The organism is Sutcliffiella sp. FSL R7-0096 (assembly GCF_038595065.1).
GTDB lineage: Bacteria > Bacillota > Bacilli > Bacillales > Bacillaceae_I > Sutcliffiella_A.
Window position 1 is genome coordinate 1,499,460 of record NZ_CP152003.1, and the last position, 57,671, is coordinate 1,557,130.

The 57,671-nt window shown below is 41.0% G+C and carries 56 protein-coding genes and 1 other annotated feature (2 of these 57 cut by a window edge); of the genes, 35 read left to right on the forward strand and 21 right to left on the reverse strand.

From position 1 onward, the window contains the following. The 5 genes from MKY77_RS07615 to MKY77_RS07635 all read left to right on the forward strand — a co-directional run. Nucleotides 1-9, forward strand: partial view of a peptide-binding protein gene (locus MKY77_RS07615; RefSeq protein WP_339149628.1) — the final stretch only. Its footprint begins 1,683 nt before the window's first position; only the last 9 of its 1,692 coding nucleotides appear in the window; the start codon falls outside the window, past its left edge; the stop codon is at nt 7-9. A 248-nt stretch (nt 10-257) separates the two neighbouring features. Further along, the gene (locus tag MKY77_RS07620; RefSeq protein WP_339149629.1) at nt 258-1,208 is read left to right on the forward strand and encodes an ABC transporter permease; all 951 of its coding nucleotides are present in this window, start codon (nt 258-260) and stop codon (nt 1,206-1,208) included. A 14-nt stretch (nt 1,209-1,222) separates the two neighbouring features. Further along, nucleotides 1,223-2,134, forward strand: a complete 912-nt coding sequence (opp4C, locus tag MKY77_RS07625; protein WP_339149630.1) for an oligopeptide ABC transporter permease — start codon at nt 1,223-1,225, stop codon at nt 2,132-2,134. 173 nt (nt 2,135-2,307) lie between these two features. Beyond that, nucleotides 2,308-2,514, forward strand: a complete 207-nt coding sequence (locus MKY77_RS07630; protein WP_339149631.1) for a hypothetical protein — start codon at nt 2,308-2,310, stop codon at nt 2,512-2,514. Between the two features lie 99 nt (nt 2,515-2,613). Then, on the forward strand, nt 2,614-3,363 hold the full coding sequence (locus MKY77_RS07635) for a YjbA family protein (RefSeq protein WP_339149632.1): 750 nt from the start codon (nt 2,614-2,616) through the stop codon (nt 3,361-3,363). A gap of 65 nt (nt 3,364-3,428) precedes the next feature. Here MKY77_RS07635 and trpS read toward each other — a convergent pair whose 3' ends face one another. Beyond that, complete coding sequence (gene trpS / locus MKY77_RS07640; protein WP_339149633.1) at nt 3,429-4,418, reverse strand: tryptophan--tRNA ligase; 990 nt, start codon at nt 4,416-4,418, stop codon at nt 3,429-3,431. Nucleotides 4,419-4,661: 243 nt separating this feature from the next. Further along, nucleotides 4,662-4,881 (reverse strand) — a binding site (T-box leader). Between the two features lie 43 nt (nt 4,882-4,924). Then, nucleotides 4,925-5,302: a DUF3899 domain-containing protein gene (locus MKY77_RS07645; protein WP_339149634.1), complete on the reverse strand. Its 378-nt coding sequence runs from the start codon at nt 5,300-5,302 to the stop codon at nt 4,925-4,927. A 333-nt stretch (nt 5,303-5,635) separates the two neighbouring features. Between MKY77_RS07645 and MKY77_RS07650 the strand changes: the two genes are divergently transcribed. The 6 genes from MKY77_RS07650 (at nt 5,636) to MKY77_RS07675 (ending at nt 12,987) form a co-directional block, all read left to right on the forward strand. Then, entirely contained in the window at nt 5,636-7,327 is a 1,692-nt protein-coding gene (locus MKY77_RS07650) for a peptide ABC transporter substrate-binding protein (RefSeq protein WP_339149635.1), read from the forward strand. 149 nt (nt 7,328-7,476) lie between these two features. After that, nucleotides 7,477-8,406, forward strand: coding sequence for an oligopeptide ABC transporter permease (opp3b, locus tag MKY77_RS07655; protein WP_339149990.1), 930 nt, complete (start codon nt 7,477-7,479; stop codon nt 8,404-8,406). Next, complete coding sequence (opp3C, locus tag MKY77_RS07660) at nt 8,406-9,416, forward strand: oligopeptide ABC transporter permease (RefSeq protein ID WP_339149636.1); 1,011 nt, start codon at nt 8,406-8,408, stop codon at nt 9,414-9,416. Before opp3b ends, opp3C begins: the two co-directional genes overlap by 1 nt. A gap of 22 nt (nt 9,417-9,438) precedes the next feature. Continuing rightward, nucleotides 9,439-10,506, forward strand: a complete 1,068-nt coding sequence (locus MKY77_RS07665; protein WP_339149637.1) for an ABC transporter ATP-binding protein — start codon at nt 9,439-9,441, stop codon at nt 10,504-10,506. A gap of 1 nt (nt 10,507) precedes the next feature. Then, nucleotides 10,508-11,452: an ATP-binding cassette domain-containing protein gene (locus MKY77_RS07670; RefSeq protein WP_339149638.1), complete on the forward strand. Its 945-nt coding sequence runs from the start codon at nt 10,508-10,510 to the stop codon at nt 11,450-11,452. A 326-nt stretch (nt 11,453-11,778) separates the two neighbouring features. Continuing rightward, complete coding sequence (locus tag MKY77_RS07675) at nt 11,779-12,987, forward strand: putative glycoside hydrolase (protein WP_339149991.1); 1,209 nt, start codon at nt 11,779-11,781, stop codon at nt 12,985-12,987. Nucleotides 12,988-13,027: 40 nt separating this feature from the next. On the opposite strand, the gene MKY77_RS07680 is transcribed toward MKY77_RS07675, so the two are convergent. Then, entirely contained in the window at nt 13,028-13,210 is a 183-nt protein-coding gene (locus MKY77_RS07680; RefSeq protein ID WP_339149639.1) for a hypothetical protein, read from the reverse strand. 169 nt (nt 13,211-13,379) lie between these two features. On the opposite strand from MKY77_RS07680, the gene MKY77_RS07685 reads away from it, so the two are divergent. The 6 genes from MKY77_RS07685 to MKY77_RS07710 all read left to right on the forward strand — a co-directional run bounded on the left by MKY77_RS07685 (nt 13,380) and on the right by MKY77_RS07710 (nt 18,460). Then, nucleotides 13,380-13,955, forward strand: coding sequence for a GNAT family N-acetyltransferase (locus tag MKY77_RS07685; protein ID WP_339149640.1), 576 nt, complete (start codon nt 13,380-13,382; stop codon nt 13,953-13,955). Nucleotides 13,956-14,074: 119 nt separating this feature from the next. Next, a complete protein-coding gene (locus MKY77_RS07690; RefSeq protein WP_339149641.1) occupies nt 14,075-14,518 on the forward strand; it encodes a MarR family winged helix-turn-helix transcriptional regulator in 444 nt (147 codons plus the stop codon). Between the two features lie 163 nt (nt 14,519-14,681). Next, nucleotides 14,682-15,644 carry an ABC transporter permease gene (locus MKY77_RS07695; RefSeq protein ID WP_339149642.1) on the forward strand — a complete coding sequence of 321 codons (963 nt, stop codon included), beginning with the start codon at nt 14,682-14,684 and terminating at the stop codon, nt 15,642-15,644. Then, nucleotides 15,628-16,584, forward strand: a complete 957-nt coding sequence (locus MKY77_RS07700; protein ID WP_339149643.1) for an iron chelate uptake ABC transporter family permease subunit — start codon at nt 15,628-15,630, stop codon at nt 16,582-16,584. Before MKY77_RS07695 ends, MKY77_RS07700 begins: the two co-directional genes overlap by 17 nt. Further along, entirely contained in the window at nt 16,572-17,330 is a 759-nt protein-coding gene (locus MKY77_RS07705) for an ATP-binding cassette domain-containing protein (protein WP_339149644.1), read from the forward strand. Before MKY77_RS07700 ends, MKY77_RS07705 begins: the two co-directional genes overlap by 13 nt. 161 nt (nt 17,331-17,491) lie before the next feature. Next, the gene (locus MKY77_RS07710) at nt 17,492-18,460 is read left to right on the forward strand and encodes a siderophore ABC transporter substrate-binding protein (protein WP_339149645.1); all 969 of its coding nucleotides are present in this window, start codon (nt 17,492-17,494) and stop codon (nt 18,458-18,460) included. A gap of 84 nt (nt 18,461-18,544) precedes the next feature. On the opposite strand, the gene MKY77_RS07715 is transcribed toward MKY77_RS07710, so the two are convergent. From MKY77_RS07715 to MKY77_RS07725, 3 genes are read right to left on the reverse strand one after another with little or no spacing between them, the layout of a single operon-like run. Beyond that, nucleotides 18,545-19,276: a GDSL-type esterase/lipase family protein gene (locus tag MKY77_RS07715; RefSeq protein ID WP_339149646.1), complete on the reverse strand. Its 732-nt coding sequence runs from the start codon at nt 19,274-19,276 to the stop codon at nt 18,545-18,547. A gap of 24 nt (nt 19,277-19,300) precedes the next feature. Then, nucleotides 19,301-22,369 carry an efflux RND transporter permease subunit gene (locus MKY77_RS07720; RefSeq protein WP_342515682.1) on the reverse strand — a complete coding sequence of 1,023 codons (3,069 nt, stop codon included), beginning with the start codon at nt 22,367-22,369 and terminating at the stop codon, nt 19,301-19,303. Between the two features lie 9 nt (nt 22,370-22,378). Then, entirely contained in the window at nt 22,379-23,599 is a 1,221-nt protein-coding gene (locus MKY77_RS07725) for an efflux RND transporter periplasmic adaptor subunit (protein ID WP_339149648.1), read from the reverse strand. Nucleotides 23,600-24,169: 570 nt separating this feature from the next. Between MKY77_RS07725 and spxA the strand changes: the two genes are divergently transcribed. Beyond that, a complete protein-coding gene (gene spxA / locus MKY77_RS07730; protein WP_010191975.1) occupies nt 24,170-24,568 on the forward strand; it encodes a transcriptional regulator SpxA in 399 nt (132 codons plus the stop codon). A gap of 135 nt (nt 24,569-24,703) precedes the next feature. On the opposite strand, the gene MKY77_RS07735 is transcribed toward spxA, so the two are convergent. After that, on the reverse strand, nt 24,704-25,366 hold the full coding sequence (locus MKY77_RS07735) for a TerC family protein (protein WP_339149649.1): 663 nt from the start codon (nt 25,364-25,366) through the stop codon (nt 24,704-24,706). 533 nt (nt 25,367-25,899) lie between these two features. Here MKY77_RS07735 and mecA point away from each other — a divergent pair. From mecA to pepF, 4 genes are all read left to right on the forward strand, one after another. Then, nucleotides 25,900-26,592 (forward strand): adaptor protein MecA, encoded by a 693-nt coding sequence (mecA, locus tag MKY77_RS07740; RefSeq protein WP_339149650.1) that lies wholly within the window; start codon nt 25,900-25,902, stop codon nt 26,590-26,592. Between the two features lie 101 nt (nt 26,593-26,693). Next, nucleotides 26,694-28,205, forward strand: coding sequence for a cardiolipin synthase (gene cls, locus MKY77_RS07745; protein ID WP_339149651.1), 1,512 nt, complete (start codon nt 26,694-26,696; stop codon nt 28,203-28,205). Between the two features lie 136 nt (nt 28,206-28,341). Beyond that, nucleotides 28,342-29,535 (forward strand): competence protein CoiA family protein, encoded by a 1,194-nt coding sequence (locus MKY77_RS07750; RefSeq protein WP_339149652.1) that lies wholly within the window; start codon nt 28,342-28,344, stop codon nt 29,533-29,535. 76 nt (nt 29,536-29,611) lie between these two features. Continuing rightward, nucleotides 29,612-31,426, forward strand: coding sequence for an oligoendopeptidase F (gene pepF / locus MKY77_RS07755; protein ID WP_339149653.1), 1,815 nt, complete (start codon nt 29,612-29,614; stop codon nt 31,424-31,426). 899 nt (nt 31,427-32,325) lie between these two features. On the opposite strand, the gene MKY77_RS07760 is transcribed toward pepF, so the two are convergent. The 4 genes from MKY77_RS07760 to MKY77_RS07775 form a co-directional block, all read right to left on the reverse strand. After that, nucleotides 32,326-33,198, reverse strand: a complete 873-nt coding sequence (locus MKY77_RS07760) for a ClpXP adapter SpxH family protein (protein WP_339149654.1) — start codon at nt 33,196-33,198, stop codon at nt 32,326-32,328. Then, nucleotides 33,188-33,604 (reverse strand): globin, encoded by a 417-nt coding sequence (locus tag MKY77_RS07765; RefSeq protein WP_237661564.1) that lies wholly within the window; start codon nt 33,602-33,604, stop codon nt 33,188-33,190. Before MKY77_RS07765 ends, MKY77_RS07760 begins: the two co-directional genes overlap by 11 nt. 599 nt (nt 33,605-34,203) lie before the next feature. Then, nucleotides 34,204-34,887, reverse strand: coding sequence for a lytic transglycosylase domain-containing protein (locus MKY77_RS07770; RefSeq protein WP_339149655.1), 684 nt, complete (start codon nt 34,885-34,887; stop codon nt 34,204-34,206). Continuing rightward, entirely contained in the window at nt 34,884-35,495 is a 612-nt protein-coding gene (locus MKY77_RS07775; RefSeq protein WP_339149656.1) for a CYTH domain-containing protein, read from the reverse strand. Before MKY77_RS07775 ends, MKY77_RS07770 begins: the two co-directional genes overlap by 4 nt. Nucleotides 35,496-35,864: 369 nt before the next feature. Here MKY77_RS07775 and MKY77_RS07780 point away from each other — a divergent pair, with 369 nt between their 5' ends. From MKY77_RS07780 to MKY77_RS07795, 4 genes are read left to right on the forward strand one after another with little or no spacing between them, the layout of a single operon-like run. Continuing rightward, on the forward strand, nt 35,865-36,233 hold the full coding sequence (locus MKY77_RS07780) for a hypothetical protein (protein WP_339149657.1): 369 nt from the start codon (nt 35,865-35,867) through the stop codon (nt 36,231-36,233). A gap of 15 nt (nt 36,234-36,248) precedes the next feature. Then, a complete protein-coding gene (locus MKY77_RS07785; protein WP_339149658.1) occupies nt 36,249-36,881 on the forward strand; it encodes a GTP pyrophosphokinase family protein in 633 nt (210 codons plus the stop codon). Between the two features lie 24 nt (nt 36,882-36,905). After that, the gene (locus MKY77_RS07790; protein WP_237661568.1) at nt 36,906-37,703 is read left to right on the forward strand and encodes an NAD kinase; all 798 of its coding nucleotides are present in this window, start codon (nt 36,906-36,908) and stop codon (nt 37,701-37,703) included. A 13-nt stretch (nt 37,704-37,716) separates the two neighbouring features. Further along, the gene (locus tag MKY77_RS07795; RefSeq protein WP_339149659.1) at nt 37,717-38,613 is read left to right on the forward strand and encodes an RluA family pseudouridine synthase; all 897 of its coding nucleotides are present in this window, start codon (nt 37,717-37,719) and stop codon (nt 38,611-38,613) included. Nucleotides 38,614-38,748: 135 nt separating this feature from the next. Here MKY77_RS07795 and prpE read toward each other — a convergent pair whose 3' ends face one another. Next, complete coding sequence (prpE, locus tag MKY77_RS07800; protein WP_339149660.1) at nt 38,749-39,489, reverse strand: bis(5'-nucleosyl)-tetraphosphatase PrpE; 741 nt, start codon at nt 39,487-39,489, stop codon at nt 38,749-38,751. A gap of 219 nt (nt 39,490-39,708) precedes the next feature. Here prpE and MKY77_RS07805 point away from each other — a divergent pair, with 219 nt between their 5' ends. After that, nucleotides 39,709-41,772 carry a cation:proton antiporter gene (locus tag MKY77_RS07805; RefSeq protein ID WP_339149661.1) on the forward strand — a complete coding sequence of 688 codons (2,064 nt, stop codon included), beginning with the start codon at nt 39,709-39,711 and terminating at the stop codon, nt 41,770-41,772. A 47-nt stretch (nt 41,773-41,819) separates the two neighbouring features. Here MKY77_RS07805 and MKY77_RS07810 read toward each other — a convergent pair whose 3' ends face one another. Continuing rightward, complete coding sequence (locus MKY77_RS07810; RefSeq protein ID WP_339149662.1) at nt 41,820-42,239, reverse strand: exosporium protein D; 420 nt, start codon at nt 42,237-42,239, stop codon at nt 41,820-41,822. A gap of 26 nt (nt 42,240-42,265) precedes the next feature. Next, entirely contained in the window at nt 42,266-42,802 is a 537-nt protein-coding gene (locus tag MKY77_RS07815; RefSeq protein ID WP_339149663.1) for an exosporium protein D, read from the reverse strand. Between the two features lie 197 nt (nt 42,803-42,999). Between MKY77_RS07815 and fabI the strand changes: the two genes are divergently transcribed. After that, on the forward strand, nt 43,000-43,770 hold the full coding sequence (fabI, locus tag MKY77_RS07820) for an enoyl-ACP reductase FabI (protein WP_168863942.1): 771 nt from the start codon (nt 43,000-43,002) through the stop codon (nt 43,768-43,770). A 328-nt stretch (nt 43,771-44,098) separates the two neighbouring features. On the opposite strand, the gene MKY77_RS07825 is transcribed toward fabI, so the two are convergent. Next, nucleotides 44,099-45,163 (reverse strand): CotS family spore coat protein, encoded by a 1,065-nt coding sequence (locus MKY77_RS07825; RefSeq protein WP_339149664.1) that lies wholly within the window; start codon nt 45,161-45,163, stop codon nt 44,099-44,101. A 270-nt stretch (nt 45,164-45,433) separates the two neighbouring features. Here MKY77_RS07825 and MKY77_RS07830 point away from each other — a divergent pair, with 270 nt between their 5' ends. From MKY77_RS07830 to MKY77_RS07845, 4 genes are all read left to right on the forward strand, one after another. Then, nucleotides 45,434-46,573, forward strand: a complete 1,140-nt coding sequence (locus MKY77_RS07830; protein WP_339149665.1) for a glycosyltransferase family 4 protein — start codon at nt 45,434-45,436, stop codon at nt 46,571-46,573. Between the two features lie 34 nt (nt 46,574-46,607). Further along, nucleotides 46,608-47,651, forward strand: coding sequence for a CotS family spore coat protein (locus MKY77_RS07835; protein ID WP_339149992.1), 1,044 nt, complete (start codon nt 46,608-46,610; stop codon nt 47,649-47,651). 1 nt (nt 47,652) lies between these two features. Further along, complete coding sequence (locus MKY77_RS07840) at nt 47,653-48,126, forward strand: hypothetical protein (protein WP_339149666.1); 474 nt, start codon at nt 47,653-47,655, stop codon at nt 48,124-48,126. Nucleotides 48,127-48,205: 79 nt separating this feature from the next. Next, entirely contained in the window at nt 48,206-48,877 is a 672-nt protein-coding gene (locus MKY77_RS07845; RefSeq protein WP_342515683.1) for a hypothetical protein, read from the forward strand. A gap of 65 nt (nt 48,878-48,942) precedes the next feature. On the opposite strand, the gene MKY77_RS07850 is transcribed toward MKY77_RS07845, so the two are convergent. From MKY77_RS07850 to MKY77_RS07860, 3 genes are read right to left on the reverse strand one after another with little or no spacing between them, the layout of a single operon-like run. After that, nucleotides 48,943-50,079 carry a glycosyltransferase family 4 protein gene (locus MKY77_RS07850; RefSeq protein WP_339149668.1) on the reverse strand — a complete coding sequence of 379 codons (1,137 nt, stop codon included), beginning with the start codon at nt 50,077-50,079 and terminating at the stop codon, nt 48,943-48,945. Then, a complete protein-coding gene (locus MKY77_RS07855) occupies nt 50,076-51,032 on the reverse strand; it encodes an NAD-dependent epimerase/dehydratase family protein (protein ID WP_339149669.1) in 957 nt (318 codons plus the stop codon). Before MKY77_RS07855 ends, MKY77_RS07850 begins: the two co-directional genes overlap by 4 nt. Next, nucleotides 51,029-52,318 carry a UDP-glucose/GDP-mannose dehydrogenase family protein gene (locus MKY77_RS07860; protein ID WP_339149670.1) on the reverse strand — a complete coding sequence of 430 codons (1,290 nt, stop codon included), beginning with the start codon at nt 52,316-52,318 and terminating at the stop codon, nt 51,029-51,031. The genes MKY77_RS07855 and MKY77_RS07860 overlap by 4 nt, the downstream gene beginning before the upstream one ends. Nucleotides 52,319-52,523: 205 nt before the next feature. On the opposite strand from MKY77_RS07860, the gene MKY77_RS07865 reads away from it, so the two are divergent. The 3 genes from MKY77_RS07865 to MKY77_RS07875 all read left to right on the forward strand — a co-directional run bounded on the left by MKY77_RS07865 (nt 52,524) and on the right by MKY77_RS07875 (nt 55,260). Further along, nucleotides 52,524-53,342, forward strand: a complete 819-nt coding sequence (locus tag MKY77_RS07865; RefSeq protein WP_339149671.1) for a UTP--glucose-1-phosphate uridylyltransferase — start codon at nt 52,524-52,526, stop codon at nt 53,340-53,342. Between the two features lie 203 nt (nt 53,343-53,545). Further along, nucleotides 53,546-54,970: an N-acetylmuramoyl-L-alanine amidase gene (locus tag MKY77_RS07870; protein WP_339149672.1), complete on the forward strand. Its 1,425-nt coding sequence runs from the start codon at nt 53,546-53,548 to the stop codon at nt 54,968-54,970. 98 nt (nt 54,971-55,068) lie between these two features. Continuing rightward, nucleotides 55,069-55,260, forward strand: a complete 192-nt coding sequence (locus MKY77_RS07875) for a hypothetical protein (protein ID WP_339149673.1) — start codon at nt 55,069-55,071, stop codon at nt 55,258-55,260. A gap of 87 nt (nt 55,261-55,347) precedes the next feature. Here the strand turns inward: MKY77_RS07875 and MKY77_RS07880 are convergent, their stop codons facing one another. The 3 genes in view from MKY77_RS07880 to wecB are tightly spaced (at most 12 nt apart) and all read right to left on the reverse strand, a layout consistent with a single transcriptional unit that may run on beyond the window. Further along, a complete protein-coding gene (locus MKY77_RS07880; protein WP_339149674.1) occupies nt 55,348-56,349 on the reverse strand; it encodes a glycosyltransferase in 1,002 nt (333 codons plus the stop codon). After that, complete coding sequence (locus MKY77_RS07885; protein ID WP_339149675.1) at nt 56,339-57,478, reverse strand: polysaccharide pyruvyl transferase family protein; 1,140 nt, start codon at nt 57,476-57,478, stop codon at nt 56,339-56,341. The genes MKY77_RS07880 and MKY77_RS07885 overlap by 11 nt, the downstream gene beginning before the upstream one ends. A gap of 12 nt (nt 57,479-57,490) precedes the next feature. Next, nucleotides 57,491-57,671, reverse strand: partial view of a UDP-N-acetylglucosamine 2-epimerase (non-hydrolyzing) gene (gene wecB, locus MKY77_RS07890; RefSeq protein WP_339149676.1) — the end only. The gene runs 902 nt beyond the window's last position; only the last 181 of its 1,083 coding nucleotides appear in the window; the start codon falls outside the window, past its right edge; its stop codon occupies nt 57,491-57,493.

A 57,671-nucleotide genomic window follows, 5' to 3' on the forward strand; every position in this document is an offset into this window, starting at 1 on the left:
AATAACTAATTTAACCCCCGTTAAAAGGTAAAAGAAGAGGGGAGGGGACATTCCCCTTCCTTCTTTTTTACTGACATGAAAAACCCTAGACACTTTTTCATTGGTACAGAAAGAATGCATTTGTGTTGGACGAGCCATTCTTTCGCTAAACTTGACCACATTACTGTGTGACGTCGCGAAAATGCACAGTATTAAAATAAACCATTCACGTTTACTTATTACCTTCCTAAAGTAAAGACAGAAAAGGAGAATCAGCTATGATCTCATATATCATCCGCCGTTGCTTAATGGCGATTCCCCTATTATTCGGTATTACAGTATTATCATTCGCCATCATACAGATGGCACCAGGTGGTCCTACTTCCCTAATGATGGATCCGAATATTAGTAAAGAAGCAATGAAGAAATTTGAAGAGCGTTATGGGTTAAACGACCCTGTCCATGTACAGTATTATAAATGGGTAAGCAATATGGCTAAAGGGGACTTTGGAGAATCCTTGATCCGCCGTGGCGTACCGGTAAGTGAAATGATCATGAACCGATTACCTAATACATTGTTATTGATGATAGTATCAACCATATTGGCAGTCATTGTCGCAATACCTTTTGGGGTCATATCGGCCCGGAAGCAGTACAGTTTGACAGATTATACGGTTACCGTCACATCCTTTTTGGGGCTCGCAACACCTAACTTCTGGATTGGTCTTGTATTAATCATGGTTTTTGCTGTACAGCTACAATGGTTCCCTACAGGTGGAGTCTCGACTTTGAATGCAGACTTCAGTATTCTTGATCGGATCCATCATCTAGTATTACCGGCATTTGTATTGGCAACAGCCGATATGGCTGGACTGACAAGATATACCCGCTCCAGTATGCTTGAGGTGTTAAAACAAGACTACATGCGTACTGCGAGAGCAAAGGGATTAAAAGAAAGAAAAGTAACGTATAAACATGGTTTAAGAAATGGATTAATTCCTGTAATCACTATTTTTGGATTAATGCTACCCGGTTTCATTGGGGGATCGGTCATTGTTGAAAGAATATTTGCTTGGCCTGGTATAGGATTATTATTCTTTGAGTCTGCATTCCAGCGCGACTATCCAGTTATCATGGCACTAACAGTAATCTCAGCGGTCTTTGTAGTTATCGGAAACTTGGTTGCCGATATACTTTATGCAATCTTTGACCCGAGAATTGAGTACTAAAAGGGGGATCATCGATGCAAACTCAACCATCAACTCAACCAAACAATCAATCGTTAAACCCCAATGTCAAGAAAAACCCTGATACATTAACGAAAATTACGATTAACAAATTCATGAAGAACAAATTAGCTGTAATAGGGGCTGTAATGCTTTTTATCATTATCACACTAGCTTTACTGGCTCCATGGATTACTCAATTCGAACCACAAAAACAAAGTTTGTTGAATAAGTTACAATCTCCAGGTGGCGAACATTGGCTTGGAACTGACCGTTTTGGTCGAGATGTATTTTCCCGTATTCTCTTTGGAGCAAGGATTTCCCTTCTTGTAGGATTCGCTTCTGTAGCAGGTTCCATTACAATTGGTACAGTTATCGGAGCTATCGCTGGATATTTTGGAGGGAAAATTGATGCAATTTTGATGCGTATCGTAGATGTCATCATTTCCATTCCGACTATCTTCTTGCTTATCACGTTGGTAACCATCTTCCAACCAGGTGTGGACAAGCTGATCTTGATTTTCGCTTTAACTGGGTGGACCTTTACAGCCCGTCTTGTACGTGGTGAATTCTTATCTCTTCGTTCCCGTGAATTCGTTCTTGCTTCTAAGACGATTGGAACAAGAAGCCATACGATTATTTTCTCTCACATTCTCCCGAATGCAATGGGACCGATCATCGTATCTGCTACATTAGGGGTGGGTGGGGTTATCCTCGCTGAATCCGCCTTGAGTTATCTTGGATTAGGGATTCAACCTCCTACACCAAGTTGGGGGAATATGCTGCAAGATGCTCAGAACTTTACCATCATGTTAAAGCACTGGTGGTATCCGTTATTTCCTGGATTAATGATTTTAATAACAGTGTTGAGTTTCAACTTTGTTGGAGACGGATTACGTGATGCACTTGATCCAAAGACACTAGATTAGAAAAGCTGAGAGCCGATCTCGGCTTTTCTTTTTGCCTATTTATCATAGAACTTGTCATTTTTTTAGAGACGAGTCATAAAGTAATAGTAATAGAATGGACAAGGGGATAATAGTATGTGCATAATCAGGATTTATTTTGTGAGTGATGGCTGATGATAAGGGGATTTCTTTTTTTGACAGGCTTTGGGCTTTCAGTTGCTGGGGGTATAAGTACGATTGCCTATTTGAATCTTTTTGCAACAGGATTGAGTATGATAGAGGTTATGACATTTCTAGTTTCAAGACCTGAATGTTACCTTTTACCAATTGGAGTATTGCTTATTGCCGGTAGTATCTATTTATCTGGGAACCAGGAACCGACTTTTCGCGACGAAGAATAGTCATAAGGAAAAATTATTGGTTTTAATGGAATATTTTTGCACTTCACTGTTCATACTGTTGGATAAATAAAAGAGTAGATGTGAAGTGAGGGGTATGATATGTTGTATCTTCATGACGTATGGGTAAATTGGTTTGAAGGAGAAGAAAACGGTTATAATGTTTGTCATTTTCATGAGTGGAGAAAAGATGATAGCGTAGAGCTGTTGGATCAAGTACCGCTATTGAAAGTGGATTCTGTCCTGTTCAACTATATAGAAAACGACCTCCAAGAGCTGCCTCCATCTTTGCTGGAAGACATTTTTCAAAAAAGCTACATTCGAAAAAACCATGAAAGAATTCAATTGGATTACTGTTTTGTCGTAACGGATGGACAAGGTATCCTTGCGGTGGACACTATTGGATACAATATTCCAATCCGAAAAAGCAGGCTCATTCCAAGGCAAGAACAGTTAGTGTATGATATGGTAGAAAATCACGACGCTGAAAAGTATTCTTTCTCACCAACCAGCAAATCACAAAAAGACTACCATATATTATCCCCATCACCAGAGATCATGCACGGTTTGACGAGAAAAGAAAGACAATTGAAACAGCTTCTTTTCATGGCAATGGATCAACTAAGATCAACATGCAATGTTGCCCAAATTAGATATTGGTACACGGAATGGAATCCGATCCATTACAGAGAAATTCAGTCAATGAGTTTTGAAGAAGTATGGTCTCAATTGATCGAGGAAATAAGAGATGGCTGGTCGGAGAAGCATCAGGACTTCTGTGAACATTTAGTGAAAGGTCAACCGTTTTTTGAAAAGCTCTGGGAATTGGAGCAACATCCTAAAGTCAATTAGAATATTTCCTAGGGAAATAATGAAAAGCTGTCAGATTTTATCAGTCTGACAGCTTTTTTCAATGGTTACCGGCGTTTACGACCTAGTCCCATGGCGTTTTCGATTTTTTTCAACGTTTTCGTGGCCACACGATTAGCACGTTCAGCACCTTCGTCTAATATGGCATCGAGTTTATCTGATTCAATTAAATCATGATATTTGGTTTGGATTGGTTCTAGGGCTTCCACAACTACTTGAGCAAGGTCGCCTTTGAAATCTCCATAACCTTTTCCTTCGTACTGATTTTCCAATTCTTGTATTGTATTGTTTGCTAAGATGGAATAGATGGTTAGAAGATTAGAAACTCCAGGTTTGTTTTCCTTATCAAACTTAACAATCCCCTCAGAGTCAGTAACCGCACTTTTAATTTTCTTTTCCAATTGTTTTGGTGTATCCAACAAGGAGATAAAGGACTTCTGGTTTGGATCAGACTTGCTCATTTTCTTTGTTGGTTCACTTAATGACATAATTCTTGCGCCGACTTTAGCAATTTTCACTTCCGGTACAGTCAGGATGTCGCGGTATTTCTTGTTGAAACGTTCAGCAAGGTCCCTTGTCAATTCCAAATGTTGCTTTTGGTCTTCACCCACAGGAACAACATCGGTATTATATAGGAGGATATCCGCTGCCATCAGTGGAGGGTATGTCAATAAACCCGCAGTTACGCCTTCCTTCCCTGTGGATTTATCTTTGAATTGTGTCATTCTCTCCAATTCCCCGATGTATGCCACACATTGCATCATCCATCCTAGTTGCGCATGTGCCGGTACTTCTGATTGGATAAAAAGGGTAGCCTTTTCCGGGTCAAGACCGATTGCTAGGTATAAAGCTGCAAGCTTTCGGATGTTTTTACGAAGTTCCTGTGGATCCTGCTGAACTGTGATTGCGTGTTGGTCTACAATACAGAAGTAACTGTTGTAGTCATTTTGCAACTCGACAAATTGCTTCATTGCCCCGATGTAATTTCCAAGTGTGACATTACCGCTTGGTTGAATTCCTGAAAATATTGTTTTCATTTTTTGTTCTCCTTTTTCCTTAAATCTTGGCTTATACAAAGATGGTTTTTTAAATAGCAAAATTAGTTGATTGTAGTGGAAGGCGAGCAGACTCCCGCGGAAGGAAGGGACAGGGTAGACCCCAAAGCGTTGTGAGGAGGCTCCCGGACCGCCCGCAGGAAAGCGAAGCGCCTGGAACGGAAATCAACGACCATACTTACTATAAATCCGATAAAAATATAAAAAGGCCCATTCATCCCTAAAAAAAGGGACGAATGGACCGTGGTACCACCCTTATTATTTCATACAAAATATTGCAGAAATCACTTAACCTTGTAACGTAAGGATACGTCACAGCCTACTGATATACGGTTCAGCCGTGAAGCTCAGAAGTCCATTCCTAAACGATAGTTGTTTGTTCCCACCAACCACAAACTCTCTATAAACTATGCTGTTTAGTACTACTCTTCATCATTGCTTATAAATTAATAAATATTCTCCTATTATAGCCAATTCTTTGGAAAATATCAACTATTGTAATAAATAAAAAGAGATACCAGCATACATAGAAATAACAAAAGAGATGCGAATAGCATTGGCTGGGTAGAAAGTGGCTGGAGTAACTCCGATGGAGGTCTCATCTCGTTTCTAATATCATCTTCCAGTTGTTTATCAGGCTGACTTGAAGCGAAGATTCTACGAAAGCTGTATGTAATACCGTCAAAGAACCCCCTTTTGGTAACTGTTGTCAGCAATGACAGGAATAAAAGGATACTGGAATAAGTAAAAGAAGTGTTAATGAAAGCCAGCAAATTAATGGTTTCATAATAGAAATAGCCCGTTATAAGCGTTATGCCTAATAGTACAAAGAAAAATATAATGGAAACTTTAAAAGAATTTTTCATAGTTCCTCCTATAAAAGAAAAGACTCTAAAATGTATTGTAATGAAATGAATAGAATAAGACAAATTTAAAGAAACTATAAAGGTCATTACTTGCAAAAATACTATGTAAAATTATTGTAATGTTTGTAAATGAATTGTAATGAATGGGTAAAAATCTATAATTATTTTATAGGTATTTAGAACTATTTTTGTAATGAAAATTCTTGGAATAACAGTATTTTGTAAAATTGACGTTAAAATTATGAATGCACAATGTTTAGAAAACTTGTATAATAAAATTCGTTACCTCGAAAACAAACAATTTTCGACATAATTTTCTAGGGGGTTAAGCAAATGAAAAAGTCAAAATATTTACTTCTTTTAGCGCTTACACTTGTACTTAGTGCATTTCTAGCTGCATGTGGCGGTGGAAATCAAGGAGCGCAAAACGATAGCGGACAAGGGGATGAACTTCCTGCAGGTGAGGGAGAACCAACAGGTCCACAAGTACTTAATGTAGTTGATTCTGCTGAAATTCCAACGATGGATTCCGTCCAAGGTACAGATGCAGTAGCGTTTAACGTTATGAACAACGTTTTTGAAGGTCTTTACAGACTTGGAGAAAATGACGAAGTAGTAGAGGGAGTCGCGAAAAGTCATGAAGTATCTGAAGACGGTCTAACGTATACGTTTACATTACGTGAAGATTCCGTTTGGTCCAATGGTGATTCTGTAACGGCAAACGATTTCGTATTTGCTTGGCAGCGTGCTGTAGATCCAAATTCCGGTTCTGAGTATGGCCCTTATATGATGAATGGCAAAATTAAAAATGCTACACAAGTTTCTGCTGGTGAATTACCACTTGAAGAACTTGGTGTAAAAGCACTTGATGATTATACTCTTGAGGTAACACTTGAGCAACCAGTTGCTTATTTCGAATCATTAATGACATTCCCTACGTTCTTCCCGCAAAACCAAAAGTTTTATGAAGAACAAGGTGACAAATATGCTCTTGAAGCAGACACTTTAATCTACAATGGTCCGTTCACATTAGACAGCTGGGAGCATGAAGTAGGCTGGACGATGAAGAAGAATGAAGATTATTGGGATGCTGAAACTGTTAAATTAGATGAAGTCAATGTAAAAGTTGTTAAAGAAGTTTCTACTGGGGTTAACTTATACACTGCACAACAAATTGATATTTCTCCTGGTTTGACTTCTGAGTTTGTAACTCAATACCAAGAAGATCCAGATTTGATTTCTTACCTGGAGCCAACTATTTTCTGGTTTAAATTTAACCAAACAAAGAATGAAGCATTAGCAAATGTTAATATCCGTAGAGCGATTTCCATGGGCTTCAATAAGCAAGACATGGCTGATTATGTACTGAACAACGGTTCTATTCCGGCAAACTATTCTGTACCAGTTGAATTTGTTCAACACTCTGAAACGGGAGAAGACTTCCGTGAGAAAAACGGCGATTTCAATGAATTCGATGCTGGAAAAGCAAAAGAGCATTGGGAAAAAGGTCTAGAAGAATTAGGTACGGACGCTGTTACAATTGAAATACTTGGTGGAGACACTGAAACAGCTAAAACTATGCAAGAATATCTTCAAAACCAGTTGCAAGAGAACCTTCCTGGTTTAACAATCAAGTTGAAAGAAGTACCATTTGCTCAACGTTTAGACTTAGATTCTGCAATGGACTATGACATGCAACTTGCTGGATGGGGTCCTGACTATCTTGATGCGATTTCTTTCTCTAACCTTTGGATTACAGATGGTGGAAACAACAAGATGGGTTATTCTAACGAAGAGTACGATAAGTTATTGAACGACGTAATGACTACGTATGCGAACGATCCTGCAAAACGTTTTGAAGCGATGCAAGAAGCAGAGAGAATCTTACTTGAAGAGGACGCTGCGATTGCACCGATCTACCAACGTGGTACGACAAGACTTTGGAAGCCTTACGTACAAAACGTTTACCGTCATAACTTCGGTCCTGACTTCAGCTACAAATGGGCTTACATCAGCGGTAAATAATATTATATTGATATAAAAATAATTCTTTTAAAAAAGAGAGAAAGAGAGTATATTTGAAGCATATACTCTCTTTTTCCCTGTAATGAAATTGTCGAATTTTAGGGAAAATTTAAAACTATTCGACGCATTATTTTTTAGGAGGTGCAATGATGACAAAGTATTTGTTGCAACGTATCTTTTACATGTTTATCACCTTGTTCTTAATTGCCTCATTTACATTCTTCCTGATGAAAATGATGCCGGGTTCTCCATTTACGATGCAAGATAAACTGTCGGATGCACAGAAAATTATTCTAAATGAAAAGTATGGGCTTAATGATCCTGTACCAGTACAATATGCAAAATATATCGTGAGTCTAGCACAAGGTGATCTTGGGATCTCGTTCCAATATGATAACCGAAGTGTTACAAGCTTGATTATGCAACGTATCGGTCCATCAGCTCAACTTGGATTTCAAGCGATGTTCTTCGGTACAATAATCGGAATATTCTTAGGTGTGATTGCTGCATTAAGGCAGAACACTTGGGTGGACTATGGTTCAACGATCATGGCTGTACTTGGTAAATCCATTCCTTCCTTTGTATTCGCAGGATTATTACAATATTGGATCGGGGTAAAACTAGGCTGGTTCCCTGTTGCTTTCTGGTCAGGCTGGGAATTCACAGTATTGCCAACGATTGCACTAGCAATGTTCCCAATAGCCATCGCTGCACGCTTTATGCGTACGGAGATGATTGAAGTGTTGGGGTCGGATTATATTACTTTGGCACGTGCAAAAGGTGCTTCCAACTATGATATCGCGGTGAAACATGCATTACGAAATGCGTTGATTCCAGTAGTGACGGTTCTTGGGCCGTTGGCTGTAAGTTTGATGACCGGAACACTTGTAGTTGAAAAGATTTTTTCTATCCCAGGCCTTGGAGAACAGTTTGTGCGTTCCATTACTACAAACGACTATCCAGTAATTATGGGAACGACATTGTTCTTTGCGGCTTTATTCATTGTCATTGTTCTTTTAGTTGATATTCTTTATGGAATTATCGACCCGCGTATTCGCTTGGCAGGAGGTAAGAAATAATGAATAACAACAACTTTGATAAACTGCCAAAGGAATTATTTCAACCGGCGGTGCAAGACCCAAATAAAAGTGAGAAAATTGCAAAACCAAGTTTGACTTATTGGCAAACAGCATGGTTGCGCATCAAGAAAAATAAAGCGGCAATCGCAGGTTGCATTGTGTTGATTGTCATTGCATTCTTAGCAATCTTTGGTCCATTCATGAACGACCACGGTTTTAACAACCAAAACGTAGCACAAGGTAATCTCCCTCCTAAAGTTCCTGGAATCGAGAAACTTGGTATCATGGATGGAACTAGGAATGGAGTAGACGTTTACGACCAACGTGGAGTAACAGATTATTATTGGTTCGGTACAGACAGTCTTGGACGTGACTTATGGACACGTGTTTGGACAGGTACACGAATCTCCTTATATATTGCACTACTCGCAGCATTCATTGATATGGTAATCGGTGTTGCCTATGGTGGTATTTCCGGATTTTACGGGGGACGTACCGATAACATCATGCAACGTATTATCGAGGTATTGGTTGGAATCCCTAACTTGGTTATTGTAATATTGATGATTCTTGTGCTTGAACCGGGAATAATTGCCATCACCATTGCCTTGACCATAACTGGATGGGTCGGAATGGCCAGGGTCGTCCGGGGACAGGTTCTCAAGCTCAAAAGCCAGGAATATGTCCTCGCATCCAAGACACTTGGTTCGACCAACAATCGAATTATAACGAAACATTTATTGCCAAACGTGGTCGGCGTCGTCATCATCAATACGATGTTCACGATTCCAAGTGCCATTTTCTTCGAAGCATTCTTAAGCTTCATCGGACTGGGATTGAAGCCTCCGATGGCATCACTAGGTACGTTAATAGATGATGGATTTAAATCCTTGCAGATCTTCCCGCACATCATGGTATTCCCTGCAATTATCATCAGTTTGTTGATGATTGCATTTAACCTTGTAGCGGACGGATTCCGTGATGCATTAGATCCTAAAATGAAAGACTAGTTATAAAGGCAGGTGGATGACAGTGGAAAAAATTCTTGAAGTCAAAAACTTACATGTTTCTTTTGATACATTCGGTGGTGAAGTGAAAGCCATCCGTGGAGTAGACTTTGATTTGAAAAAAGGGGAGACCCTTGCAATCGTAGGAGAGTCCGGTTCTGGTAAGTCTGTTACGACAAAGACGGTGATGCGCTTATTACCGAAAAATAACTCCAACATCAAGCAAGGGGAAATCCTTTTTGATGGAAAAGACCTTACCAAGTTAACGGAAAAGCAAATGCAGGGTATCCGGGGGAAGGATATCGCGATGATATTCCAAGATCCAATGACGTCCTTGAATCCAACCATGACGGTAGGAAAACAAATCATGGAAGGAATCATCAAGCATCAAAAGCTGAGCAAGGGCGCCGCTACAGAAAAGGCCATTGATTTGCTACGTCTTGTGGGAATCCCAATGCCGGAGGAGCGTTTTAAACAATATCCTCACCAATTCTCTGGTGGTATGAGACAAAGGGTGGTAATAGCAATCTCTCTTGCTTGTAACCCGAAGGTATTGATTGCCGATGAGCCAACGACAGCTCTTGACGTTACGATACAGGCGCAAATCCTTGATTTGATGAAGGATCTTCAGAAGAAAATCGACACATCGATTATCTTTATAACACATGACCTTGGTGTTGTAGCAAATGTAGCCGATCGAGTGGCTGTTATGTATGGCGGACAAATAATTGAGACTGGTACGGTGGATGAAATTTTCTATGACCCACGTCATCCATACACATGGGGATTGTTAAGTTCCATGCCAGATCTTGAGCTTGGAGACGAAGTTGAACTATATGCCATTCCTGGTTCTCCGCCGGATTTATCGGATCCTCCAAAAGGGGATGCATTTGCAGCACGTAACGAATTTGCGATGCAAATTGACTTGGAGATGGAACCACCAATGTTCCAAATTTCCAAGACCCACTTTGCCAAGACTTGGTTGTTACATGAAGATGCACCTGCTGTAGAGCCTCCATTGGCAGTACAGAAACGTCGTCGCGAAATGCCGCAAAACTTCGAAAAGCCTGTTATGGTAAAGGAAGGTGAGTAACATGGCAACGAATGAAAAGCTATTGGAAATTCGTAACCTGAAACAATATTTTAACGAAGGAAAGCCGAATATGGTTAAGGCTGTAGATGGTTTGAACTTTGATATCTATCGCGGTGAAACACTTGGTCTGGTTGGAGAGTCCGGATGTGGAAAGTCCACCACAGGGCGCACGATCATCCGGCTTTACGACGCAACTGATGGTGAGGTTCTTTTTGAAGGTGAAAATGTCCATGGCAAGAAGTCAAAAAAAGACCTTTTGAAATTCAACCGTAAGATGCAAATGATCTTCCAAGATCCTTCTGCTTCATTGAATCCACGTATGACTGTTGCCGACTGCATTGCAGAAGGAATCGACATTCATGGACTGGCGAAGTCGAAGAAAGAGCGCCTGGCACGTGTGCACGAATTGCTCGAGACCGTTGGTTTGAATAAAGAGCATGCCAACCGCTATCCGCACGAATTTAGTGGTGGTCAGCGTCAACGTATCGGTATTGCTCGTGCACTAGCTGTGGAACCCGATTTCATCATTGCCGATGAGCCAATCTCAGCATTGGACGTTTCCATTCAGGCACAGGTAGTTAACTTGATGAAAAAACTTCAAAAGGAAAAAGGGCTAACATATTTGTTCATTGCCCATGACCTTTCAATGGTAAAATACATCTCCGACCGGATTGGAGTAATGTATTTCGGGAAAATTGTCGAGCTTGCCGACAGTGACGAGCTTTATAATACTCCGATTCATCCGTATACAAAATCTTTGTTATCCGCTATCCCGCAACCGGATCCAGATACCGAGCGGTCTCGTAAGCGTTTTGCCTACGATCCAGCATCCCATGGTTATGCCAAGGATGAGGAATTGGAATTGCGTGAAGTGAAGCCTGGTCACTTTGTATTGTGTTCAGAAGCGGAGTATAAGAGATACCAAGCAGAATATGCTGGAAAGTAATTGCTTTGGTTTAAGTGGACCGATCCTCATTAGTGTGGGGGTCGGTTTTTTTGCGTAAATTATAGAAAGTCCGCACAGTGAGAGAAGAGGGCTTCAGGAGAGGGGAAAAGACCTCCGTGACGTGTAAAAGGAAAGGGTCTTCATGTAAGATGACAGGACCACACAAACAAGGGATTTTTCAAAATAAATGGACCAAGCGGTTTTCAGCTGGTGAACTCTAGTACTCTAGGATTATTTTGCAGTAATTTGTTGAAAAAGGTAAAATCCTAACGATTTTCCAGTATAATAGAACTAACACTTAAGAGAAGGGATTTTGAAACGCAATGATGAAAAAAATGATCGGTGGTCTGGTTGCAGCAGTCGGAATACTTGCTTTTAGTGGAACGCTTGCACAAGCAGATGAAGAAGTAGTGGAAGCGTCCAAGCATGCTACAAAAAATGTCCAAATGGAAGCACGCGAACTGCCGGTATCCATGGCAAGGTTCGCTTTTGATTCAGGTTATACTTTTGCATATCCTGATGCTGTTAGAGGGATCTATGTTACAGGACACTCTGCTGGAGGGGAAAGGTTTCCGCGTTTACTGGAGCTACTGAACAAAACAGACTTGAACGCAATGGTTATTGATATCAAAGATGATCATGGATACTTGACGTACATACCGGAGGAAGAAGATTCCCCATTCATGGATATCGCACAGCCATATATCAAAGATCCTGCAGGTATGATGGAAACCTTAGAGGAAAACGAAGTATATCCAATTGGTAGAATCGTAGTTTTTAAGGATTCCGTTTTGGCGAAAGCACGACCAGACTTATCGTTTAAGGACAACGGAAAAGTCTGGGTGAACGGGCGTGGAGAGGCATTTGTAAATCCTTTCCTAAAAGAAGTTTGGGATTACAATATTGATATAGCGATTGAAGCGGCAAAAATGGGCTTTCAGGAAATCCAGTTCGACTATGTCCGTTTTCCAGAGGGCTTTGAAAAGAGAGACACTTCTTTAGAGTACGGCTATGGTGAATACAAAGAGATGGACATGGACAATGTTCAGAAGAGAGTTGAATCGGTAACAGATTTTGTGGAATATGCAAGGGAACGACTGGAGCCTTATAATGTCCAAGTTTCGGTTGATATTTTTGGCTACACAGCTACCCTGCCGGAAGCACCGGGTATCGGCCAGAACTTCAGCCGAATATCAGAGCATGTGGATGTCATTTCATCGATGATCTATCCGAGTCACTGGACTTCGTATTTTGGCATAGCAAAACCTGATACAGAACCTTATAAACTAATTGCGGAGTACGCAAAGCTTGAAAATGCCAAGCTGGATGAACTGGAAAACAGACCTGTTTCAAGACCATGGATTCAAGACTTCACGGCTACATGGTTGGGCGCAGGCAATTATATCCCATATGGACCAAAAGAAGTGGAAGATCAGATCCGCGCGTTAAACGAGAATGGAATTGACGAATACCTAATTTGGAATGCAGGTAATTCCTACACAGAAGGACTAGATTTTACACCTTTGAATGACTAACTATAAAAAGCTGCCTTACTCGGCAGCTTTTTTCTTTTATTTATTTTTTCCCCCCGACACTTTTCCAGCCAGCTTGCATACTAGCGGACTTATCAAAGCTTTCAGTTCCTTTTTTCCTTCCAAAAAACTTTTCCCCGATTCCATTTGTCAAAACTCCCATTACCGCGGTAATGCCAATTACTAATATTGCTACGATAGTGAAATCAATAAAATATTCGATCAAACCATACATCCCCTTTTAAGTATGTAATCGCATACAAAGATATTTATGCTTCTATTGTAGGCTATGTTTAAGAGAAAAGGAAGAGGGCATATTAACACTGAGGTGTGTTCAAGTTTGTTATACTTAATATGTACATAGATAAAAAACGAAAGGGGAGTCTTGCAACATAATGAATTGGTATGAGAAATTAAATCAGTATTTTCCTGTGGAAGAAATGAAATCAAGAGAGCATATGGAGCTTCTTTTAAAAGAAAAAGGCGATATTTATCATAAAGATGAGGGGGAGCATCATGTACTGATGTATGTGGAGCTTGATAATTTCATTTTTATCGACTACTTATTTGTTTCGAAAGATGCTAGAGGGATGGGGCTTGGCCATAAGCTACTGGACAAAATGAAAGAAAAAGGGAAGGCGATCATTCTAGAGGTAGAGCCTGTCGATTACGAAGATACGGATACGGAAAAACGCCTTCGTTTCTACAAAAGAGAGGGATTTGAGCATGCTTCTTCCATCGGCTATCGCCGACGTTCTCTTGCAACAAATGAAGTGAATCCAATGGAGATTCTCTACTGGTCACCTACTGATGCAGGGGAGGAAGCCATCTACGAAGGAATGAAAGCTACATACGAGCAAATACATACATATAAAGATAAAGAATTATATGGTGAGTCTTATGATAAAGTGGATAAGGTATTAACATATGATGAAGATGATAACAACGAGGATATATTATCGAAATTGTAAAAAGTGATCTATAAGATTTATAAGAACCATTAACCTCGGTTAATGGTTCTTTTGAAAAAATATACTTGCATAAACAAGTAATTTTAGATAAAATAAAATCGCTGAGAGGAGTTGAGAAAGTGAAAAGTGAAGATAACTATAGGTTAGATAATTCGATAGGTTATAAACTTTTCCATGCATCTAGACTAATCAATAATCGCATAAACAAATATTTTAAAGAGAATAATTTTCCAGTAACCTATGAACAATGGCAAATATTAAGTAGGTTGTATGAGAAAGACGGGCTTACGCAAAATCAAATTGCAGAACTGAATGAGAAAGATCAGCCAAGTGTATCTCGTTTAATTGTGAACATGGTAAACAGAGGATTGGTTATAAGGTCACCACATCCTTCAGATGCGAGAATTAATATTATTAATCTCACAGAACATGCAAAAGAGTCTGAGCATGCTCTTAAGAGCCTTGCTAATCAAACAATACAGGACGCAACGAGAGAGATAGATTCCGAAGATGTGGCACAATGTCTTAGAATGCTGGACCAGATAAGAGAGAATCTAAAATAAAAGTGTTTGTTTAAGCAAGTAATAAAGTGAAGGTTATTAGTTGTTTAAACAAGTATTTTTTCAAATATTTCTATGAAGTTAAAAATATAGTTTGGCCTATTTTTTTTGATCTTAATTGAGAATGATTATCTATTTCAAATACAATGTTAGGAAGGAACACATAATGAAGAAAAGGTATCTGTTTATCATACTAATTACATTATCATTTATCTCTTTATTTGTTGGGGTAACCGAAATAAAGGCATGGAAATTGTGGCAGGGAATAAGTGAACAGCAACTACAAATTCTTTTGCTGAGCAGAATCCCAAGACTGCTTAGTATTATTATCGCTGGTATTGGAATGAGTGTTTGTGGACTGATTATGCAGCAGCTCACTAGGAACAAATTTGTCTCACCAACTACTGCTGGAACAATGGATTCTGCAAGACTCGGAGTGTTAGTGTCCCTCCTGCTTTTTTCCTCTGCTGGAATGTTACTTAAAGCTTCCATTGCCTTTTTCTTCGCTTTGGCAGGGACATTCATTTTCATGAAGATTTTAGACAGGATAAAGTTCAAGGACGTAATTTTCATCCCTCTTGTGGGGCTGATGTTTGGTAGTATTGTAGGGTCAATCACTACATTTTTTGCCTATAAATACGATCTTATTCAGAACATGTCATCATGGTTGCAGGGTAATTTCTCGCTAATCATTAAAGGAAGATATGAGTTACTTTACATAAGTGTTCCTTTGCTTATAATAACATATCTTTATGCAAACAGATTTACCGTTGCCGGGATGGGAGAAGAGTTCTCCATCAACCTGGGGCTGAAATATAAACAAGTAGTCAATATTGGCCTTGTCATTGTGGCAGCTGTAACATCTATCGTCATTTTGACTGTTGGAATGATTCCATTCCTAGGCCTGATCGTCCCTAATATTGTGAGTATCTTTCGAGGAGATCACTTGAAAGATAACCTGCCATATACAGCGATGATTGGAGCAATCTTTGTCCTTGCTTGCGATATTCTAGGAAGAATTATCATTTATCCATACGAAATACCAATTGGTCTGACTGTCGGGGTAATAGGTAGTGCGTTATTTCTTTATCTTTTATTTAGGAGAAGTACATATGAAGCTAAATCATAAGATTTATCTATTAATAAGTATACTAGTAATCTCGGTTTCTCTTTTTTTATTCTACGACCTTGGTTCAAATTGGGATTACGCACTCCCAAGAAGGGCAATGAAAGTACTTGCTATCATACTGACTGGTGGCTCCATTGCTTTTTCCACCGTGATCTTTCAAACGATTACTAGTAATAGAATATTGACGCCAAGCATTATCGGACTCGATTCTCTTTATCTGCTTGTCCAGACGTTTATTATATTCGTTTTTGGTTCAGCAAGTTTTATAGTAGCTAACAAGGAAGTTAATTTCCTCCTTTCCGTGTCTTGCATGGTATTGTTCGCGCTTCTCCTTTATAAGTTCCTATTCAAAGGAGAGGGGCGAAATATTTATTTCTTGCTTCTGGTGGGCATAGTCTTTGGAACTTTATTCGGCAGTCTATCTACGTTTATGCAGGTCCTGATTGATCCCAATGAATTCATGCTTGTCCAGGACAGGATGTTTGCAAGTTTTAATAACGTCAACACGGAACTTTTATTTGTTTCCATTGTTCTTTTAATAGGGATAGGGTTTTATGTATCTCGTTATTTGAAGTATTTAGATGTACTGGCGCTTGGAAGGGAACAGGCCATCAACCTTGGAGTGCCCTACAATTTCATAGTTCAAAGGTTTTTGATCATTATTGCCATACTTGTTTCCATAGCGACTGCCTTAGTTGGTCCAATAACATTTTTAGGGCTGCTTGTTGCAAATATTACGTATCAATTTATGAAAACTTATCGTCATATATACCTATTGACTGCCTCCATTCTTATAAGCGTCGTAGCGCTTGTTGGGGGGCAACTGATTGTGGAAAGAGTATTTACATTCTCCACTACGCTAAGTGTCATCATCAATTTTACTGGCGGTGTCTATTTTATTTATCTTTTATTAAAGGAGAGTAAATCATGGTCGAAGTAAAGAATCTTACGAAAAGCTATGGAAACAAAAAAGTGGTGGATCAGGTTAGCACTACAGTGAAGAAGGGGCGCATCACTTCCTTTATTGGACCAAACGGGGCAGGTAAAAGCACCTTGTTGTCCATGATGAGCAGATTAATAGAAATGGACTCCGGTGAAGTGTACTTAGATGGAGAAGATATTGTTAAGCAAAAAAGCAATATCTTGGCGAAGAAGTTATCCATTTTGAAACAGTCTAACCATATGCCAATTCGTTTGACCATAAGGGAGCTTGTCAGTTTCGGAAGGTTTCCCCATTCACAAGGGAACCTCACGGCAGAAGATTGGAGAGAGGTAGATGGAGCAATTGCTTACATGCAACTGGAAAAAATGCAGCATAAGTTTTTGGACCAGTTAAGTGGAGGGCAAAAGCAAAGGGCGTTCATTGCCATGGTGATTGCGCAGAACACAGAATATATCCTATTGGATGAGCCGTTGAATAATCTGGATATGAAGCATTCGGTTCAGATAATGAAAGTACTGAGAAAGCTCGTTGATGAAACGGGAAAGACCGTTATCATCGTTATCCATGATATTAACTTCGCATCTGTTTATTCCGACTATATTGTGGCTTTGAAAAATGGAAAATTAGTAAAGCAAGGTAAAACAGAGGATATCATCAAAGAAGACGTTTTAAAGGAAATCTATGATATTGATATTATAGTGAAAGAAATAGACGGAAAAAATATCTGTATCTATTTTTCATAAGGAGGAGAGACGATGCTAACCTACAGGAATGCTATCCCTTGATGAATTTTTCCAGAACTGGCGCCACCTTTTTGTGGAAGGAGAAGAACGGAAGCAAAAGGGAGTTCAAGAGAAAAGTAATCAGTATTAGCGTTATCCAACTATATCATGAGGTGAGGAAAATGAAGAAAAACCTATCCATATTATTTTTAGCTTTCTTATTGTCTTTAGTTGCTGCTGCATGCGGTGCAAATAATAATGCAACAAGTGGATCCGAAAATGCTTCAGCAGAAGCGAAAACTACTGGGAATACAGAAAAAATGACTATCGAACATCAATTAGGAAAGACAGATATTACGAAATCCCCTGAAAACGTCATTGTGTTTGATTTCGGAATATTGGATTCCTTGGACAAATTGGGAGTGAATGTTTTAGGAGTGCCTCAAGCGAACATACCTCCTTACTTATCAAAATATGAAGACGCAACGTATGAGAATGTGGGAAGTTTGAAAGAGCCTGATTTTGAGAAAATACATTCACTTGACCCAGAGTTAATCATAATTTCCGGTAGACAAGCGGATTCGTATGAGGAGCTCTCAAAAATAGCTCCAACTATCTTCATGGGAGTAGATACAAATAACTATCTTCCATCGTACAAGGAAAATATGGCATTGCTTGGTGAGATTTTCAATAAAGAGTCCGAAGTTGCTGGAGAGTTGGCGAAAGTAGAAAAATCCATTGAAGATCTAAAATCCAAAGCAAGTGCCTCCGGGAAGAAGGCATTGATTGTTCTTGCCAATGAAGGGAATATAAGTGCATATGGTCCCGGTTCCCGTTTTGGAATCATCCATGATGAGTTTGGATTAACCCCAGTGGATGACGGGATAGAAGTGTCAACGCATGGCCAAAATGTTTCCTTCGAATACATTCTTGAAAAGAACCCTGATTACTTATTTGTCATTGACAGGGGAGCTGCAGTAGAAGGGGAATCGAGTGCAAAAGCGTTATTGGATAATGATATTATCAATCAGATTAATGCAAGTAAAGAGGATAACATTGTGTATCTAGATCCTAACTATTGGTACTTATCAGGTGGAGGGCTCATTTCTGTTTCGGAAATGGTCAAAGAAATCGAGTCCAGCTTGGAATAATTGTGACAAAACCATACAGTATCTAGATGATAGAGAAAAAGAAACTCCACCGGCTAGCAACTACTAGTAAGGGTGGAGTTTCTTCTATTCTTGGTTATTATCGTAAGCTTTTTTCATCAACTGTGTAATCTCGGTATAGCCTCTATCATTCGGATGGATGTCATCTGTTGAGATATGTGTCCACTCCAATGCATTCCCCGTGAACGTATCATAGGGATCAATTACCAGTGTTTTTTCTTCCTCTGCATATTCCTCGATAAAGCCATTAAACAATGGTGCGTACTTTGCTCCAAGATCCGTCAGTTCATGTCCATCAGGATAGGGATTGTAAAGTCCTAGTAAGATGATGGTTGCATCAGGGTTCAATTCCCGTAGCAGCTTGTATGTTTCTTGATAGGTTCTTTTCAGTATTTCCATTCGAAGGTTGAGTGCTGACTCATCTTCCCCCTCCGGTACAGAGCGGATGGTCTGCAGAAAATCATTGCCACCTATGGAAACAGATATGACTCCAGCTGTTTTTAATCGGTTTTGCAATGCTTCATCCGCAGTAAGCAGTGTAAGTAATCCGGGGGAAGAAAGGCCTGGTATTCCATAATTCTCAACAGTGACATTGTGGTCTTCACGCAAATATTTCGTGAACTGAGGTACAAATCCGTGCATGCGTAAATGATTCTCCTCAGAAGACCCAAGCCCTGCAGTCAATGAATCCCCTATGGCGATGTAAATGATTTGCTTAGGGGATTCCGCTATCGCGGGAGGGTAGATAAGAAAGCTTGAAACGAGCAGTAATATAGTTAAACTCCATTTTTTCAGCATGTTCTTCATCCTCTCCCTGGTTTGTTACACATCAAGCTTTTCCAACTTCTTCTGCCTTCTTTTTTCCTTAAACGAATCAAATAAATAATAAACGACCGGTATCAATATCAACGTGATGATGGTTGCAAAACTTAATCCGAATACAATAACGATTGCCATCGGCTGCTGGATCTCCATCCCTTCCCCGAAACCAAGGGTTAACGGAATGAGGCCGAGTATGGTTGTCAGGGCGGTCATGAAAATTGGTCGCAAACGAGTTGGACCTGCGATAAGTATAGCTTCCCAAGTTGATTTGCCGTCCCTTTTCATCATATTCACATAGTCAACGAATACGATGGCATTATTGACGACTATCCCTGTAAGTATGAGCATCCCCACGAGTGAGCCGACACCGAGTGGCTGGGAGGTGACAAGCAGGCCAAAGATGATTCCAATAATGGTTAACGGTACTGCAAACATGATGATGAATGGATAGAAATACGACTCGAACTGGCCGGCCATCACCATATATACAAGTACGACGGCCAGTGCCAATGCGCCTCCAAGCTTGAAGAAAGCGTCATTCATCTGTTCATCTTGTCCACCGATCGTGATTTTATATTGGTTGTTTGGGATATAAATGTTTTCTTTCAAGGTTTTTTCTACATCATCAATGACACTTCCAAGGTCACGATTGACGATGTCGGCATTGACTGTAATTTCACGGTTCCGGTTCGTTCTGGATATCTGGCTTGGACCTTGACCTCTTTCTACCGTCGCAACAGCTTGAAGGGGAATGTTTTCTCCTGTCGGTGTATTGATCAACAGCTTTTCCAGGTCCTCAATCGAAGCCGTATAAGTGTCTTCGATGGTCAAGCGTATATCTAATTCTGCTCCATCTCGGGCCATTCTCGTTGCAACCAAACCTTTCGTGGCGCTAGAGACGGCTGAGGCGATCTGTCCGCTACCAATACCAAACTGGCTGGCTTTCACCCGGTCAATATCCACGACTATTTCGGGGTTGCCCTCCGTATAATTTGACGTTGGCTCACGGATTCCTTCTATTTCAGATAAAAGATTGACCGTATCGTCTGCTAAAGACTTAAGAGTGGTCAAATCCGGACCGGTTATACTTAAGGATACAGGGTTTTGGGAGAAACCCGAGTCACCGGAGGAAAGGCGAATTTCTGCTCCCGGAATATTTTCAAGCTTTTTCCTAATTTCATCCCCTATGATTTTATCCGAACGACTACGCTCTGTTACCGGTGTTAAAAGAATACTGTAATTAGCTCGGTTTGTCTGTGTCCCTGCTGAAACGGAGAAGTTGTCTGTTCCACCGACCGTGACAAAAGCAAGGTCAATTTCAGAGATCTCTTCCAATCTTTCATCAATTTCTTCCATGACATCATAGGTGGCATCAAGGGAACTACCATCCGGTAATCGTACGGTCATGGAAATGAAGCTCTGATCCTGTTGTGGCAAGAATTCTTTACCGATGAATGGAATGCCCGCCAAGGAAATCAGGAAAAGGATAATGATAGAGGTTACTGTTTTCTTCGGATTTCTTAATGTTTTTTCCAAAATAGAACGATACCAATTGGTAAAGCCTGAAAACCGTTCTTCAAATCGGGATGTACTTGTGTTCACTTTTAATAAAAGTGAAGAGAACAAAGGTACAATAATCAATGCTGTAAACAAGGACGCAAGCAAAGAGAACGAAACCACTAAGGCCAATGGCTTGAACAGCTGAGCGGCCAAACCATCCACAAATACGATAGGAAGGAACACGATAACCGTAGTCAGAGTCGAAGCAATGATGGCAGGCCCGACCTCACTTGTCCCTTCAATGGCTGCATCCTTCATGGTATAGCCTTTTTGCCGCAGTCGATAAATATTTTCGAGAATGACGATGGCGTTATCCACCATCATACCAATTCCAAGTGCAAGTCCACCCAGAGTTAATAAATTTAAAGTTTGACCACTGAAGTACATGAAAATAAACGTAGCGACAATGGAAACAGGAATCGAAAATAAAATGATCAAGGTACTGCGGATATTTCTTAAAAAGAAGAATAGAACCAAAGCTGCAAGCAAACTACCAACAATCATATTGGTTGCTACTGCACGAATGGATTTCTCGATAAATTCACTTTGATCAAATATTGGTTTGATATCCACCCCTGGAGGAAGTGTCTTCCTGATTTCATCAAGTTTCTTCTCAATATTGTTTGCAACTGTCACTGTGTTACTTCCCGACTGCTTCAGGATGGACATCCCTACAGCCGGTTCCCCGTTCAAATAACTGAGCTGGGAGGTCGGCTGCAACGTTTCCTTCACTTCCCCGAGCTGATCGAGCTGGATGACTCCTTTGGAAGTAGGGATGGGAAGTGTTTGAATATCAAGGATGGATTGATATTCACCAGTAATCCTGATCGGCAGGTTCTGATTCTGATCTGTCAGAGATCCGCCAGGCAGGTTTAAGTTTTCGGAAGCGATGATTTGCTGTAACTGATCTATGGTAATGTCAAAGGAAGACAAGGCATTGGGGTCCAAGGTGATCCTTACCTCATTTTCAGCGCCACCTTCCACAGAAATGGAGGCAATGCCATCCACGCTGCTCAATTGAGGTTCTATATCCTGTTCTGCCAATTGCTTTGCCTTTGTCATTTCCCCGGAAGGATCGGTTATGGCAAGCTGCACGATTGGAAGGTCGCTTGGATTAAAGCGAAGGACCCTTGGGAGATTCGCACCAGGAGGCAGAAAGTCCCTGACTGAATCAATGCGCTCACGCATATCTAACGATGCAAAATCCATGTCCGTCCCCCAGGTGAAGGAGACGAGTACAAGCGAACCTCCTGTACGGGAAATGGATGTGACAGATTCCACATTAGGGAGAGTGCTCATGGCGTCCTCCAGTGGAGAGGAAATCAGATTTTCTATTTCCTCGGGCCCAGCCCCCTCATAGGTGGTGGTGACCGCTACGATCGGAAACGTCAGTTCCGGAAACAAATCGACCGGCATCCCGCGCATGCTGACCGCGCCGAGAATTAACATAAGTATAATCACCATTGACATGGCAATGGGACGTAATACGGAAAGCCTCGCTATTTTCATTTATTAGGTTCACTCACTTTGTTCTGATATTTCAGCACCGTCTTTTAAGCGTTCTTTTCCATTAACTGCTACTGTCTGACCTTTTTTCAGACCTTCAATAATTTGCATATATTCATTGTCTCTAAAGCCTGTGGTTACATCTTGTCTTACTGCTTTGCCTTCTTCAATGATATAAACATATGAATTGGTTTCTTCATATAAAATGGCATCCATCGGGACGACCGTCTGTGCTTCAAGATTATCCACCGCGACAAATGCTGTTGCCCTCATGCCGCCTTTAATGGCTGACTCGGTATTGCTGATCGGTACTGTAACAGAAAACATATTGGTCTGTTGGTTTACTGTAGGCGAGACCGTTTCGATTTTTGATTCAAACGTCTCTGCAAGCCCTTCAAAAGAAATCGTTGCATCCTGACCAGCCTTCAACTTGCTTACTTGGTAGCTGTTCACTTGGAAGGTTGCTGCAATGGTGTCTAATTGAATAATCGTACCAATTGGCACATTAGGGGAAGCAATACCATCAGCGACGACATTCAGTTCTGAGACAATACCATCTATCGGACTAGTGATGGAGGTGGCATCCGCCATCTGCTGCGCCTGTTTCAAACCTTGTCGGGCCTGGTTCAATTGTGCTTCCATTTCCATAGTATTAAACGTAGGTATTTGTTGGACCTGGCTTGCTGCATTCGCAAGCTGAGCCTGTTTCACCATTACATCAACTGTACTTTGCACCAGATCAAGTGAAGTGACGGCGCCTGTATCCACACCATCCAGAAGCGCTTGAGATTTTTCTAAACTTTGGTTTAATTCTTCTTGTAACTTGGGTATATCAGAAAGAGAGGCCTGATTCTCAGCTGCCTGCTGTACTTCTTTCATTTTAGAAAGGGCATTTTCTAATTCTGTCACTGCACTCTGAGCTTGATTCACCTGCTCGGTTGCGGCTTCAGAATCCAATGAAACAATCAAATCGCCCTTTTTTACTATATCACCAATTTTTACATGAACAGATTCAACGGTAAGGGGGGAGGTAGTTAGGAGTGGTACTTGTGTTTCCGGTACAGCCAGTCCCACCAACTCAATGGTATTGCTGATGTTCTTTTCCGTCACTTCAGCAACTGTAACCGGGATTTTATTGGTCTCTGTATTCTGGCTTGTAATCTCTTTCTGACTGCAAGCGGTTGAAAATAAGAGCACGAACATAGCTGGAAGCAGCCAATACTTTTTCAACATATATCACCTCATACTTATCTTGTCTAAATATAAAACTAACATGTATTACAAACCCTTACAATTACTAACTATCGGACGGTATTCGAAAGCGTTCAATTGTTACTACTTTGTGAACATACAAAAAAAGAATGAGGACTGACTTCATTTTTATGAAACTTTCAAGGACAACCAAACGTCTGTATATATGTAAGGCAAGCAGTAAGTAAAATTAGTAAAATATTTAAATGGTCTATAAGAATTCCCCTTTAGATTGTAGTGCAAGGTGTGAGACTCCTGAGGGAGATAGCGGTAGCTTGAGACCCCCGAGCGAAGTGAGGAGGCTCAAGCACCGCCCCTAGGAAAGCGAACACCTGGAACGGAAATCTAAAGGGAGTAAAAGTAGAAAAATTTGAACATGTTGTGACAACTCGTCCGACTTTAAAAATACTATACCTTTTTAGTCGGAAATCGTGTATAATAAACAATAGATATTACTTCTTTAGAGTAATTTCAAATTGAGAGCGATTCACAATTAGAAACGTTCAGCATGTTCTTTTCGAATAATACTAGATAAAAAGGAGAGGAAAGTTCATGGTAACCCTATATACATCTCCAAGTTGTACTTCTTGTCGTAAAGCGAAAAATTGGTTAGAAGAACATAACATTCCATATACAGAAAGAAACATTTTCTCTGAGTCCTTATCCATCGATGAGATTAAAGAGATTTTGCGAATGACGGAGGACGGAACTGATGAGATCATCTCAACTAGATCTAAAATCTTCCAAAAACTGAATATAAATGTGGAAGCAATGCCACTTCAAGAATTATATTCTGTCATCAAAGAACACCCAGGTCTTTTGAGAAGACCAATCATTATAGACGAAAAACGACTGCAAGTAGGGTACAACGAAGATGAAATCCGCCGCTTCTTACCAAGAAAAGTAAGAACGTTCCAATTAAGAGAAGCACAGCGCTTAGTGAATAGCTAATATAAACAAAAAACTTCTACATGCATGCCATGTAGAAGTTTTTTTATCCCTATAGTTTCCTTATTGAGGAGGTTTAAGTACCGCTCACTGGATAAGCGAACACCTGAAACGTCAGAGTTGAACCAGCAATGCCAATCAGCGAATCTTTAAAAGCTGTTTCTTAAGCACTCCGGTATAAACTAACACGCCTGCTATTAGTAAAAAGGGAAAAACCATTTGCCAGTCGCCAGCTGGAAGCATCACAGAAACCCGTGGCTCATTAATAATCATCTTACCGGCCGTGTAGCATAGAATGCTTGCTCCAAAATAAATAATTATAGGATATTTCTCCATTGCCACTAATATAATCTTACTCCCCCATATAATGATTGGAATGGAAAATACCAATCCAATGATTACCAAATAAAAATTACCGTGTGCAGCACCGGCAACTGCCATAAAATTATCGATTCCCATGACTATATCGGCAACCACAATGGTCTTAATGGCGACTCCAAGTGAGCTGCTACCCTTTACAAGCGTCTCTTCTCCTTGGTCCATGATTAGTTGTACAGCTATATAAATCAACAATATCCCACCAACAAACTGGAGGAATGGGATCGCTAAAAGGTATACTGCTCCAACAGTCAGTATGATCCTGCAAAGGATAGCAAGCAGTGTTCCAATGACAATCGCTTTATTCCGATAACGTTCTGGGAGATTTCTGCATGCTAGTGCTATGACGATGGCGTTATCTCCGCCTAGTACAATATCAATACCTATTATAATAAGAATGGAAGTAATCAGTTCTAGCTCCACTATATCGCCCCTTCTTGTCCCAGTCCTATATAAATATAGTGGTTTAGAAAGGATAATATGACTGATTATTTAATCGCGTTGGGCATTTTAACGATTTTTGAATTTATGAGCATTTTTGTTTCCATTCTTCCTTTTTTTATCATAAAATAACAGTACAAGTATAAAACTTTATAGTACAATGTGCTTTATATATGTTGCGGTCATGGTACAGCTTAGAAGGCTGGGTACTTGAGGTCACAAATCGTCTCTAACCGGGATGCATACTATCTATGTTTTTTGCCTAATGGACCGGAACCAACCGCATACGCTTTTCTTTTTGCATAGAATGTAGGTTTACTCACTATGCTAAATGGATAAATTGAAACAATAAGGTATGAGAAAATTGTGGAGGGTCCCTTCCAAGGAAAGACGGAGGAAAATGAGGAGCGGACAATAAGAGACTGACATATCTCATGGAAAGCATTTATCAATATGAGGTTTGTTCGAAAAAGAGCACGCTAATCATTTACCTATTCAGAAGGGAGTTGTAAAGAATGGAAATTGAACGTATCAATGATCATACAGTAAAATTTTACATTTCATATGGTGATATAGAGGAGCGCGGATTTGACCGTGAGGAAATCTGGTATAACCGTGAACGCAGTGAAGAACTGTTCTGGGAAATGATGGATGAGGCGCACGATGAAGAGGATTTTATGGTGGAAGGACCACTATGGATCCAGGTTCAGGCCCTTGATAAAGGGTTGGAAGTCATCGTGACCCGAGCCCAACTATCAAAGGATGGAAAAAACTTTGAAGTCCCAGTTTCAGATGATAAGAGAATTGACATACCAGTCGATGAAAGAATAGAGGCACTTCTGGACCAACATTTCAATTCCGCCGCAAAAGCAGATGAATCAAAGGACGAAAAGTTGGATGAGGAAAAAGATCTTCTTCAGTTCATGATCCGATTCAAAGATTTGGAGTATATCATTTCTGCTAGTCATCGTCTGCAACACTTAGAGAATCTAAGCAACGATTTATACTTCTATGAGAAGAACTATTATCTCTATGTCGATTTTTCAAGTGAACACTATACCGATGAGGCAATCGATAATGTGTTAAGTGTATTACTCGAATTTGGAGAAGAGTCGGCCATCTCCATTCACCGTCTGCAAGAGTATGGATCGGAAGTTGCCAGGGATGATGCAATGAAGGAAATGACCAAACATTTTCCTCTAAAATAATGGGAGACCGATTTCACGATGTTGAAATCGGTTTTTTTCAAATTCAGGATAGTTTAATTGATCAGAGCACTTTTGCTTTTGGATGAGGAGATGAGATTCATTTGAAAAACACCATTCGGGTTATTGTATTTATTTTAGTCATCGGGGCGATTTTATTCGCCACTCAAGGTCTTTGGGAAGGATGGCTACTCGGATCCATTTCCGTATTTTTTACGATATCCGTCGTTTTTATCGCTTTCTTAATTTCACTGGAAAACCGACACCCTACCAGGACGTTGACATGGCTTGTCGTTCTTGGAAGTTTTCCTGTACTTGGTTTCTTTTTTTACTTGATTTTTGGAAGGAATGTAAGGAAGCGAAGACTATTCCAAAGAAAAGCATTACTAGATAAAGAAGTGCTGGAAGAAGTGGAAGGATCCAGGGAGTACTCAGAAGAAGATATGCGACTTCTTGATGAAAGCAAGAAAGGTATGTTCCAATTGTCTCAAAACATTGGTAGAAGTCCCATTTCCTTTGAAACAGAGACCGTGGTACTGACAAATGGAAATCAGACCTTCACAAGAATATTGGAGGAAATCAGCAAGGCAAAACATCACATTCATTTTGAATATTATATTGTTAGAGACGATGAGATCGGTACGCAGATTAAGGAGTTACTCATCGAAAAAGCTAAAAGCGGCGTGCAGGTAAGGTTTCTATTCGACGCAGTGGGCAGCTTTCAATTAGGAAGTAGATACATAAAGGAACTTCGTGCGGCAGGAGTGGAGATCATTTCTTTTTCTCCAGTCAGGATACCAGTATTCAATAACAAAATTAACTTCCGTAATCACCGCAAAATAATTGTAGTGGATGGGGATGTAGGATTTGTGGGTGGATTGAATATAGGGGATGAATACCTCGGACGGGATGATTACTTTGGCTTTTGGAGGGACACGCACCTTTATGTGAGAGGGGAAGCGGTAAGGACCCTTCAGCTCATTTTTTTGCAGGATTGGTATTATGCAACCGACGAATCCCTCCTCACTCCAACCTATCTGACCCCAACACCTGCCGATGAGAAAAAATATGGTGGCGTTCAGATGATAGCGGGGGGACCGGACCAGGAATGGGAAGTAATTAAAAGCTTATATTTTTCCATGATTACTTCTGCGAGAAAGTCCATTTGGATTGCATCTCCTTATTTTGTACCTGATGATGATATTTTTACCGCTCTCAAGGTGGCAGCTTTAAGTGGATTGGATGTAAGGTTGCTTGTACCGAAAAGGCCGGACAAGCGAATAGTCTATTATGCCTCCAGATCATACTTTCCTGAAATGATGGAGGCAGGTGTGAAAATCTTTCAATATGAAAAAGGATTTCTTCATAGCAAGGTCGTGATTGTAGATGACCAAGTTGCTTCCATCGGGACTGCCAATATGGACATGCGCAGCTTCCATTTGAACTTCGAGGTAAATGCTTTCCTTTACAATACGGATAGTGTGGAGACACTGGTGGAGGATTATGAACAGGATCTTCATGATGCAAAACCGATTGCAAAAGAGGTATTCGCAAACCGTCCATTTTATCAGAAGGTGTTTGAATCGTTGTCTCGATTGGCGTCTCCGCTACTATAGGTGTTAAGCTACATGCAAATAATAAAATGCTGGATTTCCCGGCATTTTATTTTTTTGAAGATTTTTGCAGGAATTTGACTTATCGTGACGAAAAGGAACAGAGGAAAGAAAATATGAATAGGAAAGGTGTGTTTGAATGTTTGTTGCCAAAAAAAAAGATGGTTCCTACTTTTCCCTTTTGGACTGGAAAAGAAGAGAGGAGTTGGAATGTATGACTAAAGAGGAGACCTTTTACTGCCCGGCCTGCAACAGCGCGCTTTTACTTAAGCAAGGTCAGGTCCGCCGAATCCACTTTGCCCATCAATTTAACTCCTGCACAGCATCCTCTGATCCCGAAAGCCCTTATCATCTTGAGGGAAAAGTTAAGTTATATGAAAGTCTCCTTCCATACAACCAACCAATTCTAGAACATTACATTCCTAACTCCAATCAACGCGCAGATGTATACGTGGAAACAGACTATGGCAGATATGCTTTTGAGTTTCAATGTTCAAACCTTTCTGCAGCAGATTTCAATAGGCGCACAAAACTCTATGAAAAAGAAGGAATTCTCCCTATCTGGATCATCGGACACCAAAAGCTGGGGCCGCATGACAGGAACGTTTCCCCGCTCAAATTATCACCATTTCAATGGCGGTTTCTGCAAAGACCTTCTCCCCAAAGTCCACCATTCATCTTGAGTTTCTGCCCACAACGCTCTTTATTTTCCTATCACCAACCCACTTTCTCCATTAATAGTTCCACCACGTATTTGAACTCCCAACCAAGTGAACATTGGTTAGAAAAGCCTACCCTTATAAAACCACATGCACCTTTATGGAAAGAGCACTACCTTCACTATAAAAAGAAATGGAGATATCAATATTCGTTTTATAAACCTCACCAGAAACTTAGAAGTTACTGCTATGGGAAGATGACAATTCCCTTGTCCCTTTTCCCTTCAGAAATTGGTCTCCCGGTATCATCCTTTTATCATATACACACTTCCCTTATTGAATGGCAGGCATGGTTATATTTTGATTCTATCTACCATACCGCTACTTTTTCATTGATCCACTTACCTTCTGTGTTAAAAAACTTCCGTCTCCGTTTAAAGACTTCCGATATTACTTTAAGAAATTTACCACTTGTGAAAGTAGGTTCCTATGAGGATGCGGTTGTGGAGTATCTGAATGCTTTAGTGGGATTAGGGATGTTAAAAAGGGAAACACCCACCATCTACCGCGTGCTCCAAAAGAGTTTGTCCCTATCATCATTGGAGCAAGCACATATACAGGACCGGTTAGTTCTGGAAACCTTGTTAAGAACAAAACAATCTACCGGTTATTAAAAGAAAAAAGGGAATAATAAGGTTGCGTCGAATAATTAATATGGATGCATTTTTTATTTTCGAAGGGGGTTTAACAATGGCGGAACAGACTGCTGTTAAGAAATTACAAGAGCGAAAAGACATTTCTGTGGAAGATACATGGAGATTAGAAGATATTTTCTCAAGTGATGAGGCTTGGGAAAAAGAGTTTCAAGAAGTAAAGGGTATGATTGCAAAGATCAAGGATTATGAAGGAAAGCTATCCGAATCCGCAGATACATTATACGAAGCATTGCAATATCAAGATTCTATTTCCAGCCGATTAGGAAAGCTATATACATATGCTCATATGCGTTATGACCAAGATACGACCAATTCTTTTTACCAGGGATTGAATGATCGAGCGACAAACTTGTACACACAAGTGGCAAGTGCCCTATCATTCGTCGTACCTGAAATCCTTACGATGAAGGAAGAGGAAATCGCAAAGTTCCTTCAAGAAAAGAAAGAGCTAGCTCTATATGAGCATACCTTGGACGAAATCAACCGTCAGCGCCCACACGTGTTATCTGCAAAGGAAGAAGCGCTTCTTGCTGAAGCATCCGAAGTATTATCTGCTTCCTCCAATACATTCGGCATGCTTAATAATGCCGATATCACATTTCCGTCAGTAAAAGACGAGAGTGGGGAAGAAGTAGAAATCACCCACGGCCGTTATATCCGCTTCCTTGAAAGCGAAGACCAAGAAGTGCGCAAAAATGCATTCAAAGCTGTCTATGAAACATATGGACAGTATCGAAATACGTTCTCGAGCACACTTGGTGGGGCTGTGAAAAAAGACAACTTCCAAGCGAAGGTCAGAAACTATGATTCTGCCCGTCAGGCTGCATTAAGCAACAATAATATCCCGGAAACGGTCTACGACAACCTGGTGAATACAATCAACAAAAATCTTCACCTGTTGCACCGCTATGTGGACCTACGTAAAAAAGTCCTTGGCGTAGAAGAGTTGCATATGTATGACCTTTACACGCCACTTGTCAAAGAGGCGAACATGAATGTGTCCTATGAAGAGGCGAAGGATTATTTATTGAAAGGCCTTGCACCACTTGGACAAGAATACCTTGATATTGTTAAAGAAGGCTTTGATAACAGATGGGTGGACGTTCAAGAAAACAAAGGCAAGCGATCTGGTGCATACTCTTCCGGAACATATGGTACAAATCCATATATCCTGATGAACTGGCAGGACAATGTGAATAACCTATTCACACTTGCCCATGAGTTCGGACATTCCGTACACAGTTATTACACAAGGAAAACACAACCATACCCGTATGGAAACTACTCTATCTTCGTAGCGGAAGTTGCTTCCACTTGTAACGAAGCATTGTTAAATGATTATCTGTTAAAGACAATTGATGACGATAAAAAGCGTCTGTACTTATTGAACCATTACCTAGAAGGGTTCCGTGGAACGGTATTCCGTCAAACGATGTTTGCTGAATTTGAGCACAAGATTCATGAGCTTGCTCAAAATGGCGAAGCATTGACTGCCGACCTGTTAACAGAAACTTACTATGAATTGAACAAGAAATACTTTGGTGAGAACATCACGATTGATGAAGAAATCGGATTAGAGTGGGCGAGAATCCCTCACTTCTACTACAATTATTATGTGTACCAATATGCAACAGGGTACAGTGCAGCAACGGCGCTAAGCAAGCAGATCCTTGAAGAAGGACAGCCGGCCGTTGATCGTTATCTGGAATTCCTAAAAGCGGGAAGCTCCGATTATCCAATTGAAGTGCTGAAAAAGGCTGGAGTGGACATGACTGATTCTAATCCAATCGAAGAGGCGTGCAAAGTATTCGAAGAGAAGTTGAAAGAGATGGAAGAGTTGCTTTCCTAAAAATATATATGGGGGCCACCATGTGCAGGAATTTTCTGTGCGAGGTGGTTTTTTCTTTTAAAGTGGAAGAGAAGGAGCTATTTAAACCCTTTAAAACGTCGCTGATTGTTCAATAGTGCAATAAGTAAAAACAAAGAAAAAAATAACAAAGGGGAAGTCAAATAGATGGGGTACAGCTTCATGAGTCCCAGGACATTCATAAAGAGGCTGAACAGAATAAATGCTATACAAAGGATGAAGGGCATTTTGGACATAGGGATAGCTCCTTTTTAATATACTTGTACATCTACTAGTTATTTGTACGTTAAAGCTTTACGTTTCATTACGAAAAATTCTAAAAAAACTATTTAATTGGTTTGTGACAATGTTGTGAATTAGAAGTCTAACCACTTGTCAAAAGTCGACAACATCTGATATATTTATAACTGTGAAACGATTCACAAACAAACATATACCCCTTTGTTTGACCGTGAAAAATTTCTCCCATCCCCTTTGTTGTCTTTAATGACAATAGATTAGCCCTGGTCCCGTTGACCAGGGCTTTTCCTATGTTTAAACCTTCACCAAAACTAAAATGAAGACTTCTTGAACATGAAAAAAGACAAGCAGAAGTCTTCATTGACAGCATCTCAAGACCTCACTATCATGAAAAAGAGCTAACAGGTGTCTTCATAGACAGTATGAAGACCTCTCTAGCATAAAAAAAAGGCCAACAGAGGTCTTCATAGACAGCATGAAGACCTCTCTAACATAAAAAAGGGCCAACAGAGGTCTTCATCGACCCAATGAAGACCTACCAGACATAAAAAATCCCTAGTAGAGGTCTTCATCAAATGTCTTAAATCAGAAATACAAAAAAGCGAAGTGGAATAAAATCCTCTCCGCTCTCTGCATTACTATCAATTAGCAATATATCTCCAAAACGTCCCGTACTTTACTGGGACTTTTTCCACACGCTGCGCAAGTTGAAGCTTCTTTAACTCATGTTCCACTTCCACAATCGGAAGGTTATATACAACAGAGATTTCCTTTGTTGCTACAAACGAGAACTGAGATAGGAAATCCTCTAAAGGAGGCAATATTTTTGGAAATGGCTGTTCCCCGAGCATGTCCTGTAGAATATGAACATACACCTCATAAGAATGGTAGCCGGAAACCTTAATGCCTTCTTCTTCAATATTTTCGTTAAAGAAGACAAGTGTAGGGATCTCAGAAACTTCCATTTCATTTGTGATTTTGAAATCACAGTTTAACGCCTTGGATGCACAATCCCCGTTCATATCCTTTGTGAACTCCTCCATGTCAAGTCCAACCGACTCGGCACACTCCATTAAAACAGGCAATTCGGATATGTTCTGTTTCTCGAGGAATAGAACCTCTTGCAGCTTTCGCAAGAATTTAATTCCTGCCCTGCGTCCTTGAAGCTCGGCGGCTTTGATAGCAACAGATGCAACATAAGGGGACTCTATCGGATTCTCAAGCCATAAGGACCCATCACAGGACATGCCCGAACGGGTTGCGGTGCGTTCCCAAACTTGCGCCATTGAAGCAGCATAATGCTTTTTCGCCAGGTTAAGGGAAGTGAGCTGGCCGGTCACGATATGTTTGATCGTAAAATATTGTCCATATTGGACATACAACTTCTTTAGCATCGGTTCTAAAGCCCAGCACTCCGGGCAGAGTGGATCGATGAAGAAGTAAATTTCTATCGGTTTATTAGTAGTATGCTGAATGTTCTTTAAATAAAATGATTTCTTATCTTTACAGGTCACATGAATCTTCCTTTTCTTCAGGTTTGTCTGGGGTATTAATCATATGTTGAGCCGTTAAAACTAAACGCTGAAAAAATTCCTTTCGATATGAACCCTCAAGTCCAATTTCATCCATCGCCTCTTCCATACATGCCAACCATGCTTTCGCACGCTTGGGTGTAATCTCAAAAGGCATATGACGTGCACGTAACATCGGGTGTCCGTGTTCACTTGTATATAGCGGTGGGCCGCCTAAATACTGGGTCAGAAATTGCTTTTGCTTTCTTGCCGTTTCCGTTAAATCATTCGGAAAAATCGGAGCTAAACTGGGATGGCGACCAACACGATCGTAAAATGCATCTACAAGTTCATCAATAACTTGTTCTCCGCCAACAGCTTCAAAAGGTGATTGTATGTTATCCATCATTTTAACTCCTATCAATTTCAAAGTAACGATTGTATGTATATTTTAGCAATGTGGTTATTATATCTCAAACAATTCGATTCCACCCTTGCAAAAAACAGGGAAATAAGGGAGTTGTGTGGGAGGGAAAGGTCTTTGGTTAACCACCGCTTTTGTTTTCCAAATGGCTTCGCTTTCCGCGCGACGACAATCTTGAGCCTCCTCACAACGCTTGCGGGTCTCAAGATTGTCGCTACTCCCCGCTGGAGTCTACGCCTTTTGCTCCACCCAGCAGCTAGAGACCATAAAAAACTATATCCGCTTCACCTACAAAATAAAAAACCACTGGTGCTATTAAGCACCAGTGGTTACAGACTGTTGACAAACTATAAACTAGTTAGGTTATCTGTTGGAAGAGTTGATCTTCGTTGCAGGAGCTACGCTTTCCGCGGGCAGTCCGGAAGCCTCCTCGGGCTACGCCCTGCGGGGTCTTCCATGTCCTTTCCTCCCGCAGGAGTCTTCGCTCCTTCCACTGCGATCAACTAGAGTATTTCATTATTTTAAGCTTTGTCTACACACTGAAACCACTGGTGCTATTAAGCACCAGTGGTTAGAGATTCACTTTAGGCATGAAAACTGTCGGTTACTTTTCGGATGTAATTCATCGTTTCCTTGAAAGGTGGTACTCCTTTATGCTTATCCACATTTCCAGGCCCGGCATTATATGCAGCAAGGGCGAGTGTGACATTGCCGTTGTATTTGTCCAGCATCTGACGGATGTATTTGGTGCCACCCATTATATTTTGCCTTGGGTCCATGGAGTTGGTTACCCCCAATCCTTTAGCTGTCAGAGGCATAAGTTGCATCAAGCCTGTTGCCCCTGCATGACTTACAGCAGCAGGGTTGAAATTGGACTCGTGCCGGATAATGGATTTGATCAGTTTCGGATCAACACCGTATTTTTCAGAGGCTTCCTTGATAATTTCGTCATAGTCAGAGCGTTTAGCTGGACTAATGTTCACACTTGGAACGGAAGCTTCTTCCAAGCTAACCGTGGCAACGGCCTGCAAATAGCTGGAATGTGCGTGATGGAGCGCCGCGTTATTTAGCGGATGTGTAAAGGGAAGGGGAGCGGGTTGACTAGAACTTTGTCCAGGCAAACCGGAGTTGCCATTACCATTCTCCAGAAAGCTTTCCAAAATAGATGCGAAGGGATGTTTAGATCCGGCGTTATTCAACGTTCCGTTTCCTTGAAAACTTTGCATTGCCTGCAGCTGCATCATAGACCTGAGCTGTTCTACGTTCATTTTGATTCCCCTTTCGCTGTCAACGTACACGCTTTTGCTTCATAAAACCGGACAATTTTGTTTTTAGTCTCACGAAGTGGAATGCCGTAAGAGGTCAGTAGTTCTTGAAACAGTTTTTCCCCTTCCGCATAATTTTTCACTTCAAACTCTACTTCAAAATCGCTAGTTTCCATGTAGTTGCTTTCATCAAGCACTAGAAGTCCATCCTTATAAGGAAGTTCCACCCGGTTTGTTTTTAGCGATCCGAAATAGAGCACTTCAGTAGGATCAACTTTTAGCTCGTCCTTTAAAATGGTCGAAATGGGTCCCTCAATTAACCCATCTGTTTCTTCCTTCATGGATAGAAATTCTTTTTCAGAAACTGTCTGGTGTGTTTCCAATAAACCCTCTGTGGCTGGTTGTTTCAGTGTAAGGGTGAAGTTGTCCCCTTTTTTGCGAACACGCAGCGCGCATCCTTTTTCTTTTAATGAAAAAGAGGGAGTATCAAAGTAGTGGTTCTCTTGAGAAAAAAAGTCTTCGGAATTCACTTTGAATGCCGAACAGAGAGATGTGAATTCATCAAAGGTCAGTAGATTTTTAAATTCTATTTCGATTTCCTGGTGGCTCATAATTTTACCTCTCCTGTTTTGTTATACTTCTATTATTACTTTGTTTTCCAGTGAAGGCAACGTTTAAGTACATTCCTTTAGGAATTCCAGTTTCCCCAGTTGATTGGAGTACAAGGTGTGAGACTCCACGAAATTGCTAACACATTTTCTTCTTGCGATGAATCGCTGCAGTAGCCTCCCTTGTCCTGAGGGAGATAGCGGTAGCTTGAAGACACCGCAACGAAGCAAGGAGGATAGGAAAGCGAACACTTGGAACGCAAGGAAGGAGGGAGTTAAGTTAAAATTGGGAAAAAGTGAGGTTTCCATTTCGTTGCAACATGGGAAATATGATAATATATGAATAGGATTTAGGTTTGGAAGGAGATTATTATGCAAAAAAGAATTGAAATCAAGAACACATCATGGAATGAACATCAACTTTTGCTGGAGGCCGATACGGTTTCTTTTCCGCTAGAGCAAGTGACCGCAAGCAATCAGATGCTGGTGGATTCAGATAACCTTGCATTCATTTACAAATTGGAAACAGCTACAGAATTTATTTATGTCAGTATCAATGACGATTTCTGGATGGACTTAAAGCAAGCATTGGAAGATAAAAAGGCTATTGTCCTTCTGGTGGATAAATTGGCGTTATTGCTGACAAATATAGAAGAAGAGCTTGGATATTTAATCGAAAATATTCGTGACAACGCCAATTACGGTGAAGAGATGGAGAGAAGAGTAAACGAGATTTTTTAAGGGGTTTGGCCAATTATGATACAACACTGGGATTTGTTTTTAGCGCCTTATAAACAGGCAATAGATGAGATGAAAGTAAAATTAAAGGGGATGCGCGGGCAGTTTATGATGCAATCGGAGCATTCGCCGATTGAATTTGTGACAGGACGGGTCAAACCTATAGCGAGTATTTTGGACAAGGCAACGCGCAAGGGGATATCCCTCGAAAAACTGGAAGATGAAATGCAAGACATCGCTGGCGTTCGTATGATGTGCCAGTTTGTGGATGATATACATAGAGTAGTGGAGATTCTGCGGAAGCGCAATGATTTTGAAATTGTCGAGGAGCGGGATTATATTTCTTCCAGAAAGAACAGTGGCTATCGATCCTATCATGTAGTGGTACGCTATCCGGTCCAGACAATTGATGGGGAGAAGAAGATATTGGTGGAAATTCAGATCAGGACCCTAGCCATGAATTTTTGGGCAACCATTGAGCATTCCCTTAATTATAAGTATAGCGGGCAATTCCCGCAGGATATAAAAGAAAGGCTTGTCCGTGCAGCGGAAGCGGCATACCTTCTTGATGCAGAGATGTCACAGATTCGCGGCGAAATCCAAGAAGCACAAGCTATCTTTTCACGAAAAAAAGAACTGGATTCGGAATAACGGAATAGGAATAGGGGTGGGAGTATGAAATTTGCCATAACCTCCAAAGGGGACTCGGTTTCAAATACATTGATGCACAAAATGCGAACATACTTGCAGGATTTTGATTTGACCTATGATGAAGACCAACCGGATTTGGTAGTCTCTGTTGGAGGAGACGGAACACTTCTCTATGCGTTCCATCGCTATCGCAGCCGCTTGGACAAGACTGCCTTTATCGGGGTGCATACCGGTCACCTCGGGTTCTATGCGGATTGGGTTCCAGAGGAGATTGAAAAACTCGTGATTGCCATCGCCAAAACTCCATATCAAACGGTGGAATACCCATTGCTAGAGGTCATCATACGATACATAGACGGGGGCCGTGAAGCTCGCTATTTGGCCTTAAATGAATGCACTGTCAAAAGTGTCGAGGGAACATTGGTAATGGATGTAGAAATCAAAGGCCAGCTTTTTGAAACCTTTCGTGGCGACGGGCTTTGCATCTCCACACCTTCTGGTAGTACGGCCTATAACAAGGCACTTGGTGGAGCCATTCTGCATCCATCCCTACCAGCCATACAGCTTGCAGAAATGGCTTCCATCAACAATCGGGTATTCCGTACCATCGGATCGCCACTTGTGTTGCCTCAGCACCACACCTGTCTATTAAAGCCGGTGAACGATGTCGACTATCAAATCACCATCGATCACCTGACTCTGCTGCATAAAGATGTGAAATCCATTCAGTGCAGGGTGGCAAAAGAGAAAATACGTTTTGCACGCTTCCGCCCATTTCCGTTCTGGAAGCGAGTCAGCGATTCATTCATCACGGACAAGTAAGAGGACGGTTTTCATGGAGAGATTTTGTTTAGTCTTTAAAGCAGGAGAGCGAGACGAAGGTAAACTACTTCGGGAATTTCTAAAAGAAAGGCAGATTTCAAAAGCTGCCTTGATCGATATAAAATTCAACGGAGGGGCGCTGCTTGTGAATGGCAGCGCCGTTACGGTGCGCTACATATTGCATGAAGAGGATACAGTAGAGGTGTTTTTTCCAAAAGAGGAACCAAGTGAAGATTTATTGCCTGAGAAGATGCCTCTTGATATCGTGTATGAGGATGAGTATGTACTGGTGATCAATAAGCCTGCAGGGATAGCATCCATCCCATCTCGTGAGCACCGCTTCGGCACGCTCGCCAATGGTGTATTAGGTTATTATCAGTCTGAAGGGATTTACGCTACCATTCATATTGTGACAAGGCTGGACCTTGATACGTCCGGATTGATGCTAATTGCCAAGCACCGTCATGCTCATCACCTCTTTTCCTTGCAACAGCGGGATTTCGGGGTGAAGAGGAGGTATGAGGCGTTGGTGCATGGGTTAATGGATCAGCGGCAGGGGACGATTGATGCTCCTATTGGTCGGAAGGATACAAGCATCATTGAGCGGGAAGTACGGGAGGACGGACAGCATGCTGTTACCCACTATGAGGTGCTTTGTGTTGGAGAAGGTTGGAGTCATGTTTCGTTGCAATTGGATACAGGGCGCACTCATCAAATCCGCGTACATATGGCCCATATCGGACATCCATTGCTTGGCGACAGCCTCTATGGAGGAGCTGAAATGAAGGGTATGCTGCGCCAGGCGTTGCATAGCTGTGAATTAAGCTTCTTTCATCCGGTGAAAGAGCGAGAGGTGATATTCCAGTGCGGTTTGCCTTTGGATATGAAAAAGGTATTGGGGAAGAGCTGACGTTCCAGGGGAATGTCAGCTTTCTTTTTTAGGGTGATGGCCCGTGGTCTGTCGGAAAATGGGGATCGCCCGATTCAACAAATGACTAGTTGGAGGGAGAGCCTCCGCCCTTTTCAATCCCCTCCTCCAGCTAAGCTAATCCCACAACTCTCGAAATTTCTCCTTCACAAACGGCATCCCGGAATCCACAGAAATCGTATCCATCTCAGGATAGCGCAGGGCGGAAAGCTTACCACCAAAAACCGCACCGGTGTCAATGTTTGCCGTCTTGTTTACCATTCTCACCTCACGGACCGGCGTATGGCCGTAGACGATCCAAGCATCTCCGTCATATTCCTGTGCCCAATCACGGCGGACAGGCATCCCGTTCTCATGGAATTCCCCGGTGATATCGCCATATAGGACAAAAGTTTTCACTTTTTTACCCTGCTTACCTATGTATTCCTTCTTGATGCCGGCATGCGCCACGATTAGTTTGCCATCGTCCAACACCTGATAGAGCGGGGCGTCATCATATAGTTTAATGAACACCTGCCGGAAGCGTTCCTGTTCCGCACCGGAAAGTGCCTCAAATTCAGCCACAGTCGTCTCGAGTCCATGAGTATGCTGCACTTTGTTTCCTAGAAGAAAACGATAGAGCTTGTTGCAGTGGTTGCCTGGTACATAATAGCCAAGTCCTGCTTCCACCAAAGCGTTAACGATTTTCACCACGCTGATTGAGTCAGGACCTCTATCAGTAAGGTCCCCGACAAAGGCAAGTTTCCTTTCTTCAGGATGTTTATACAAACCATTGCCTTCTGAATAGCCCAATTTCATTAGCAAGGCTTTAAACTCCTCTATACACCCATGTATATCACCGATAACATCAATTTTCATAAAGCAAGAACACTCCTTTTATACACATATCTATCCCAGTTTCCCCATACAAATGAGTGAGGAAAAAGGAAAAAGTTCATACTACTGTTAATATCTTCATTCTAACATTAATGTAAATTTTTCATGAAAAATTTATCTGATTACTGTTTTAGCGTAATAAAAACATGATATAATCTTTGCTTATTACATACAAAAATAGAACTGATTGGGGAAGATAGAATGTTTGAACTACCAATCAAGGAACCGGTATTAGTTTTTACAATAGCGATGATGATCTTTTTCATTTTTCCCTATTTCATGAAATTATTGCGGATACCGGGATTGATCGGACCTATTTTAGCCGGAGTCATCATTGGACCAAATGGGTTGGCAGTTTTAGAGAGAAGCTCGACGATTGAACTTTTAGGAACAGTTGGGTTGCTTTTCATCATGTTCATTGCCGGACTTGAGATGGACTTGGATGGCTTCAAAAAATATCGAAACCGAAGTATTGTCTATGGAATGCTTTCGTTTTGGATCCCACTTGCTGTGGGGACAGCTATTAGCTTATTGCTTGGTTATAGTGTGGCGGCAGCCATCCTAATCGGATCCATACTTGGGTCCCATACCTTGCTTGGCTATCCGATTGCCAGTCGTCTTGGAATTGGCAAAAGCAAGGCAATCACCACGGCAGTTGGTGGAAGCATCCTAACCGACACTTTTGCTTTATTGGTGCTTGCGGTTATTACAGGTGCGGCAGCAGGGCAACTAGATATCTATTTTGGGGTAAAATTGACTTTTTCCTTGATTGTTTTTGTGGCCATCATCTTTTTGGGAACACCGTTTTTATCGAGATGGTTTTTCCGTAACGTGGCGACAGAAGGAACAGGGGAGTTCATTTATGTCATGGTCATGCTATTCACAGCTGGATCATTGGCACTTATCGCAGGGCTGCAGCCAATCATCGGGGCGTTTTTGGTGGGTCTTGCCCTTAACCGCTTCATATTCGACCAAGGGCCGCTGATGAACCGAATCCGCTTTACAGCCAATAGCATTTTCATTCCGTTTTTCCTATTGTCGGTTGGTATGCTGATGGACTTAAGCGTTCTGATTGGCAACCCAAAAGCATGGGTCTTGACGATAGCGATAGTGGTTGGTCTATTGTTTAGTAAGTATATTGCGGCATTATTAACAAGTAAGTTCTACAAGTATACCAAGGATGAGCGCATGGTCATATTCGGTCTCACCACGCCGCAAGCAGCAGCAACACTTGCAGCAACACTTGTAGGGTTCAACGTGGGACTGTTAGATCAAGCAACCGTAAACGGGGTCATTATCATGATCCTCATTACTTGTATCTTTGGTCCGTATATGGTCGAAAAGTATGGACGTAAGCTTGCCCTTGAGGAAGAAATGAAGCCTGTCCAGAAAGGCGATGCACCGGAGCGAATCTTGATTCCAATCGCCAATCCGAAAACAATGGAATCCCTTATGGATCTGGCTTTTGTGATCCGCCAATCCAACTCTGTGGAGCATCCACTCTATGCACTAAGTGTGGTGCAACGTGACATGTGGGGAGCAGATGGCGATGTTGCCAAAGCAGAGAAGATGCTTGGGCAGGCCGTTTCCTATTCGAGTGGAGCAGATGTGCCGATTCGAGTCACCACAAGGGTGGACCGGAACATTGCCATCGGAATCAACCGTGCAATAGCGGAAGAGCGGATTACAACCCTTGTAGCTGGCTGGAACGGGGAGCGTACAGCACCACAGAAAATTTTTGGCGGTGTCATCGATCAGGTGCTAGATCAAACGAACGTATCTGTGCTGATCTCCAAGCTTGGTCATCCATTGAATACGACGAAGAGGATTGTGCTCATTTTACCAAAAGGAATCGACCATAAACCTGGCTATTGGGATGCCCTTGCCACCATTAAGTTGATTGCCAGCAATCTTGGAGCAACGATACATTGCTATGTCATCAAGGGTTTCCCTGATGTGTACAAAGCGCATATGCGCGAAATCAAGCCGAACCCTCCGACCGTCGTGGAATGGTTGGAGGGCTGGACGGCTTTATATGAAAATAAACTACCGACCTTACATCCGGATGACCTTGTCGTCGTACTTAGTGCCAGAAAAGGAACAACCGGCTGGCATCCGCAGCTTGAAAAGATTCCAGGTAAGCTTGCAAAAATAAATCCCGAAAGCTTCATCGTCTTTTACCCACGTGAGGAAAAAGAGGACCTTCGCGGTACACGTGGGACGGAGATACCAAAAGAGGTATTGCTTGGAAGGGATTACGATTAAAAAGTAAGAGAGTATGACAGAAATTATCTGCATACTCTCTTTTTTCATTAATTGTCACAACATATACAAAACGTTTTTTGTATAAAGACAGCTAACCTGCCAGGGACTATATCATCGGGATTACTTACTGATAAGCTTTCAAAATCTTCTACCTGAAAGGCGCGGGTTCCTCCTATGTCAGGGCCACCTGGAACAATGGCTGTAATAGGAAATCTGCTTCCCCGTGTTTGAATGGTTACCTCGAGGTCTACTGGACTTAGTTGATTCCCTCCTGGAACGGAAGTTAATTGCAGAAATGTTTTGTTATGATTACAGGTGTAGTCTTCAAAAACGACAATTCCATCTGACCCAGGTGGAACTTGTACCAAGTAAGGGATGTTTCCCGTTAAATTTGCTCCGGAACCAGCTACGGTATGCGTTTCCACTTTGCAGTCAGCCTTTGAATCATTGTGGTGCTTTCTTGTCATCACTTTACCTCCTTACTTTTTTCATTTTATTTGCAGGAACAACGTGTTTTGTTACTTTTGCAGCAAACGCAGAACGTCTTTTGAATAAAGACAGACACCGCAGCCTCACGTTGCCCTACTTCATCATTAAAACGGACGGACAGACTTTCAAAATCTTCTACCTGAAAAGCTCTCATACTCTCAATGGTTTGGCTCCCAGGGATGGTCGCTACAATCGGGATTCGGGATCCTCGTGTACGAATCGTTACCTCTAGTGGAAATGCTGGAAAAGCACCGCTCGGTTCAGATCTTAGTTGTATAAGCGTCTTATTGTGGTTACAAGTAAAATCTTCGAAAATAGTCTCTGTCACATTTGGTCTGAGTGAAACAAGGATGGGAACATTACCAGCTTGATTTACCCCAAATCCAGCCATCGTATGAGATTCGGTGAAACATTCTTGGTTAAGGTCCTTTTCGTATTTGTGAAATTTCTTACTAGAATTAAAAGAAGATTGATCAGATTTATAATGGTAGTAATGTAACGCTTTTTCTTTCTTGCTTTTTACATGAAAATCTTTAGACATATATATCCCTCCTATCAAAATTTACTAGTATTCCTATCAATACATTCTATGAAAACTATTAGAAAATGGTAGGGCTATAGAGGATAAAAATAAAAATGGACGAAGTGGATGGAAGATAAAGTTCGCATTTCCACAACTATATGCTATAATTATGACTAGGTACTAATAACTTATATAAATAGGAGGATATATATCCAATGAACTTATCCTTAGATGGTCGTACATATGTAGTAATGGGTGTAGCAAATAAAAGAAGTATCGCATGGGGTATCGCACGCTCCCTGCATGATGCGGGAGCGCGTCTTGTGTTCACTTACGCTGGTGAGCGCTTAGAAAAGAGCGTAAGAGAGCTTGCGGATTCACTTGAGAGAAACGACTCCATCGTTCTTCCATGTGATGTTACAAAAGACGAAGAAGTGCACACTTGCTTCCAGCAGATCAAAGAGGAAGTTGGCACCATCCATGGTGTCGCACACTGTATCGCGTTCGCCAACAAAGAAGAGCTGCAAGGCGATTACATGAATACAACTAGAGACGGATTTCTGCTTGCGCACAATATCAGCTCCTACTCTCTGACTGCAGTAGCAAAAGAAGCGAAGGAAATTATGACAGAAGGCGGAAGCATCGTAACCTTGACTTACCTTGGTGGTGAGAAAGTGGTTCCTAACTACAACGTCATGGGTGTAGCAAAAGCAAGTCTTGATGCAAGTGTGAAATATCTTGCAAATGACCTTGGAAAAGTGGGAATCCGCGTGAATTCCATTTCCGCAGGTCCGATTCGTACACTTTCTGCAAAAGGTGTAAGTGACTTCAACTCTATCTTAAAAGAAATTGAAGAAACTGCTCCACTTCGTCGTGTGACGACTCAAGAAGAAGTTGGAGATACTGCGTTATTCTTGTTCAGTAACTTGTCTCGTGGGATTACTGGTGAGAACATTCATGTGGATTCTGGGTACCATATTTTATAAATATTATTTCTTGCCCCCGTCTAAGACAGTATCTTGGGCGGGGTTTCTATGTTTATGGTTCGAGGAAATGCAGCAGTATCAAAAGAGTTTGTTGAGGGTGTGAGTGTGATAAATTTGATGCTGTTTGCTTGTTTGAATCTATCACTGTATAAAAAGGACATTTGAGTAAGCTATCGGAAATTAGAAAAAAAGCACTGAACTCTCCAATAATGAAGGCTAGCGCTTACTGATGAATGAACTTGCCATTGATATATCAATGAACTGATAAGCCTTACGCCCTATCACCTCAGTAAATATTGAAGTTTTCAATCTTTAGAGCGGAATAGATTTATTTTATCAATTGATTTAATGCACCAGACTTTATTCGCTCGTATTCGAATGCCTCAGCCAATTCTGTTTCCAAAAGAGGCGATTTCCTTACATATCTTTCGCGGATAACGTCGTAAAGCTCATATGGAAATAACATATCGATAAACATGATTTCCTTTTGCTTCTCAGTTAAAGGGGAGACAGATTCATATGCGTTGATCATGATATTAAATTGCTCTTCGTTCCAAACTCCCGTTGTATCCAATAGAGGAATAATCATTTTACGCAAGTCACGGATAGGCAGATCAAATGATACAGTATCAAGGTCAATTACCCAAATTTGACCGTCATCTCCCAGAAGCGAGTTCCCTGTTCCATAGTCTTGATGACAGAGGTTCGGCATTGCTTTTACCGTCCCCACCCAATCCAGATATTCCGATTCCACTAATCTTTTTAACGTATCCCGTCCTTCTTTTATGAAAAAATCTGCTTCCGCTAAGTAGAGTTTGGAAAACGGATCGTCCGGCAATGACTTCGCTAATATCTTCCAAGTCTCCATCTGCTGACAACGTTTAATGTAGTGATTTGGCCACCTACCAAGCTTTGTGAAAATAGGGACGCCTTCCGGAGGACGATACCCGACAGAGGCAGTATGAAATTCAGCCAATCCTTTCATGATAAATTCAAGATCTTCTTGAACGGTCAATTCAAATGGCCGTCCTTCTATCCACTCATATACGACAAATAGGAAAGGACCGTGCTTTGTGTAAAGAATCCCATTCTTGTTAGGGATGATACCTGGAACCCTCATTCCTTTTAATGCCAAGTAATTTTGTGCATTGATGGAAAACAGGGCTTTTTTCTCTGGTCTGTGTATCCTTTTTAAGCATATAGGGCCCTCGGTAGTATGGATTTTCCATACTATCGCCATTTGTCCTCCTTGTATCACTTCTACTGAATTTACGGTTACCTCCCAGTTCTTGATGATGGTTTCTGCAAGCGAGATAAGCTTTTGTTCTTCTTCCGGAGTCAGTAGATATTCCGCCGAATTTTCTTCTTGATTATGATTGTTATCTTCCAACAAATGTAACACCTTCCTCTTTAGAAGTCTGCTTATTATTTAGGTAACAGACAGCGTAAGATTGATTTTCCTTCCAATCAGGAAGGGACCTTTTATTTAAGGTATGGTCATAACGGAAGAAATGTTATTGAGAGGTATGTTTTTTTCACAAAATGCGTGCTAATTAAGGGATTCGCCCTTTTTCTCAAAAGAAGGAGAGGAAAAGGTACTTTTAATCCTGCTCATCCATACCATACTTATAAACTACCGTTTTTAGGTAAAAGGAGGTCACAAATGAAAATAGCCTATATTGCTACAGAAAAACTTCCGGTACCGGCAATTCGTGGTGGTGCAATTCAAATATATATTGACTCTGTTGCTGCCATTATTGGGAAAAACCATGATGTTACCATTTTTTCTATTCAGCATGAGGAACTGGAGAAGCAGGAGAAGAGAGGAAATGTACGCTACATTCGTTTTGACGAAAAAAATTATCTGACATCAATCATCAGCCATCTTCAACAAGAAACCTTTGATGTCATCCATTTATGTAATCGTCCTTTATGGGTGAAATCTGTAAAGGAAGCGACACCTAGGTCCAAAATAGTATTAAGTGTCCATAACGAAATGTTTACTTATGAGAAATTAAGTGATCACGAAGGAAAAGAGTGCTTAAATCTTGTGTCAAAAGTAGTTACAGTCAGTGACTTTATTGGAAGAACCATTACAGACCGATTTCCATTCGCAAAATCAAAAGTGAAAACCGTATATTCTGGAGTAGACTTGGACACATTCCAACCGCCATGGACTCCAAAGGGAGGACAGGGAAGAAGTAGTATAAGAAGCGAGTTGGGACTTACAAATAGAAAAGTCATTCTTTTTGTTGGAAGGCTAAGTAAGGTAAAAGGACCTCATATTCTGTTACAAGCTCTTCCGTCTATAAAAAAAGTGCACCCAAATGTCACGATGGTCTTCATTGGATCCAAGTGGTTTGGTGATGACCAGGTGAACAATTACGTGAAACATCTTTATACACTTGGTGCCATGTATCAAGAAAATGTAATGTTCATAAAGTTTGTTAAACCGGTGGACATCCCGAAATTATTTGCCATGTCAGATGTATTTGTATGTTCTTCCCAATGGCAGGAACCACTTGCAAGAGTCCATTATGAAGCGATGGCTGCCGGGTTGCCCATAATTACGAGTAAACGTGGTGGGAATCCAGAGGTCATCAATGAAGGGAAAAACGGATTTGTTGTTGATCAATTCGAAGATCCTGAGAGTTATGCGGCACTAATTAACACCCTATTACATGATGCCAATAAGAGAGAGAGATTAGGAAGGTATGGGCGTGAAAAAGTAGAGAGAGAATTCAGCTGGAAGAATGTAGAGCATAATTTGATGGCGGTGTATAAAGAAGCCACTGTTAATTAAAGAGAGGTGATGACTTTTGGAAGAAAATCAAGAGATGGAAAAAGATCACTTGAAACTAGTACTGGATTTTTATCCTTTTGATATTTCGGATGTCCGGCTTATATCGAGCAGAAGCGGGAGAACTACATGGGAAATTGATACCAATGAAGGGAAAAAGATTCTAAAGCAAGCAAGCATGAAACCGGAAAGAATGTTATTTATTGCGGGAGCTCATCAACATCTACACCAAAAAGGGCTACCCATAACACCGATTCATGAAACAAAAAATGGTGGGATCTGTATTGGTGCAGGATCGGTTAGTTATGTGCTGTTCGATAAAGTAGAAGGCAATGAAGTGATCTATTACAACAAAGAGCAAATGCTAAAGGCCATGGAGTTTGCTGGTAACTTCTATCAAGCTTCAATAGGGTATGTTCCGGCTGAAGAGAGTAAAACACGAGGCAGACTAGGCAAATGGCATAAATTATTTCGGTGGAAACTTCAAGAGCTGGAAGGAAACAAAACGATTGCCCAATCGTATCCAGATGATGCGTTTTCCCGATTATTTTTAGAGCATGTAGATGAAATGATTTCCAGGGCACAATCGGCTTTGGCTGCTCTGGAAGAACCAATATATACGGATATTTCCAGAGAGGTAAGTAGTTTGAAAGGCTTCTGTCAGCAAGATTTCACTTTAGCAAGATTTACAGAAGTGGAAGATGCCTTGTTTATGAAGGAGCTACACTCGGTAACCTATGATTTACCAACTCGTGATATACGAATTATTTTAAACAAAATGATGAAGAAGTTTTCTGTTTGGGATGAGAACCTTGTATTTGATTTATTACGCGCCTATCAAACAGCAAATCCATTGACAGAGGAGTACTACCAAATTCTCTCAATCGATTTGAAATTTCCCCATCTTTTTTGTGCGATTGCCCATAAATATTTCTTAGCCCAAAAAAGGTCATGGTCAGATGAAAAATATATCTGGGCATTGCAGAATATTATTGCACTTGAAGAGTCCAAGGGCACCTTCCTAAATCAGTATCCTTCCATTTTTAAAGAAATCACTTCTACAAACAAGGAGGGAAACTAAAATGGCGGAAAGTCCTAAAATACCAAAATTGGAGCTGGGGAAATTCACCTTCTCGCCTCCAGGTCCAATGGGATGGAATATGGCGGAATATGAGAAAATGTTGCAAAATCCTGATCAACTCGTATTAAACGAGACAACTGTTAATTCTCAGTTGCACTCCCTGCTAAAGCACGAATTAGTAGAGTTGTCGATGAGTGGAGAATTGAAGGATCAGGAACAGGTAGCGATAAAAAAGGAACCTCTTTCTGAAGATCAAGAAGTAATTGACCAGAATATAATTTTGGAAAATGAAGAAGTAGCCGAACCTGATTTTTCTTCAAACAATGATGAGTTAAAAGAAAATGAAGAAATTTTTGAGGAAGAAGAAATCCCGGCTTCCAAAATAAAAGTAACCATAATCGTAGAGGAAAAAGCCCTAAAGCTACCTTGGATTGCCTTTAAGTCAACCTCTAGTCCAAAAAAGCGCGGAAATTAAAAAATGTGTTCATTAAAGGTCTAGGTAATTGCATAAATTGGTAATATATCAATTATTTATGTGAGTAGGAGTGAGAAGAATGTCAAATGAATTACGGAATGCACAACTGAAACTTGATTTTGACAAAGGTTTTAGTTTATCTCCAGATCTTAGTGCAGAAGAAGCTTTAGATACACTTTTGAAAGCTATTAGAGATGGAGAAGTAGCTGAGGTGAAAATCGCCGCAGAGTATAGCGATGGTTTCGAGAAGGATTATCATGATGAAGACGAAGACGAAGACGAAGATGAAGAAGCTGAAGATGTAGTAGAAGCTGAGGATAATAACAGCGAAGACGACGAAAATGACGAAGACGAAGAAGACGAAGAAGACGAAGAAGACGAAGAAGACGAAGAAGACGAAGAAGACGAAGAAGACGAAGAAGACGAAGAAGACGAAGAAGACGAAGAAGACGAAGAAGACGAAGAAGACGAAGAAGACGAAGAAGACGAAGAAGATGAAGAAGACGAAGAAGACGAAGAAGACGAAGAAGACGAAGAAGACGAAGAAGACGAAGAAGACGAAGAAGACGAAGAAGACGAAGAAGACGAAGAAGACGAAGAAGACGAAGAAGACGAAGAAGACGAAGAAGACGAAGATGATGAAGAAGACGAAGACGAAGAAGACGAAGAAGACGAAGAAGACGAAGAAGACGAAGAAGACGAAGATGATGAAGAAGACGAAGATGATGAAGAAGACGAAGAAGAGGAATAGAGTAATACAAAATAAGTGCCGGAATCCATTAAAAGGGAATCTGGCACTTTTCTGTATGATCCAAACTAGAGGAAAGCATTCTCATATACAGACATAAGGCGATCGGCTACGTGTTTGAAAGTGAAGTTGACCTCAATGAATTTTCTTCCATTATGGCACATCCATCCACAAATTTCCGGCTCTTTGAGTACATAATTAATGACATTTGCAAAAGCGGAGGGATTGCTGTAATCGTCTATTATAAGCCCATTAAAGTTATGGAGGACCACTTCTGCATTTCCCCCCCGGTTGGTTGTAATCAAAGGGATTCCGGCTGCCATTGCTTCATAGTGCACTCTTGCTAATGGTTCATTCCATTGTGAGCTGCATACAAACACATCTCCTGAGATAAAGGCTTCATGAATCAAATTTGCAGGAATGTATTTTGTGAATATCACTTTATCCTTTAACTTCTGTGCTAATTTGTATAGCGTATGCACATATCGATTCATTCCATCATCACTGAACCATTTCCCTCCAACTACCAGCAGAACAAGATTTTCGTGTTTTTTTTCTAATCTTTGCATAGCCTGGATTAGGAGGTGCGGGCCTTTTGTTTTACTCAAACGTCCAACAAAAAGTATGACTTTTTTATCGTCAAGATTGTACCTCTTACGGAAACTACTCCTCAGCTGATGCCATTCCTTACTTTTTATTAATGGATAGGAAGATAAATCAACACCGGAGTACACCACTCTTATTTTCTCTTCTGCTTCGGGGAACCGTTTGATAATCGTTTGTTTAATATAGTTACTGACCGTCGTAATGGCACTAACGACCTCCACCACTTCTTTCCCTTCAGCTTCAGCAAGTTTTTTTTCCGAAAACATATCATTGTGTAGACTTAAGATAAATTTACTTTCAGGGGCAGATTGTTTATATAAAAGGACATTCTTTGGTCTGTTACATACATGAATCACATCAAATTGATGATGAATCAGTTCGTTGGCCACGTGGAACCGATACTCTTCCCGTGGAAAGCGGATATATTGGACACCATTTTCTTCTTCACGATCTGGAAGTTCTGGATCAGAGACAGAAAAAATGGTCAAGTTATAAGTCTTTGAAAGATAAGGGGTTACCCCATCGATCATCATTTGAATGGCCCCTCCTTTTATCGAGGGGGCCGGAAGCTTCTCTGTACAAATAATGGCTAATTTCATGTCAACACTTCTCCATATAAGTCCTTCAAATAATGGTATTCCCTTTCCAGTCCATCGGTTAAGGAGGTTAAAGGGGAATAATTAAGCAGTTTCTCGGCTTTTCCAATATCGGCCCATGTGTGTTTTGGCTCACCTTTTACCGTATCAGAAAAAGAGAGAGAAGCTTTTTTTCCTGTAATATGTTCTAATAATGCGATGATTTCCAGTACAGTTGCTCTTTCTTTGCCACCAATATTAATAGTTTCACCAATTGCATCATCCGATGTTAATGCCGCTTTCGTTGCTGTCACACAATCATCGATATAGGTAAAATCCCTCGACTGCAACCCATCTCCAAAAACAGTGATTGGCTGGTTCGTCAGTAGTTGTTTGATGAAGCGATGGAAGGCCATGTCAGGTCGCTGTCTAGGTCCATAAACGGTAAAGTAGCGCAATATGACAAGAGGAAGCCCAAAGCTTTTTGAATAAACTCTACATAAGTGCTCCCCGGAAAGCTTTGTTATGCCATAGGGGGACAATGGTTCTGTAAATGCTCTTTCTGAAACCTTCCCAGCTTTTTCTCCATATACCGAGGAGGTGGATATATAGATGAATCGCTTAATGTTGTAATCTTTCGCCGCTTCCAAAAGGCGTTGTGTCATAAGGATGTTATGGTTCACGTAAGGGGTAAATTCTTCTCCCCAGCTCGTTCTCACTCCAGGTATTGCGGCCAGGTGATAAATGACATCCACCCCATTTAACAGTTGATGAAGGTCACAGTGTACTAGATTCAAATCTTGAAAGGTGAAGAAAGGGTGTTTTCTTAAGGCATGAATATTCTTCTTTTTGATGGATGGTGGTGTAGGGCCGATGAAGGTATCCACTCCGATTACTTCGCAGGTTGGCTCCATTAGAAGTTTTTCACATAGATGGGAGCCTATAAAACCTGCAGCTCCCGTAACTAAAACTTTCATCCACGTCCAACCCCTTTATAGTTCAGTCCATATCCCAATACTTCCTCCTTATTCATACAGTTTCTGCCGTCGAGGATTAAATTACCCTTGAGATGTGCTTTCACATGCTTCAGGTCTAGTTGACATATCTCCGGCCAATCTGTGGCTATGATGACCGCTTCTGAATCAATATAGGATGATTTTAGTGATTTATGTTGTGTGGCTAAATGACGCAAATCAGCCGGTAAAAAGGCCTTAGGATCATAGGCATGAACGTCGGCTCCCAGGGAATGCAGCTGTTGAATAAGTGCTATCGCAGGGGAATGCCTTGTATCATCTGTATTCGGTTTAAACGCTATTCCAAGGACAGTCACTTTTTTATCCCGGATAGAAGGAAGGTCTTCCTGTAATTTTTTTATATAGCAATCCAGTTGGCTGGAATTTACTTCATGCACTGCATCCAAAATGGGGGTGCTGACCAATTTGGCAACGGCAATATGCTGTAATGCTTGTAAATCCTTCGGAAAACAAGATCCACCGTATCCTATTCCAGCCTGAAGAAAAAGTGGGCCAATCCTTGGATCCGCTCCCATGCCTTTTGCAACATCCGTGACATCCGCCTCATATAAGTCACAAATTCGGGATATTTCGTTGATGAATGAAATTTTAGTGGCAAGAAAGGCATTAGATGCATATTTGATCATTTCTGCTCCATTCCAGCTTGTAACGATAAATGGGGCGCTTAAAGGTTGATAGATCTCCTTTGCTATCGCTTCGGAGCGTTTATCATCATCTGCTATCCCTACGATCGTTCTATCTGGATGGAACATATCTTTTATTGCAGAGCCCTCCCGCAAAAATTCAGGGTTTGACACGATGTTATACAGGGAAGGGGATACTCCCTTTGCCAGCAGAAAATGGTGCATTTTTTGATTTGTCCCAGGTGGCACGGTACTTTTAATAAAGATAGCTTTATAACTATGAAGATATTGTGCAATGGTTGTGAAGACAGAATAAAGAAAACTTAAATCAGGGCTTCTGTCTATTAAACTAGGAGTTCCGACTGTCACAAAGATGGCGGTACAACTCTGAATGGCATCGGGTAGATTTGTTGAAAAAGTAATTTTTTCGTTATTTTTACAGATTAATTCCTTTAATTGCGGTTCGTAAATGGGGACATTCCCTTCTTGAAGCTTTTGAATTTTATCTGAATTGATATCCACACAATGAACACGATGTCCGAATTCCGCCAGTACGGCAGAGGTGGTGAGCCCTACATAACCGGCTCCTATAATGCATATGTTCAAGGCTTACACTCCTTTTGGGTTTAACCAATATAAAACCAGGCAATTTCTCTTACTATACTATTACAGGACAAAGACGGATTGTGACGAATATACCGCCCAAATAGAATGAGGGAATATGAGTATAACGCCCTTTTTCCATAAGACAACATTCTGGTCTATTAATCATGAATACGATATGAAAAAGACGGGAAATGAGGGGTTTAGTGTGGTTAAAAAAGCGATAATACCAGCAGCAGGCTACGGGACACGGGGCTTACCCATCACTAAGGTACTACCAAAAGAGATGTTTCCGGTAGGTTTAAAGCCTGCTATCCACTATGTGGTGGAGGAAGCTATCGAAGCCGGCATTGAACAAATATTGATGATTGTATCAAAAAAGAAAAACATGATTGTCGATTATTTTGATGAATCATTAGAGCTTGAGGCATTTCTGGAGAGGGAAAATAAACATCATCTTATAGACATCCTTCCAGTTCCCCCAATACCGATTCATTATATCCGCCAACCATATGCTAAAGGGCTGGGAGATGCAATAAGGCTTGGTAAGCATTTCATTGGAGATGAACCATTTGCTGTCCTTTTGCCTGATGATATTATGCTTTCAAATAAGGAGCCAGCGTTAAAACAGCTTGTAAACCAGTACAATAAATTTAATAAATCAATCATTGGGATAAAAGAGGTAGAGGAATCAAAATTGAAGCATTACGGTGTGATAAGTGGTTTGGAAAAGGGAAAAGGATTATTTAAATTGGATGATATAGTAGAAAAACCAAGTAAGAATGCGCCTTCCAATTATGCAGTGATTGGGAGATATGTTTTTTCTCCTGCGATTCTTTCAATATTAGATCAAAAACAACAACCTTCAGCAGGTGGAGAGCTACAGCTAACTGATGCAATCAAAGATTTATTATCACAAGAAGAATGTTTTGGAAAAGTTGTTGACGGTGAGCGGTTTGATATTGGTATTTATGAGGAGTATTTAAACTTAGTCAATACTCTCCAGCAAGTAAAGAAAAAGAAGTAAAGATGTCAGGTCATTTCTGACATTTTGTTCTGAAATAAAATGGGACGGGCTATAGCCCCTCTTATGTGATTACATACTTTGATAGAGTTGCCTCGGGCACAATACTTCTAATTAATCTCTAAAAATAGACTGCGAACTCCCCATTCACCCAATCCCTCCTCCCAAATCTAGCATATTCTATAGCATAAGGAGGGAATAATCAAATGAAATTGATAGTATTAGACCCTGGACATGGTGGACAGGATCCGGGGGCTGTATTTCAGCGGCTCCAAGAAAAAGTAGTAAACTTAGATATTGCCAAACGTGTGAGAGCATATATGGAGAAAGAATATGAAGTGAAGGTGTTGATGACAAGAGAGGGAGATTCCACTGTCAGCTTGGAAGCAAGAACTAATCTCGCTAACTCAGTAAAAGGGGACTTCTTCTGCTCCATACATCATAATGCTGGTGGAGGGACGGGTTTTGAAAGTTATCGGTTCAATGGTACAAATACCTTTTCTAGTAAATCAAAAACTTTTCAAGAAATCATTCATAGGGAAGTCATTAATGTAGTTACTGGGAAATACAATAGAAGAGATAGAGGGATCAAAGCGGCGAACTTTCATGTGTTAAGAGAAACATCCATGCCGTCTGTCCTATTGGAAATCCTGTTTCTGGATACAACCGAGGATCGTGCACTCATCCAGCATGAAAGCTTCAAGGAGGATGTGGCGGCAGCAATCGGGGAAGGAATCGCAAAAGCTTTGGCCCTGCCAAGGAAGGTGACCACCAATTTGTATAAAGTCATTGCAGGTTCTTTTAAGGATAGAAAAAACGCAGAAGCAAGATTGGGATTTTTGCAACAAAAAGGAATCAGTGCTTTTGTTGTAACGACGAAACTGAATGGCGCACCATATTTTCGCGTGCAAGCGGGTGCATTTAAAGAAAGGGAAAATGCGGAAAAACTTGTAGAATCAATCAAGAAGCTTAGAACAGAAGCGTTTATACTTGTCGAAGCTACCATGCCGTCAGCACCTGTGCCAACACCTGAACCGACTCCCGCTCCACCCACTCCCCCTCAACCTGATCCAGAGCCGAATGGTGTATCCATTGAAGGGCAGTCGGTAATGAAAGCAGAAGAACTTGATGCCTTCGTGAAGACCATCAACCCCAATGCCCCATTACTTGGTGATTACTATATTGAACTGGGAAAAGCCTACAATATTCGTGGTGATATAGCGTTCGCCCAAGCCATCCATGAAACAAACTATTTCCGATTTACAGGGGTTGTAAAGCGAGACCAAAACAACTTTGCAGGAATCGGGGCTACAGGGGGGGAAGTGAGAGGAGCAACATTCCCCACTAAGGAAGAGGGTGTACTCGCTCATCTTCAGCATCTTTATGCCTATGCGAACCGTAAGCCTTTGCCTCCGACCTATCCAAAGGTAGACCCGCGCTTTGACCTTGTAACAAGAGGAATTGCTCCCGGCTGGTTTGACCTGAACGGTCGCTGGGCAGTACCTGGTAACCAGTATGGCCAGCTTATTTTGAAAATTTATGAAAGAATGCTAGAAGAGACCATCACCGTTAAGCAAGAGGAATTGGAAAAGATGAGAGACGTGCTGGTGGAAGTAAGAAGCTATCAATAAATCTTTCTGTTACTTTCCAATCTTATAAATCACTCATGAAATGTCTACTTGCATGCATATGTATTTACGAAAGCAAAAAATTCAGGAGCGTGATATATATGTCCAATGAAGTGTCCCATGCGGACTTAAAGGTGAAGTTTAAAAGCGGATTCACCCTTTCCCCGGAACTGAGTTTAGAAGAAGCGTTGAATGAAGTGTTAAAAGCAGTTAAGAGCGGAGAGGCCAAAGAGGTTAATATTGCGGTTGAATACTATGATGATGGTTCCGGTGATTTGATGGAGGGAGAGTAAGAAGATTACCTTGACTCTTTAACAGCTTGCTAATAATAAAATAGAATTAAACCGGGGACTTTGCCCCGGTTTTACTTATTTCATTTATTATTCCACTACATTCCAATTAAGAGGAGGGCTCTTTAACCTGAATGACTGGAATAAGTGGTCCAAGCGCATTTTCCAGGTATGATGCTGTAAGCATTTTTTTTGGCCGGCAAGCGCAATTTTTCTCGCTTCGGCAGGATGTTGGATGTAGTAATCGAGCTTCGTCATAAGATCCTCTTTATCTTTATAGCCTATAATTTCTTTATCGTATTCAAAAAAATTCTCCATCTCCTCGAAATACTCCGTCATAATCAAACGCCCCGTTGCTGCAGCTTCAAAGACCCCAACCTTCACATTTGTATAGCCGGCACCTGTGGTAGGGAAATTAATAATGATGTTTGTAGAAAACATCGCTTTAAACCATTCCTCATCATAAACAGGCCCCTCGGTAGGGATTGGCCAACCACGTCCAAATATTTTTGCATCAAATCTTTTAAGAAGCTCTTCCGCAATTTCTAAGCGATTTGGCCGGTAATGCCCGATGATGGACACATCTGATTTATATTTTTCAACAGGTTTGTGGCTTGTAAAGAAGCGCGAGTCGATGCCAAAAGGCATATAATAAGTGTTATTGAATCCGAGTTTTTTATACTCTACATAAGATAGGGGAGAGTTTGTAGTGTGTATGTCAAATTCTGATGCGAATTTACTAACAGAAGGAAATACATCAGGGTCACTTAGTGTAACCCCGATAACCGTACAGTATTTCTTTAGTTTTTCCATTGTTGATGACTTGAACGTCAGCCCTCCTGCACAGATGAAAATGATATCAGGCTTGAAACCCAGGACTTCATCCCTGATCATTTCCCATTTGATAAATACTGGGCCGAATCCACCGTAATTACGATAAGGGTTGGAGATTATTTTTGGCCTTTTAGAAAGATTAATTTCGTGAATCTTGTGTCCATTTTCTAACAAACCCATATAAATACTCCGGACAATTCCAGTCTGTCCCTCTGTATACCTTCCAATGAAGACAATCTTCAAAGGTCTACTCATCATTTTTCACACCATTCTCTAAAGCCCGCATCAAGACTCGCTTGTTCTCCTCTTCTCTTTTTAAAAGGAGTGCCAACTTATCCTTCAACATGCTTTTATGATAATCCGGTCTCTTGATACAGTCTAATAGTAGTTGATGCAGTTCTCTGAAATTTTCCCCATATAGGCTGAAACAATAATTCTCTAACTCATGCTCTTCATAAAAAAGTGAAACCTTATCATCATAAGATATTCCAATGCTCGGTACCCCTTCATAAATGGCGAATATACTTGCATGTAGCCTCATAGCAACCAAGAGGTCCATTTGCTTGAAATAATACTTATATTCTTTGGGGGAAACCGTGTAAGGGATGATATCGACTTTTCCAGTGAGTTGCATTGCTAGCTGTTTTGCCTTTTCCACTTCTGATGGGAGGTTGTTAAATGGGAAAATATAGTAATGGATGGGGTAGACAGTAGCTAAATTGTTTAATAGCGGTATTAACTGATGTTCGAGTTTTTTTAGCTTCTCTGATGCATAGGACCAGTTTCGTAAATTCAACCCCACTTTTAAACCTGGACTTTTAGCTAGATTTTTTGGTAGCTTTACCTGGACAGACTCCAGCTTAATGACGGGATCTGCTGAAAGTACCTGATGGGTGACACCCAGTTTCTGCAATAGGTTATAAGATTGTTGGTCCCGCACAGTTATCTCGTCCACGTTATCTGCTATCCATTTCATTGCAGTCTGTGATTGGGAGCTTGTCAGTGGTCCGATTCCGACGGCATATAGCATGACTTTTATGTTAAGCATCTTCGCAACAATGATAGGATAGGAGTAATAATTGATGGCACCTTTTTGTCTTAAAAATAGGTTTTCAGGCTCAAAGCTGTTATAATCCTGAAAAAGTCCGCCACCTCCAACAATGACCAGACTGCTTTCTTTTATGATACGCGAGACACCAGCAATGTCTGTTCCTAGTACGTAATCGATCGACTCTTCACCGAAATAGGCCTGTATGTTTTTAGACCTTATACTTACTGCAATATCAATGTTGGGATTGATTTGTTTTAATCGATCGATGATGGAGTGGAGTATGGCATCATCTCCGGCATTCCCCGCCCCATAAAATCCATGAATGAACACTTTCATTATAGAATCTCCTCAGCTTCCTAGTAAAATATCAACGATGGTGGAGCTCACACCAATATTGCCATAAGGGTGGACCCATTTACCAGAGCCACTCAGACTGTTAGCAACTGACTCTATAATAGAATCCTTTTTATAGCCAGCAAGGCGATTCGAGCCGCATTGTAAGGTTTCTGGCCTCTCTGTATTTTCTCTC

Coding starts and splice junctions, on each gene's coding strand:
- MKY77_RS07750 (WP_339149652.1), top strand. CDS start 28,342: ATGTTTGTTGCCAAAAAAAAAGATGGTTCCTACTTTTCCCTTTTGGAC.
- MKY77_RS07670 (WP_339149638.1), top strand. CDS start 10,508: ATGGCAACGAATGAAAAGCTATTGGAAATTCGTAACCTGAAACAATAT.
- MKY77_RS07775 (WP_339149656.1), bottom strand. CDS start 35,495: ATGAGCCACCAGGAAATCGAAATAGAATTTAAAAATCTACTGACCTTT.
- MKY77_RS07620 (WP_339149629.1), top strand. CDS start 258: ATGATCTCATATATCATCCGCCGTTGCTTAATGGCGATTCCCCTATTA.
- MKY77_RS07875 (WP_339149673.1), top strand. CDS start 55,069: ATGTCCAATGAAGTGTCCCATGCGGACTTAAAGGTGAAGTTTAAAAGC.
- MKY77_RS07765 (WP_237661564.1), bottom strand. CDS start 33,604: ATGATGGATAACATACAATCACCTTTTGAAGCTGTTGGCGGAGAACAA.
- MKY77_RS07720 (WP_342515682.1), bottom strand. CDS start 22,369: ATGAAAATAGCGAGGCTTTCCGTATTACGTCCCATTGCCATGTCAATG.
- MKY77_RS07790 (WP_237661568.1), top strand. CDS start 36,906: ATGAAATTTGCCATAACCTCCAAAGGGGACTCGGTTTCAAATACATTG.
- MKY77_RS07645 (WP_339149634.1), bottom strand. CDS start 5,302: ATGAAAAATTCTTTTAAAGTTTCCATTATATTTTTCTTTGTACTATTA.
- opp3b (WP_339149990.1), top strand. CDS start 7,477: ATGACAAAGTATTTGTTGCAACGTATCTTTTACATGTTTATCACCTTG.
- opp4C (WP_339149630.1), top strand. CDS start 1,223: ATGCAAACTCAACCATCAACTCAACCAAACAATCAATCGTTAAACCCC.
- MKY77_RS07810 (WP_339149662.1), bottom strand. CDS start 42,239: ATGACAAGAAAGCACCACAATGATTCAAAGGCTGACTGCAAAGTGGAA.
- MKY77_RS07840 (WP_339149666.1), top strand. CDS start 47,653: ATGGCGGAAAGTCCTAAAATACCAAAATTGGAGCTGGGGAAATTCACC.
- MKY77_RS07795 (WP_339149659.1), top strand. CDS start 37,717: ATGGAGAGATTTTGTTTAGTCTTTAAAGCAGGAGAGCGAGACGAAGGT.
- MKY77_RS07845 (WP_342515683.1), top strand. CDS start 48,206: ATGTCAAATGAATTACGGAATGCACAACTGAAACTTGATTTTGACAAA.
- MKY77_RS07685 (WP_339149640.1), top strand. CDS start 13,380: ATGAATTGGTATGAGAAATTAAATCAGTATTTTCCTGTGGAAGAAATG.
- MKY77_RS07885 (WP_339149675.1), bottom strand. CDS start 57,478: ATGAAAGTGTTCATTCATGGATTTTATGGGGCGGGGAATGCCGGAGAT.
- MKY77_RS07780 (WP_339149657.1), top strand. CDS start 35,865: ATGCAAAAAAGAATTGAAATCAAGAACACATCATGGAATGAACATCAA.
- MKY77_RS07830 (WP_339149665.1), top strand. CDS start 45,434: ATGAAAATAGCCTATATTGCTACAGAAAAACTTCCGGTACCGGCAATT.
- MKY77_RS07785 (WP_339149658.1), top strand. CDS start 36,249: ATGATACAACACTGGGATTTGTTTTTAGCGCCTTATAAACAGGCAATA.
- MKY77_RS07815 (WP_339149663.1), bottom strand. CDS start 42,802: ATGTCTAAAGATTTTCATGTAAAAAGCAAGAAAGAAAAAGCGTTACAT.
- mecA (WP_339149650.1), top strand. CDS start 25,900: ATGGAAATTGAACGTATCAATGATCATACAGTAAAATTTTACATTTCA.
- opp3C (WP_339149636.1), top strand. CDS start 8,406: ATGAATAACAACAACTTTGATAAACTGCCAAAGGAATTATTTCAACCG.
- MKY77_RS07650 (WP_339149635.1), top strand. CDS start 5,636: ATGAAAAAGTCAAAATATTTACTTCTTTTAGCGCTTACACTTGTACTT.
- MKY77_RS07710 (WP_339149645.1), top strand. CDS start 17,492: ATGAAGAAAAACCTATCCATATTATTTTTAGCTTTCTTATTGTCTTTA.
- MKY77_RS07855 (WP_339149669.1), bottom strand. CDS start 51,032: ATGAAAGTTTTAGTTACGGGAGCTGCAGGTTTTATAGGCTCCCATCTA.
- MKY77_RS07805 (WP_339149661.1), top strand. CDS start 39,709: ATGTTTGAACTACCAATCAAGGAACCGGTATTAGTTTTTACAATAGCG.
- MKY77_RS07880 (WP_339149674.1), bottom strand. CDS start 56,349: ATGATGAGTAGACCTTTGAAGATTGTCTTCATTGGAAGGTATACAGAG.
- MKY77_RS07870 (WP_339149672.1), top strand. CDS start 53,546: ATGAAATTGATAGTATTAGACCCTGGACATGGTGGACAGGATCCGGGG.
- trpS (WP_339149633.1), bottom strand. CDS start 4,418: ATGAAAACAATATTTTCAGGAATTCAACCAAGCGGTAATGTCACACTT.
- MKY77_RS07675 (WP_339149991.1), top strand. CDS start 11,779: ATGAAAAAAATGATCGGTGGTCTGGTTGCAGCAGTCGGAATACTTGCT.
- MKY77_RS07695 (WP_339149642.1), top strand. CDS start 14,682: ATGAAGAAAAGGTATCTGTTTATCATACTAATTACATTATCATTTATC.
- MKY77_RS07725 (WP_339149648.1), bottom strand. CDS start 23,599: ATGTTGAAAAAGTATTGGCTGCTTCCAGCTATGTTCGTGCTCTTATTT.
- MKY77_RS07705 (WP_339149644.1), top strand. CDS start 16,572: ATGGTCGAAGTAAAGAATCTTACGAAAAGCTATGGAAACAAAAAAGTG.
- prpE (WP_339149660.1), bottom strand. CDS start 39,489: ATGAAAATTGATGTTATCGGTGATATACATGGGTGTATAGAGGAGTTT.
- MKY77_RS07850 (WP_339149668.1), bottom strand. CDS start 50,079: ATGAAATTAGCCATTATTTGTACAGAGAAGCTTCCGGCCCCCTCGATA.
- MKY77_RS07715 (WP_339149646.1), bottom strand. CDS start 19,276: ATGCTGAAAAAATGGAGTTTAACTATATTACTGCTCGTTTCAAGCTTT.
- MKY77_RS07700 (WP_339149643.1), top strand. CDS start 15,628: ATGAAGCTAAATCATAAGATTTATCTATTAATAAGTATACTAGTAATC.
- fabI (WP_168863942.1), top strand. CDS start 43,000: ATGAACTTATCCTTAGATGGTCGTACATATGTAGTAATGGGTGTAGCA.
- MKY77_RS07635 (WP_339149632.1), top strand. CDS start 2,614: ATGTTGTATCTTCATGACGTATGGGTAAATTGGTTTGAAGGAGAAGAA.
- spxA (WP_010191975.1), top strand. CDS start 24,170: ATGGTAACCCTATATACATCTCCAAGTTGTACTTCTTGTCGTAAAGCG.
- MKY77_RS07770 (WP_339149655.1), bottom strand. CDS start 34,887: ATGAACGTAGAACAGCTCAGGTCTATGATGCAGCTGCAGGCAATGCAA.
- pepF (WP_339149653.1), top strand. CDS start 29,612: ATGGCGGAACAGACTGCTGTTAAGAAATTACAAGAGCGAAAAGACATT.
- MKY77_RS07835 (WP_339149992.1), top strand. CDS start 46,608: ATGGAAAAAGATCACTTGAAACTAGTACTGGATTTTTATCCTTTTGAT.